Source organism: Phyllobacterium calauticae, assembly GCF_019991125.1.
GTDB classification, from domain to species: domain Bacteria; phylum Pseudomonadota; class Alphaproteobacteria; order Rhizobiales; family Rhizobiaceae; genus Phyllobacterium; species Phyllobacterium calauticae.
Window position 1 is genome coordinate 55,180 of sequence record NZ_JAGENB010000006.1, and the last position, 56,799, is coordinate 111,978.

The following is a 56,799-nucleotide window of genomic DNA, read 5'->3' on the forward strand; positions in this document are numbered from 1 at the left end:
CGTTATGAATCGCGCCCGTAAATCTGGTCGGCGCGCTTTTCAAAGGCTTCGGTGAATTTCCGGAAAGCAATATCGAACATCGATCCCATCAAAAAACCGAGCGTGCGGCTTTTGAATTCATAGTCGATGTAGAATTTGACCTCGGAATGTTCCGGGTTTGCGGAGGGCACGAACTGCCATTTGTTGTCGAGATAGCGGAACGGCCCGTCGACATATTTGGTCTCGATCACCTTCTCGTCCGGCTTGAGCAGAACCTGGCTGGTAAACGTCTCGCGGATCAGCTTGTAGCCTACGGTCATATCGGCAATGAGCAGCGTCTTGCCGTCCCGCTCCTTACGTGAGCGCACCTTCAGGCTTTCGCACATCGGCAGGAACTGCGGATAGCTTTCCACATCCGCCACCAGATCGAACATCTGCTCGGCCCGATGCACCACGGGGCGTGTCGTATCGAATTTCGGCATTCAGTCAGCTTCTGTTGGCGTGCAGCGCCTCGCGTGCAGCCTTCAGCTTGGCGAAATCATCACCCGCATGGTGCGACGAGCGTGTCAGCGGGCTCGATGCAACCACCAGGAAGCCCTTGGTCTTGGCGATGGTCGCATAGGACTTGAATTCGTCTGGCGTGACATAGTTGAGAACCGGATGATGCTTGCGCGTCGGCTGCAGGTACTGGCCGATGGTCATGAAGTCGACATTGGCCGAACGCAGGTCGTCCATCAGCTGCAGCACTTCGTTGCGCTCTTCGCCGAGGCCGACCATGATGCCGGATTTGGTGAAGATGGTCGGATCGAGTTCCTTCACCCGCTGCAACAGGCGGATGGAATGGAAATAACGGGCGCCCGGACGCACCTTGAGATAGTTGGAAGGCACCGTTTCCAGATTGTGGTTGAACACATCGGGGCGCGCGGCAACGACGATCTCAAGCGCACCGTCCTTGCGCAGGAAATCCGGCGTGAGGATTTCAACCGTTGTGCCAGGAGAAATCGCGCGGATCGCGTTGATGACGTCGGCAAAATGCTGGGCGCCGCCATCGGGAAGATCGTCGCGGTCGACCGAGGTGATGACCACATGGGTCAGGCCCATCTTCTTGACGGCCTTGCCGACATTCTCCGGCTCGTTCGGATCAAGCGCCGTCGGCAATCCCGTTGCGACGTTGCAGAACGCGCAGGCACGTGTGCAGATCTCGCCCATGATCATGAAGGTGGCGTGCTTCTTGTCCCAGCACTCGCCGATATTCGGGCAACCAGCCTCTTCGCACACGGTCACGAGGCTGTGCGAGCGCACGATCTCGCGCGTCTCGGCATAGCCTTTGGAGACCGGCGCCTTGACGCGAATCCAGTCCGGCTTCTTCAGAATTTCCGTATCCGGACGATGCGCCTTTTCCGGATGCCGCAGGCGCCGCTTTTGATCGATCGTATCGAGAACCGTTACCATCAGGACTTCCTAGTTTAATTCGAGGATCTGGCTTTGCCAAAAATCCACAGAATGATAATTGCGCCCGCCGTCGCAACAATCAGATTTCCAAAAAAGCCGTAAAAGTTGAAATTCAACAATCCGGCCAGCGTGCCACCCACGAACGATCCGGCAATACCAACAAGAATATTGGTGAACAAGCCATGATTGCGGCTCATCGCCTTTTCCGCGATATATCCGGCGATGAAGCCGATGACCAGCATCCCGAAGAAACCGACACCGGGCATGCTCATGATACCGACTGGCTGATCCATCTTCCCTCGCTCGCCCTATCGTCCTGATGCAATCGCAATGGCACGAAACACCAGAGCCCATATAGCACCGAAAAGAAAACCACCCAACCCGCAGGCAAAAGTCACTACCCACACACCGGTCCAGCCGCCGATGGCCGTGCCATTGATGGATATGGTGTTGCCGGAAACCAGACTCAAGGCAGACGCAGCAAACCCCAATGCAAGACCCAGCAGGGTCGACCATTTGAGGATTGCCCACGACAGGCGAATCCAGGGTTTGCTGTCCTTGATGGTGACCAACGGACCGGAATTCCTTTCGTTATCAGGCGTTCAGTGCACGTCCATAGGCATCCAGCACGCTTTCCTTCATCGTTTCCGACAGGGTCGGATGCGGGAAGATCGTGTGCATCAGTTCTTCTTCGGTCGTTTCAAGGTTCATCGCAACCACAAAACCCTGGATCAGTTCCGTCACCTCAGCACCGACGAGATGGGCGCCGAGGAGCTGGCCGGTCTTCTTGTCGAAGACGGTCTTGACCATGCCCTGGTCTTCACCCAGCGCAATCGCCTTGCCATTGGCCACGAACGGGAAACGGCCGACGCGGACGTCATAGCCTTCCGCTTTCGCCTTGGCTTCGGTCAACCCAACGGAAGCAACCTGAGGGTTGCAATAGGTGCAGCCCGGGATCTTGGCCTTGTCCATCGGATGCACGTTCGGCAGTCCGGCGATCTTCTCGACACAGATCACAGCCTCGTGCTCGGCCTTGTGCGCCAGCATGGGCGGTCCGGCGACGTCGCCGATGGCATAGATGCCGGGAACGTTGGTCTTGCCATAGCCGTCAATGACGATGCAGCCGCGATCGGTCTTGATGCCAAGTGCCTCAAGGCCGATGTTTTCAATATTGCCCTGCACGCCGACAGCCGAGACCATACGGTCCGCGGTGATTTTTTCGACCTTGCCGTCCTTCTTTTCCACATGGGCGGTGATGGAATTGGCTGACTTCTCGACCTTGGTCACCTTGGCATCGAGAATGATCTTCATGCCCTGCTTTTCGAACTGCTTGCGGGCAAAGTTGGCAATCTCGGTGTCTTCAACCGGCATGACCTGCGGCATGACTTCGACGACGGTCACGTCAACGCCCATCGTGCGGTAGAACGATGCGAATTCGATACCGATGGCACCTGAACCCATGACGAGCAGCGATTTCGGCATTTCTTCCGGCTTCATCGCCTCGAAATAGGTCCAGATCAGCTTGCCATCCGGCTCGATACCCGGAAGCGCGCGCGGACGGGCACCGGTGGCGATGATGATATGCTTGGCCGTATAAGTGCCCTCGCCCAGGGTATTCTTGGGCAGCGGCGCCTGCGGCTCGACCGGCTTCTTGGTGGTCTTGGACACGACGATCTCGCCAGGCTTGGTCAGCTTGGCCTCGCCCCAGATGACATCGACCTTGTTCTTCTTCATCAGGAAGCCGACGCCGCCATTCATCCGCTCGGCAATGCCGCGCGAGCGTGCAACGATGGCCTTGAGGTCAGCAGTCACGCTGCCTTCGATCTTCAGGCCGTAATTCTTCGCGTGTTCGGCGTAATGAAAGATTTCCGCCGAGCGCAGCAGCGCCTTTGTCGGTATGCAGCCCCAGTTGGAACAGATACCGGCGAGATGCTCGCGTTCCACGATGGCCGTCTTCAATCCCAGCTGCGCGGAACGGATAGCGGCGATATAGCCGCCCGGGCCGGAACCAATGATGATCACGTCGTAATTATTGGCCAAGTCTCGGTCCTCCTAAGACTGAACTAAATATCGAGTATGCCTCGAACGATTGGTGCAATGGCCTTGCCGATTGCCCGTGTATTGTCTGCATCCAGATGCACGCCATCGACCGGCGATGTCTTCGCCACCGATCCCGCATCGAAAAACGCGCAATCGGCCTGCCGGGCGGCATCTTCATAAAAGGCGGCGAGCCGGCGCGACTGTTCGATGCCCTGCTCGAACACCAGCCGGAATTCCGGACCGTCCGTCTCGCCCAGCGCCGGCGGTGACATGATCAAAATCCGCGGCGCTTTCGCATCAAACTGGTACAGCGCAGTACGGATGATCTCGATCAGCCGCTGCATGCCGCGCTTGGCGCCCTGCGCATTGCCGCAGATAAAGCTCTTCATGTCGTTGGTGCCGAGCATGACAATCACGAGGTCGAGCGGAAAATGCGTGCCAAGCGCGGTGGTCAGCGTCTTGGCAGCATTGCGTTCAAACCCCGAGAGATGGTCGTCGAAGGCGGTTGTCCGCCCGTTCAGGCCATCCGCGACAACATTCACGCTGCCGCCAAGCTCTGCCTGCAAAATCTGTGGCCAGCGATCGCCCAGCGCATGGCGACCTGACCCGTCGGGAATGTACCCCCAGGTCAGTGAATCGCCATAGCAGAGCACCGTTTTCATCGTCGGCCTCAGACCAGCATGCCCATCGGGTTTTCGATGTGGCGCTTGAAGGCCTGAGCAAGCTCGGCACCCAAGGCTCCATCGACGGCGCGGTGATCGGTCGAAAGCGTCACGGACATGACCGTGGCGACCTTGATCTCACCCTTCTTGACGACGGCCCGCTCTTCACCCGCACCGATTGCCAGAATGGTGGCATGCGGCGGGTTGATGATGGCGGCGAAGTCCTTGACGCCGAACATGCCGAGGTTGGAAACCGCTGTCGTGCCGCCCTGGTATTCCTCGGGCTTCAGCTTGCGGTCGCGCGCGCGCTTGGCCAGGTCCTTCATCTCGTTGGAGATGGTGGACAAGGTCTTTTCCTCGGCCTTGCGGATGATCGGCGTGATCAGGCCGCCGGGGATCGACACGGCAACGCCCACGTCGGAATGCTTGTGCTTGACCATGTTGGCTTCGGTCCAGGACACATTGGCGTCCGGAACATCGCGCAGGGCCAGAGCCATCGCCTTGATGATCATGTCATTGACGGACAGCTTGTAGGCGGGAACGTCGCCCTTTTCCGTCTTGCGCATCGGCGATGCCGCATTGATCTGGGCACGCAGCGCCAGCAATGCGTCGAGTTCGCAATCGACCGTCAGATAGAAATGCGGAACGGTCGACTTGGCTTCCAACAGACGCTTTGCAATCGTCTTGCGCATGCCGTCATGCGGCACGAGCTCATAGGAGCCTTCCTCGAACAGTTTCAGCACCGTATCGTCCGACATGGGCTTGGGAGCCGCTGCCGGCGTGGCCGCTGCAGCTGCCGCAGGTGCCTTGGCACCACCGCCGGAGATTGCTGCCTCGACGTCTTTCTTGATGACGCGGCCATGCGGGCCGGAGCCCGTTACAGCGGAAAGATCGATACCGGCGTCCTTGGCGATGCGGCGGGCCAGCGGCGACGAGAATGTCCGGTCGCCGGACTTTGCCGGAGCAGCAACTGCGGCGGCTGGTGCAGCCGGTGCTGGCGCCGTTTCCTTGGGGGCTTCGGCCTTGGCAGGCGCAGGTGCGGCTTCTGCTTTCGCGGGAGCTGCGTCGCCGCCCTTGGCAGCAGCACCGACATCTTCGCCGTCCGCCGCCAGAATGGCGATCAGCGCATTGACCTTGACGCCTTCCGTACCGGCGGGAACCACGATCTTGGCGACCGTGCCTTCGTCGACCGCTTCGACTTCCATCGTTGCCTTGTCGGTTTCGATCTCGGCAATCACATCGCCGGGACCAACCTTATCGCCTTCCTTGACAAGCCATTTGGCAAGATTGCCCTCTTCCATCGTGGGAGAAAGAGCCGGCATGGTGATATTGATCGGCATATCGATTTCCTCCCCTTTACGCTGTGTATGTCACAGCTTTGACGGCCTCGACGATTTCTTGAACGTTCGGCAATGCCAGCTTTTCCAGATTGGCGGCATAGGGCATCGGAACGTCCTTGCCGGCAATCGTCAGGATCGGTGCATCGAGATAATCGAAAGCCTGCTGCATGACGCGGGTGGCAATTTCCGTACCGACCGAGGACTGCGGATAGCCTTCCTCGATGGTGACGCAGCGACCGGTCTTCTTGACCGATTCGACAACCGTCGGAATGTCCATCGGGCGGATGGTGCGCAGATCGATGATCTCAGCATCGATGCCGAGCTTGGCCAGCTCTTCCGCCGCCTTGACCGTGTAGTTCATGCCGATGCCGAAGGAGACGAGCGTAACGTCCGTGCCCTTCTTGTGGATGCGGGCCTTGCCGATCGGCAGGACGAAATCATCGAGCTTCGGCACATCGAAGGAGTGACCGTAGAGGATTTCGTTTTCAAGGAAGATGACCGGGTTCGGATCGCGGATCGCAGCCTTGAGCAGACCCTTCGCATCGGCAGCCGTGTAGGGCATGACGACCTTGAGGCCCGGAATATGGCTGTACCAAGCGGCATAGCACTGGGAGTGCTGGGCCGCGACGCGGGCAGCAGCGCCGGAAGGACCACGGAACACCATCGGTGCGCCCATCTGGCCGCCGGACATATAGAGTGTCTTGGCCGCCGAATTGATGATCTGGTCAATCGCCTGCATGGCGAAGTTGAAGGTCATGAATTCAACGATCGGGCGCAGGCCGGTCATGGCAGCGCCAACACCGACGCCGGCAAAGCCGTGTTCGGTGATCGGCGTATCGACAACGCGGCGCGGGCCGAATTCGTCGAGCAGACCCTGGGTGATCTTGTAGGCGCCCTGATATTCGGCGACTTCTTCACCCATGATGAAGACGTTGGGATCACGGCGCATTTCTTCCGCCATGGCGTCGCGCAGCGCTTCGCGCACGGTGGTGGAGACCATCTCGGTGCCTGCCGGAATATCCGGATCGGCGGCAACTTCGGTCTTCGGCGCTGCCGGAACGGTCGCAGCGGGCTTTGCAGCCTCCGCTTCCTGCTGCGGGGCTTCTTCCGCCTTGGCAGGCGCTTCAGCGGCTGCAGCCTTTGGCGCGCTGGCGGCATCGGCGCTTTCACCGTCGCCCAGGAGAACGGCGATAACGGTGTTGACCTTCACGTTGTCGGTGCCTTCGGCAATGAGAATCTTGCCGATGGTGCCTTCATCGACCGCTTCCACTTCCATCGTCGCCTTGTCGGTTTCGATTTCCGCGAGAACGTCGCCGGAGGTGACCTTGTCACCTTCCTTTTTCAGCCATTTCGACAGTTTGCCCTCTTCCATGGTCGGCGAGAGCGCTGGCATCAGAATATCTACAGGCATGGTTGCGCCTCCCTTAGAGCAGAATGTCGGTATAGAGCTCGGATGCATCCGGCTCCGGATCGGACTGGGCGAAATCCGCTGCGTCGGCAACGATGTCGCGAACGTCCTTGTCGATCTTCTTCAGGTCGTCCTCGGTGGACCAGCCCTTGTCGATCAACCGGCTCTTCACCTGCTCGATGGGATCGTGTTCGGAGCGCATCTTCTGCACTTCGTCCTTGGAACGGTACTTGGCCGGATCCGACATGGAGTGGCCGCGATACCGGTATGTCTGCATTTCCAGGATCATCGGGCCCTTGCCGGAGCGCGCCCATGCGGTGGCTTCTTCGCCAGCAGCCTGAACGGCGCGGACATCCATGCCGTCGACCTGAATACCGGGGATATTGAAGGAAATGCCGCGACGGGAGAAATCGGTTTCGGCCGAAGCGCGGGAAACCGCCGTACCCATGGCGTAACGATTGTTTTCGATGATGTAGATGACCGGCAGCTTCCAGAGCGCCGCCATGTTGAAGCTTTCGTAGACCTGGCCCTGGTTGGCCGCGCCGTCACCGAAATAAGCAAGGGAGACATTGCCGTTGTCGCGATAGCGATTGGCAAAGGCGAGGCCCGTACCGAGGGAGACCTGCGCACCGACGATGCCGTGACCGCCGTAAAAGTGCTTCTCTTTCGAGAACATGTGCATGGAGCCGCCCTTGCCCTTGGAAAGGCCGCCGCGGCGTCCGGTCAGCTCGGCCATGACGCCCCGGGCGCTCATGCCGCAGGCCAGCATGTGGCCGTGGTCGCGATAACCGGTGATGACCTGATCGCCTTCAACCAGTGTCGCCTGCATGCCGGTCACAACAGCTTCCTGACCGATATAGAGATGGCAGAAACCGCCAATGAAACCCATACCGTAGAGCTGGCCGGCCTTTTCTTCGAAACGCCGGATCAGCAGCATTTCGCGGTAGGCGTAGAGCTCCTGCTCCTTTGTGTACTCGATTGGTTTTGGTGCTTTGACAGCAGAGGTCTGCGCAGAACGCGCAGGGCTTTTTTTCGCCCTCGTAGCCATATCTCACTCCCTGTTATTTTGTCGGACGACAATAGCAGCAGGAGCAGAACTTACAATATGCAGAATTGAATAAGAGCTATGCAAATAAGACGTTCAAAATGCACGATAAAAAGTGAATTAACCTGAATTCAGTTAATAGTTAAATCACCCGAGCCACGCATAATTGTGACTTCGTCCGGCCGCGATACATTCAACGCCTTGCGGGCCTGTTCATCTAACATGTCCCGCTCGATTGTTCCATCATGCATAAGTTGTACTTCCCGTTCAAGCTCCGTGCGCGATGCCTTGACCGCGTCGTACTGGGCGCGCAGCAGCCGGGTCTGATCCTGCAGCTTGATGGTGGAGTAGAGACCGTATTCGCCGTGATAGGCATGGAAACCGAAATAGGCGAAAAACATCGAGGCAAGGATCGGCACGACAAGCCGTCCGCGATTGGTTTTCCGTCTCTGTTTTGTCCACATGGCAAATGACCCGAAGGGATGCGGAATCAGGTCACGATGGCCCGATTAGTCACACGGCCATAAAACAATGTTTTGCTTAACAGCCGATTAAATTTGCCGTTCCGGCTGCTCTGGGGCAGCCCCACCAAAACAAAATGGCAGGCACAGGGCCCGCCATCTCAATCGCTCGAATGTGATGCGTATCAGAGGCTGCGGAAAATGCCGCGGCCGGCATAACGGGCCTGCGGTCCGAGTTCCTGCTCGATACGGATCAGCTGGTTGTACTTGGCGATCCGGTCGGAGCGGGAAAGTGAGCCGGTCTTGATCTGTCCGCAATTGGTGGCGACGGCGAGATCGGCAATCGTCGAGTCTTCGGTTTCACCGGAGCGGTGCGACATGACGGCCGTATAGCCTGCGCGATGCGCCGTATCGACCGCGTCGAAGGTTTCCGACAACGTGCCGATCTGGTTCACCTTGACGAGAATGGAATTGGCCACGCCCATCTTGATGCCATCGCGCAGACGAGCCGAATTGGTGACGAACAGATCGTCGCCGACGAGCTGGCACTTGTCGCCGATGAGGTCAGTCAGGTATTTCCAGCCTTCCCAGTCATCTTCGGACATGCCGTCTTCGATGCTGATGATCGGGTAGTCAGCCGCCAGCTTGGCCAGATACTTTGCCTGGGTCTTCGGATCGCGGCTCTTCTTCTCGCCTTCATAGACGTAATTGCCGTCCTTGAAGAATTCGGTTGCAGCGCAATCGAGACCGATGGCGATTTCTTCGCCCGGCTTGAAACCGGCTTTCTCGATGGACTCCATGATGAAGTCCAGTGCAGCCGGTGCCGTCTTCAGGTTCGGCGCAAAACCGCCCTCGTCGCCCACATTGGTGTTGTGGCCGGCATCCTTCAGGCGCTTCTTCAGCGTGTGGAACACTTCCGCACCGTAACGCACGGCTTCGGCCAGTGACGATGCGCCAACCGGGAGAATCATGAATTCCTGAAAATCGATGGGATTGTCGGCATGCGCACCGCCGTTGATGATGTTCATCATCGGCACCGGCAAGACATGGGCGTTCGGTCCGCCGAGATAGCGGTAGAGCGGCAGGCCGGAGGATTCAGCGGCGGCCTTGGCAACGGCGAGCGATACGCCGAGAATGGCGTTGGCGCCAAGACGGCTCTTGTTCGGCGTGCCATCGAGATCGATCATGGTCTTGTCGATGTGGATCTGGTTTTCCGCGTCGAGACCGCCGATTGCATCGAACAGCTCGCCATTGACGGCATCGACAGCCTTCAGAACGCCCTTGCCGAGATAGCGTGTGCCACCATCGCGCAGTTCCACGGCCTCATGTGCACCCGTCGATGCGCCGGATGGGACCGCCGCGCGGCCCAGTGAGCCGTCTTCGAGAATGACATCGACCTCAACAGTCGGGTTCCCGCGACTATCCAGAATTTCACGGCCAATAATATCGACAATAGCAGTCATAAGGCTTTTCCTTCAATTTGCATTGGGCAGCATTCGCCACTGGAATAGCGAATGAAGATGACAAGGAAAATCCCCATGAAGACGAATTGTTGCTCAAAACAGAAAAAAGGCCGTCAGAGACGGCCTTTTCCTGAAAATCAGATCATGCCGACTTGGCGATCCGGTCGAACTCCAGCAGCTTTTCCAGTAGACGCGGCATCTGGTCGAGCGGCACCATGTTCGGGCCGTCCGATGGCGCATTGTCCGGGTCCTGGTGCGTTTCGATGAACACGCCGGCCACGCCGACGGCAACGGCGGCACGCGCCAGCGTCTCGACAAACTCGCGCTGCCCGCCGGTGGAACCGCCCTGCCCGCCCGGCTGCTGCACCGAATGAGTCGCATCGAAAATCACCGGCGCGCCGAAGCCCGCCATGATCGGCAGCGAACGCATGTCCGATACCAGCGTGTTGTAGCCGAAGGATGCGCCGCGCTCGGTCACCATCACATTCGGGTTGCCGCTTTCCGTGACCTTGGCAATGACGTTCTTCATATCCCAGGGTGCAAGGAACTGGCCCTTCTTGATGTTGACCACCTTGCCGGTCCTGGCAGCAGCGATCAGCAGATCCGTCTGGCGGCAGAGAAACGCCGGGATCTGCAGCACATCGACGACTTCGCCCAGAACCGCGCACTGCTCTTCCGTGTGAACGTCGGTCAGCGTCGGCAGTCCGAACTCCTTGCGGATATCGGCGAAAACCGGCAGCGAATTTTCAAGGCCGAAGCCGCGCTTGCCGGTCAGCGACGTCCGGTTGGCCTTGTCGAAGCTCGACTTGTAGACCAGTCCGATGCCGAGCTTGCCCGTCAGCTCCTTCAGCGCGCCCGCCATGTCGAAGGCATGCTGGCGGCTTTCCATCTGGCAAGGCCCGGCAATCAGCGAAAACTGCGCGGTATTGGAAAAGGCAACCGGGCCGGCGGAGACAGTGGAATTCAGGGACATCAGGCAGCCTCAAATACAATGGCAGCGCCCTGTCCCGGTGCCCTATGCACAATCAGGCGGGAGCCGCGCTTTTCGGTGGAGATATTGTTGTTGGCGAGCAGCGTTTCAACCGCAGCCAGATCGCGAACTCCGACAACAAAGGCCTGCAAGCGCAAACCCCGCTCGTTTTCCGGCGCATCCAGACCGAGAAAGGATCGAAGGCCGGCAGGCGTCAGCACGGTGATATTGGCATTGGCAGCACGGATATCCATGCCGAAGGAATGGGCATTGACGTCGCGCTGGTTGACCAGTTCCTGCAAGGGATACTGGAAATCCGTCGGATTGACTTCCGACAGCACGATCTCACGCAAGCCTACCGCACCATTCCTGTGAGTCTGCAGGGCCGTGCGATCCACTTTCGGTGGATTGACACGCTGGCAGGTAAAGAAGAAGGCATCGGGAGCCCGCAGGTCCGCGGCAAAGGCAAGACGGAACCCCGCCACGCCTTCCGCACCATCCGGTGTTTTGAAGCCGCGCGAAAATTCCAGCATCCGGCCGGCCGATATACCGGATTTTACAAAAGCATCGTGATCGGCGCCGGCATCCTGCGTTCCCATGACCAGGGCGGAAAAACCGTCCTGGCCCTGGCGGAAACGGTAGGCCTGATCGCGGGCGACGAAGACATTGCCGTTGCGCGCCTCGGTTTCACAGGTCTCGCGCTGGGCGATGGCCAATGGTTCCAGAAACGTGTCGTCACTGAAGAAGATGCAGGCGTTCTCGGTGCCGAACGGATGGATACCGGCGGGCGCAACGGTAAAGCCGAGCGCTTCCAGACGCTGGCGCGCCGTATCGAGGTCCACCGTCGGCAGAACCAGATGATCAACAGGTCGGGGCGTGCGCGGAGTTGCTATGGTCATGGGAGAAGGGTGTGCCTCAATGCGGACTGCAATTCAAGCCACACCCCATATTGTTTCAAACGAGCCGGCTCTGGTCCATGGCCGCCCGGATGAACGAAGCGAACAGCGGATGCGGTTCGAATGGTCGCGACTTCAGTTCCGGATGGTACTGGACGCCGATGAACCATGGATGATCGGCATATTCGATGGTTTCCGGCAGAACACCATCCGGCGACATGCCCGAAAACACCAGACCGCAATCTTCCAGACGGTCCTTGTAATCGATGTTCACCTCGTAACGGTGGCGATGCCGCTCGAATATATCGGTCGAGCCGTAGATGTCGGCAATCCGCGTGCCGGATTTGAGCATGGCTTCGTAGGCGCCCAGACGCATGGTGCCGCCGAGATCGCCAGCCTGCGTGCGCTTCTCCAGCATGTTGCCCTTGAGCCACTCGGTCATGAGACCGACGACCGGTTCATTCGTCGGGCCGAATTCGCTGGACGATGCCTTCTCGACGCCTGCCAGCGAACGGGCCGCCTCGATGACCGCCATCTGCATGCCGAAGCAGATACCGAAATACGGGACCTTCTTCTCACGGGCAAATTTTGCCGCCAGAATCTTGCCTTCCGAGCCGCGCTCGCCGAAGCCGCCCGGCACCAAAATGCCGTGTACCTTCTGCAGATAGGGCGTCGGGTCTTCCTGTTCGAAGATTTCCGATTCGATCCAGTCGAGATTGACCTTTACCTTGTTGGCCATGCCACCATGGTGCAGGGCTTCGATCAGCGACTTGTAGGCATCTTTCAGGCCGGTGTACTTGCCGACGACGGCAATCGTGACCTCGCCTTCCGGATTGTGGATACGCTTGCTGACCTCGTCCCAACGCTCCATGCGGGGCTTTGGTGCAGGATCGATCCCGAATGCCGCCAGAACTTCCGAATCGAGGCCTTCCCTGTGATAGGCCATCGGAACGTCATAGATCGTATCGACGTCGAGCGCCTGGATGACCGCGGACGAGCGGACATTGCAGAACAGCGACAGCTTGCGGCGTTCCGATTCCGGAATCTCGCGATCCGCACGAATCAGCAGAATATCCGGTGCGATACCGATCGAGCGCAGTTCCTTGACGGAGTGCTGGGTCGGCTTGGTCTTCAGTTCACCCGCTGCGGGGATATAGGGCATCAGGGTCAGGTGGATATAGACAGCGCTGCCGCGCGGCAGGTCGTTGCCGAGCTGGCGGATCGCCTCGAGGAACGGCATCGCTTCGATATCGCCGACCGTACCACCGATTTCGCACAGCACGAAATCGTAATCCTCATTGCCGTCGACGATGAAATTCTTGATCTCATCGGTGACGTGCGGAATCACCTGAACGGTCGCGCCGAGGTAGTCACCCCTGCGTTCCTTCTCGATGATGTTGCGGTAGATGCGTCCGGTGGTGATATTGTCCTGCTTGTTGGCAGGACGCCCCGTAAAGCGCTCGTAATGACCAAGATCGAGGTCAGTTTCAGCGCCATCGTCGGTCACAAAGACCTCGCCGTGCTGATACGGCGACATCGTGCCGGGGTCGACGTTGAGATAAGGATCAAGCTTGCGAATCCGTACACGGTATCCACGAGCCTGAAGGAGGGCTGCCAAAGCAGCTGCGGCGATGCCTTTTCCGAGGGAAGAAACCACGCCGCCAGTGATGAAAACATATCGGGCCATGGGCTTATCTCGTTAGTCCTTTGTGAGTGATTTGGCCACAAAAAAATCGGCATGAAAGCCGTTTTTCCCGTGCCAATATCTTTTTCAAACAAGCAAAACGGCCAGACGTTAGGTCTGGCCGTTTCAATTCAGCGACGAATAGTTCTTACAGTACAACCACTTCCGTGCCAACAGTGACGCGGTTGTAAAGATCGATCACGTGATCATTGACCATGCGGAAACAACCGTTCGAAGCGGAGCTGCCGATGGTCCAGGGCTGCACGGTACCGTGAATACGGATATAGGTATCCTTGTTGCCCTGCGAAAGGTAGAGAGCGCGCGCGCCGAGCGGATTGCCTGGACCACCGTCCATGCCGTTCTCATACTTGGCGTAATGATTTGGTTCGCGCTCGATCATTTCCTTGGTCGGGATCCAACGGGGCCATTCGCGCTTGGTGCGGATTTCGGCGGTACCCTTGAATTCGAGACCTTCCTTGCCGACGGCAATGCCATAGCGGCGTGCGGTGGTGGAGGACTCAACCAGATAAAGGAACTTCTGCTTCGGATCGATGACGATGGTGCCGGTCTTGTAACCGGTGAAGGAAACGTCCTGCGGCAGATACTTCGGATCGAGCGAATAGTTGCGCTTGGCCGCTGCCGCCGTTGCACGGGCGGGCTTGCGGGCCTGCGAAACCTTGGCTGGTTTTGCCGTGGAAGCGGTTGGCGTCGTGTCAACCTTTGCCGCATCGGCAGGCGTTGCGGCCGTATTGACGGTGGACTGAGCGAATGCCGATCCGGACATGGCCAGAACAGAAATTCCGATGAGCAGAGAGCGACGTGAAATCATAGTGTTAGTTCCCGGATAATATGCACGCGCCATCAGCGGCACTTGCCAGGCCCCCAAGGCCAAACCTGACTATGGCGATATCTGAAGACTGTTTTCCACTCAATGCAAATCACCGTGAAGAACTGCCCAGACTGATTCTTCACCGCCAAGGGTTGCGGAAGCGCAACACATTTGCTGCGCATCCGCAAAGAATCAGTTTCAGCGGCGGTTACTGCGAATTGGGAACAGGATTTGCAGGCTGTGCCGGCGCGGCCGGAGCAGCAGGCGCAGGCGCTGTTGATTCGGCCGGTGCCGGAGCCGCTGGTGCGGCCGGTGCCGAAGCGTCAGACGCCGGCGGCGTCGTGGTCGCAGCACCCGGAAGCTGATTGAGAATGCCGCCCGATGCCGGCTGTCCGCCGGTTGCGGGCTGTCCACCCGTCGTTGCCGGGATACGGTTGAGAATATCCGTCGGGCTTTCGGCGTAGCGCGACATGATGCCCAGCGCCAGGGACGTGATGAAAAAGCCCGTCGCAAGAATCGCCGTTGCCCGCGTAAGCACGTTGGCAGCGCCGCGTGCGCTCATGAAACCCGAGCCGCCACCGATCCCAAGACCGCCGCCTTCAGAGCGCTGCATGAGCACAACTCCAACGAGGGCAAGTACAATCAGAAGATGAATGACGATGACGACGGTTTGCATGGGGTATTTTCTGCTTTCTAGGTGTCGGACGCGGCTCTTTACACCGTATCTCTTAATAAACCAAGCCCGTCAGCGGACAGTTTTCTCGGCAATTCGGCGCTTTTGATGCTCGTCAGAGCGAATGGTACGCCTCACAGATGGCCAGGAAGTCCACGGCTTTCAAGCTCGCGCCGCCAACAAGTGCGCCATCGACGTTCGCGATGCCCAGGAGCTCGACCGCATTGGAGGGCTTTACCGAGCCGCCATAGAGAATGCGCTGCCGCGCACCTTCCGCACCAAAACGCGCGGTCAGCGCCGCACGGATCGACGCGTGAACCTCACGGACATCCTCGGCGGTCGGCGTCAATCCGGTCCCGATCGCCCATACCGGCTCGTAGGCGATAACCGTATTGGCAGCGGTGGCTCCATCGGGGATGGAACCGGCGAGCTGCGTTGCAATGATATCGAGCGTCGCTCCGGCCTTGCGCTGTGCTTCGGTCTCGCCGATGCAGATGATCGCGACCAGTCCGGCGTCCCATGCGGCGACGGCCTTGGCATTGACCATTGCATCGGTCTCGCCGTGATCCGTGCGCCGCTCGGAATGTCCGACAATGACATGCGATGCGCCGGCATCCTTCAACATGTCGGCGGAGACATCGCCCGTGTGCGCGCCGGACTTTTTCGCATGGCAATCCTCGCCGCCAATGGCAAGCGCCTCGCCTTCGACGGACTGGGCTGCCCGGAAAACCAGCGTGGCCGGCACACAGATCAATGCGTCAATCTTCTCGCCAATGGCCGAATTCGGCCGGTTGACGATAATGCGCAGTTCATCCAGAGACTCTCCCGTCCCGTTCATTTTCCAGTTACCAGCGACGAGTGGACGGACATCAGGGGTCATTCGGCGTTCCTCAAGACGATAGATTTGATGATTTCTCGGTCATTTGATTGTCTGACTAGCAAATTCACTTGATAAAGCAATCGACACAAGCCCTTCATGACGCTATTCCCCTAAGCAATTCAATTTGAGCCTCATACTGTTACGGTGACTTTCTATGCTCGATTCCTTGCGCGACGTGGCCCAGACCTGGGTAGCCAAGCTGCTTCTTGCTCTTCTTGGCGTCAGTTTTGTTGGCTGGGGCGTTTCCAATACCATTCTCAGCGCCGTCGGCAATGGTTCGGCGATCAGCGCCGGAAGCTCGAAAGTCTCACCGGTCGAATATCGTCTGGCCTATGACCGCCAGCTTGCCGCCCTGCAGCAGCGTTTTGGCCAGCGTTTCACCCGTGAACAGGCCGATGCCATTGGCGTCAGCAACCAGGTGCAGGCGCAGCTTGTCGCCGGTGTCGTGCTCGACGAGGAAGCGCGGAAAATGTCGCTTGGCCTGTCCAAGGATCGCCTGGCACAGCTGGCCGCCGAAGATCCGGCGTTTCAGGGGCCCGACGGCCGTTTCAATCCCGGCCAGTTTGATCTGGTGCTGCGCAATGCCGGCATGACCCCGCAAGGCTATCTCGACAGCCGCAGCAAGATCGCCCGCCGCCAGCAGATCGTCGAAGCCGTCGCCGACGGCATCACGGTGCCCGATACGCTGCTGAAGGCGGTCGCGACCTATAAAGGCGAATCCCGCACCATCGACTACGTCTCGATGCCGAAATCCTTCATCACCGACATCCCTGCCCCCAGCGATGCGGACCTGAAGACCTATTTCGACGCGAACAAGGAAGCCTACGCAGCGCCGCAGTATCGCAAGATCACCTACGTCAAGCTTGAACCCAAGGACATTGCCGACCAGGCGTCGGTTTCGCCCGAGGAGATCAAGGCGGAATATGACAAGAACATTGCCCGCTATACCTCGCCGGAAACCCGCACCATCGAACAGCTGACCTTTGCCAATGCCGATGCAGCCAAGGCTGCCCATGACCGTCTGGCTGCAGGCACCTCGTTCGACGATGAAGTGAAGGCCGAAGGCAAGACAATGAATGACGTGCGTCTTGGCACGTTCCAGCGCAACGCCCTGCCCGACCAGACCATTGCCGATGCGATCTTCAAGCTTCAGGCCGGAAATGTCAGCGATGTGATCACCGGCGCGTTTGGCCCGGTCATCGTGCGGGTGACTGCCGCCGCACCGCAGGTCATCAAACCGCTTTCCGAGGTGGAGAAGGATATTCGCGAGACGATCGCGCTTTCCCTCGCCGCATCATCTGTCATGTCCGTGCACGACGCCTATGAGAATGCCCGGGCCGACGGCGCGACCATGGCCGATGCCGCCGCCAAACAGAACCTCAAAGTGGTCACCATTGATGCCGTCGACCAGTCGGGTCGCGGACCGGACGACAAGGAGATTCCTGGTATTCCGTTCGGTGAAAATCTTCTGGCTGCCGCCTTCCTTGCCGATCAGGGTTTTGACAATGAGCCGCTCAATATCGGTCCGAACAGTTTCCTCTGGTACGATGTCACCGGCATCACACCGGCACGCGACCGCACCCTCGATGAAGTGAAGGCGCGGGTCACGGACAACTGGCGGACGGCCGAACTTGAAAAGCGCCTCAATGAAAAGGCCGAGGAAGTGCGCAAGCGCGTTGCATCCGGCACATCGCTGGACGACATCGCGGCTGAATTCAAGTTCACCAAGGAAACCAAACGCGGCATCACGCGCCAGTCAAAGGATACCGACCTCGGTGTCGGCGGCGTTGCCTCGGTGTTCGACGGGCCCAACGGTCTGGTCGGTGTTACGGAATCGGCGGCGGACCAGTCGAAGCTGATCTTCAAGGTGACGGAATCGATCGAACCGTTGAATGTGGGACCGGACTCGCTGACCAAGGCGGAGAAGGATACCTTCACGTCGCGCCTGTCCGACGATCTGCTGGACCAGCTGGTCATGCAGTTGCAGACCGTCTATCCCGTCACCATCAACAAGACCGTTATTAATCAGGCGCTTGCCCGCCAGTGATTGCAGTGAGACCCAGGAATGGCTGAACTGAAACGTTTCATCGGCATTGCGGCAGCGGGAAAAGCGCTTTCCCGCGAGGAAGCCGTGGAAGCCTTCGACATCATGATGTCGGGACAGGCAACCCCGGCGCAGATCGGCGCCCTGCTCATGGCCCTGCGGGTGCGCGGCGAGCAGGTTGACGAGATTGCCGGAGCGGTCTCGGCCATGCGCTCGAAAATGCTTCCCGTGAAGGCCGTGCCCGGCGCCATCGATATCGTCGGCACCGGCGGGGACCAGTCGGGTTCCTACAACGTTTCAACCTGCGCCGCCTTTGTGGCGGCTGGCGCCGGCGTGCCGGTTGCCAAGCACGGCAATCGCGCCCTCTCCTCGCGCTCCGGCGCGGCCGATACGCTGGCAGCGCTCGGCATCAACATCGAAATCGGTCCCGATCTGATCTCCACCTGCATCGAGGAAGCCGGTATCGGCTTCATGTTCGCGCCGTCGCACCATCCGGCGATGAAGCATGTCGGCCCCGCCCGGGTCGAACTTGGCACCCGCACCATCTTCAATCTGCTGGGCCCACTGACCAATCCCGCAGGCGTTACCCGCCAGCTCGTCGGCGTCTATGCGCCCGAATGGGTGGAACCCATCGCGCAGGTATTGAAGAACCTCGGTTCGGAATCCGTCTGGGTCGTGCATGGCGATGGTCTCGACGAAATCACCACGGCGGGCGTCACCAAAGTCGCTGCCCTTGAAAACGGTGCGATCCGCACCTTCGAGATCGAACCCGAAGCCTTTGGCCTGCGCCTTGTCGATCCCCAGGATCTCAAGGGCGGCACGGCGGAAGAAAACGCGGTCTCGCTGCTCTCCGTCCTTGACGGCGCGCATGGTGCCTATCGCGATATCACCCTGTTCAATGCGGGTGCCGGACTGGTTGTCGCTGGCGCCACCGGCGACCTGAAAACCGGCATCAGCATGGCGGCCCATTCCATCGACAGCGGTGCGGCGCGAAATGTGCTAAAGAAGCTGGTGCACGTATCCAACAGCAAGGCTGACTGACCATGGTTGATATTCTTCGCAAGATCGAAGCCTACAAGCGTGAAGAGATTGCTGCCGCCAAGACACGCCTGACCGTCGATGACCTCAAGGCCCGGATCGGGGATCAGGACGCGCCGCGCGGTTTCCTCAACGCTTTGCAGCGGAAACGCGCCGCCAATACATTCGGCCTGATCGCCGAGATCAAGAAGGCGAGCCCCTCCAAAGGCCTGATTCGCCCTGATTTCGATCCACCCGCGCTGGCCAAGGCCTATGAACAGGGAGGCGCAGCCTGCCTTTCCGTGCTGACCGATGCACCGTCGTTTCAGGGTGCGCCCGAATTTCTGACTGCAGCCCGCGCCGCCGTCAGCCTGCCTGCCCTGCGCAAGGATTTTCTCTTCGATACCTATCAGGTCTTTGAAGCCCGCAGCTGGGGCGCCGATTGCATTCTGATCATCATGGCGAGCGTCGACGATGCCCTGGCCGCAGCGCTCGAAGAAACGGCGATGGCACTTGACATGGATGTCTTGGTCGAAGTGCATGACGAAGCCGAGATGGAGCGGGCGCTAAAACTCACCTCGCCGCTTCTTGGCATCAATAACCGCGATCTGCGCACCTTTCATGTGGATCTCGCCGTGTCCGAACGGCTGGCCAGAATGGTCCCGGCGGACAAGCTGCTCGTCAGCGAAAGCGGCGTTTTCACCCATGCGGACTGCCAGCGCCTCGCCAAATCCGGCATCGGCAGCTTCCTCGTCGGCGAAAGCCTGATGCGCCAGAGCGATGTGGCGGCGGCGACCCACGCGCTTCTGCATGGCACAGCGGACCAGCAGACAAGCGCCGCATGACAACCGCGCCGAAGCTGACCCATCTCGACAGCACCGGCGCGGCCCATATGGTCGATGTCGGCAGCAAGACCGAGACTGAACGGGTTGCCGTGGCGGAAGGGTCCGTGCGGATGCTGGCGGAAACGCTCGAGCTGATCCTTTCGGGCAATGCCAAGAAGGGCGATGTCATCGGCACGGCCCGCATCGCCGGGATCATGGCCGCCAAGAAAACCCATGACCTCATTCCGCTCTGCCATCCGCTGCTTCTGAGCAGGATCAGTGTCGATATCGACGCCGACAAGGCCCTGCCGGGTCTGCGGGTGCGTGCCACCGTCAAGCTGACGGGTAAAACCGGTGTCGAAATGGAAGCGCTCACCGCGGTTTCCATTGCGTGCCTGACGATCTACGACATGGCAAAAGCCGCCGACAAGGGTATGATCATTCAGGATATTCGCCTGTTGCAGAAATCGGGCGGAAAATCCGGCGATTGGTCCGCGGAAACTTCAGACGGGAATTGAACGATGGCAGACCTCCTTCCGGTTGACGAAGCGCTGCGGCGCATCCTGGCCAATGTGGATCTGCTGGAACCGGAAACCGTTGCGCTCGGCGATGCGGGCGGACGCGTGCTCGCTGCCGACCTGCATGCCCGGCGCCAGCAACCGCCCTTTGCCGCCTCGGCGATGGATGGCTATGCCGTGCGCGCCGCCGATGTCGCCAGCGTGCCTGTCCGCCTGAAGCTGGTGGGTCAGTCCGCTGCCGGGCATGCCTTTCAAGGCTCGGTCGATCCGGGCGAAGCCGTGCGCATCTTCACTGGCGCACCGGTGCCGGCGGGTGCCGACAGCGTGGTCATTCAGGAAAACACTTTGCCGCATGGCGATGAGGTGGAGATTGTCGAAACGATCGTCCTTGGCCGCAACATCCGCGCGGCCGGCCTCGATTTCAACAGCGGCGATGTCCTGCTTGCCGCTGGCCGGCAGCTTGATCCGGCGGCCCTTGCCCTCGCCGCATCCGCCGATCATCCGCATCTGTCCGTCGTGCGGCGTCCGCGCGTCGCGATATTGGCAACCGGCGATGAACTGGTCAGCCCCGGCGAAAGCTACCGGCCCGACCAGATCATTGCTTCCAACAGTTATGGTCTGGCTGAAATCGTCCGCAATGCGGGCGGCATCGCCATCGATCTGGGCATTGCCGAAGACCGGCTCGAAGCGTTGAGCGATGCGCTGGACCGCGCCGTTGCAGCGCAGGCCGATATCCTGGTGACACTGGGCGGCGCCTCGGTTGGCGACCATGATCTGGTCCAGCCAGCCCTTGCCGCGCGCGGCATGGAACTCGATTTCTGGAAAATCGCCCTGCGCCCCGGCAAACCACTGATGTTCGGCCATCTCCAGGGCATGCGCATTCTCGGCCTGCCCGGCAATCCCGTATCGAGCCTGATCTGTGCGCATATATTCCTGACGCCGCTTATCCGCACCTTCATGGGACTATCGCACACGCCCGATCTGCGCGCTGCGGTTCTCGGCACTGATATGCCCACCAATGACCAGAGGCAGGATTATGTCCGGGCGCGCGTCGTCACCGGACCGGATGGCACGCTGACCGCGACGCCGTTTCCGCTGCAGGATTCATCCATGTTGAAATTCCTCGCCGACGCCAATGGCCTGATCATCCGCGAACCGCATGCGCCAGCCCTTGCCGCCGGTTCGCCCTGTACAATCCTGATGTTACGCTGATTTAAAAACCGGGCCTCTGGAGTCATGGGTCAGTCCACAACTCCAGAGCGGTATCGCCTGAGAGCAACCCAAGGCAATTCTTATACTCAAATCAGGCAGTTAACCGGTGCTCTCTGCGGTCACTTTCCGTTATATTGGCAAGGTCTATTGCTTTTTGCAACCTAGACGCGTGCCGGAAAGATGGTTCGAGTGTTTTGCCCTGTTTGACCGCCTCGACAAACCGCTGATAGTTCGTCGCGACAGGCTCGACCTCGACCTCTTTCCACACCGCCGTTTCCACGTCATCGCCGAGGCAGACCAGCAGCTTGGAGCCGTCATGACGGTGCACGACTTCGAATGCACCCTTGTCGCCGTAGACGCGCAGGCGCAGCTCATTGACATGGCCCGTGGCCCAGCGGCTTGAATGGACGACACCCAGCGCGCCATTGGTGAAGCTCACCGTCATGGTGAAACTGTCATTGGCGTCGAGTTCATATTCGCCGATGCGATTGCCTTCCGCCTTGTCGAATGCCTTGAGGCGGCAGAACACCTCGTCGATTTCCGTATCGGTGCCATAGACGACGAAATCGAGAATATGCACGCCGACGTCGCCAAGCGTGCCGTTGGAGCCGTGCTTCTTTGACAGACGCCAGAGCCAGCGGCTTTCCGTCTGCCAGTCGCCCCACATTTTCGAGACAAGCCAGCTTTGCAGATACGATGCTTCCACGTGCCTGACCTTGCCGATCTGGCCGCTGGTGACCAGCTTGCGGGCCGCCTGCAGCTGCGCGACATTGCGATAGGTCAGGTTCACCATGCCGACGAGACCCGCCGCCTCGATCTTGTCGGCCATTTCGGCGGCATCTTCATAATTGGCCGCAAGCGGCTTTTCGCAGAACACGTGCTTGCCCGCCGCGATGCACTGCAAGGTGGTGGCGTGGTGGATGCTGTCGGGCGTGACATTGGCCACCGCATCGAAATCGCCCCAGGCCAATGCCTCCTCCAGCGAGGTGAATGCCCGCTCGATGCCATATTCCGCGCGGAATGCTTCCGCCCGGCCAGGATCGACATCCACCGCGCCCGCCAGTGTTACCCCTTCGATTTCAGCGAAATTCTTGGCATGGGAATTGGCCATACTGCCGGTACCCAAGATCAAAAGACGCATTGGTCCAGTCCTTCACATGAATGTGCCGCACGCTGCAACGCGGTGCCGGCATTGATACTGCGGATATTGGAAACGGCCGCGCGCGGGCCGTCCCCGATCGGATCGGCGTTTAGCGGAAACCTTCCTCGCCGGCTTCGTGCAGGCTGCCGCCGCGGGCGGTGATGGGCTCGATGGCCTGTTCGACCGGCGTGTTCGGCGCCGTATTGAGTTCCGGATAGCGGTTGGGATTGTAGGCCCAGTTCACCGCATTGCGCAGCACCAGCCCGACCGTCTCATCGTGATAGGTTGGATAGGTTTCGTGGCCGGGGCGGAAATAGAACACGTTGCCCGCACCCTTGCGGTAGGTCAGGCCGGAACGGAACACCTCGCCGCCCTGGAACCACGAGACGAAGATCGTCTCGAGCGGTTCCGGCACGGAGAATGGCTCGCCATACATCTCTTCGTTTTCCAGCTCGAAATAGCGCGGCAGGCCTTTGGCAATGGGATGGCCGGGATTGACCACCCAGAGCCGTTCGCGCTCACCGGCTTCACGCCAGTGCAGCGCACAGGGCGAGCCCATCAGGCGCTTGAAAATCTTGGAGAAATGGCCGGAGTGCAGGACGATGATGCCCATGCCTTCCCAGACGCGCTTGGCGACGCGCTCGACCACGTCGTCGGCGACATCGCCATGGGCGCGGTGACCCCACCAGATCAGCACATCGGTTTCATCCAGTACCTTGTCGGTCAGGCCATGTTCGGGTTCCTGCAGGGTGGCGGTCTTCACCGCGATATTGCCGTCCGACTTCAGAAGCTTGGCGATCTGGTTGTGCATGCCTTCGGGGTAGATTTCGGCGACGGTCTTGTTCACCTGTTCATGAACATTTTCGCCCCAGACGAGCGTGCGGATGGTCATCTTTGTCTTCCTATTCATTGGATATGCGGTTGGGAGGATGCTTGTGTTCGGTCTTTAGTTTGACGCTGCCGGCCTGCCCGATTGATCGAAGCGGTGGACATTGTCGTTGATCGGCGAAATGTGGAGCAGTTCGCCGGGCTGCTGGCTTGCAGTCCCGTCCTGTCTGACGACAAGCGGGTCCTTCGCGCCAATATCGATGTAGAGATAGGTCTCGGAACCGAGGTTTTCGGACAGGATCAGCTTGCCGTTCCATGCGCCGCCCTTGTCCTTGATTTCGAGATGCTCCGGCCGCACGCCCAGTGTGTGGGCGCGGTAGGTATCCGCGTGTTTCTCGGTGAGGAAATTCATCTTCGGTGACCCGATGAAACCGGCGACAAAGACCGATTGCGGCTTCTCATAAAGCTCCAGCGGCGTGCCGACCTGCTCAACGATACCGTCACGCAGCACGCAGATACGGTCTGCAAGCGTCATCGCCTCCACCTGATCGTGGGTGACGTAGATCATCGTGGTCTCGTGCATTTTTGCATGCAGTTTGGCGATTTCAAGCCGCGTCTGCACCCGCAGGGCCGCATCGAGATTGGACAGCGGTTCATCGAACAGGAAGACTTTCGGATCGCGCACGATGGCCCGGCCGATGGCCACGCGCTGGCGCTGGCCGCCGGAAAGCTGTTTTGGCAACCGGTCGAGATAGGCGGTGATCTGCAGCATGTCCGCCGCCTCGTTCACCCGCCGCTTGATTTCGTCTGTGCCGCCCTTGGCGAGTTTCAGGCCGAACGCCATATTGTCGAACACCGTCATGTGCGGATAGAGTGCATAGGACTGGAACACCATGGCAATGCCGCGCTGTGACGGCGTCAGGCTGTTGACCACCTTGTCGTCGAAGGCCAGCGTTCCGGCGGTGATATCCTCAAGCCCGGCGATCAACCGCAGCAAGGTGGATTTTCCGCAGCCGGAAGGGCCGACGAACACCATGAATTCGCTGGGACTGATTTCCAGATCGACCCCCTTGATGACGTCGAACGTACCGAAGGACTTGCGGACATTGTTGAGATGAATAGCTGTCATTTGAGTTACCCCTTGACGCCGCCGGCGGTGAGGCCGGAAATGATCTTGCGTTGGAAAATCAGGACGAGAACAACGAGCGGCACCGTCACGATGACGGATGCGGCCATGATCGTGCCCCACGGGATTTCATGCGCACTGGCTCCGGACAAAAGCGCGATGGTGACCGGCACCGTGCGCACCTCAGTCGAAGACGTGAATGTGAGGGCAAACAGGAACTCATTCCATGCGGCGATGAAGGCGAGCAACCCGGTCGTTACCATCGCCGGCCACATCAGAGGCAGGAACACCTTTGTGATGATGACCCAGGGAGTGGCCCCGTCGACGATGGCCGCCTCTTCGATTTCGACAGGCAGATCGCGCATGAAGGTGGTCAGCACCCACACGGTGAACGGCAATGTGAAGATCGTGTAAGAAAAGACGAGGCTCCACAGCGTGTTGTAGAGACCGAGAAAGCGCACGACTTCGAACAGGCCTGCCAGCACCGCAATCTGCGGGAACATCGAGACGGACAGGATGGTCAGCAGCAGCAGCGAGCGGCCGCGAAACCGCACACGAGCCAGTGCAAAGGATGCGGTGACGGCGATCAGCAGGGCCAGCAGCACCACCAGTGTCGACACGACAAGCGAATTCAGCAGATTGCGGGTGAAACTGCCGGCATTGATGACCGATACGTAGTTTTCCAGCGAGAACGACGACGGAAAATACTCGACGGTGAACAGGTTGCTGCCGGTTTTGAAGCTGGTGATAATGGCGTAATAGAACGGAAAGACCGCCAGCACGACAATCAGGGTGACGAGCGCATAAAACGCCGTGTTCTTGGTGAGATTCCAGATCATCAGCGGTCTCCTCCATCGAGGCGCACGCGGCCAAGCCAGATCGCCAGCACGGTCATCAGGGCGATCACCAGAAACAGCAGCGTCGACTGTGCCGAGCCATAGGCGAACTTGTCGAATTCGATGAGATTTTCCCGCGCCAGTACCGACATGGTCTTGGTCTGCGAGCTGTTGGGCGTCAGAACATAGATCAGGTCGAAAATGCGCATGGCATCGAGCAGGCGGAAAATGATGGCGACCATCAGCGCCGGCTTGATCAGCGGCAGGGTAATGCGGAAAAACTGGCGGATCGGATGCACGCCGTCGATATGCGCGGCTTCATAAATGTCCTTCGGTACCATCTGCAGTCCTGCCAGAATGAGCAGCGCCATGAAAGGCGTGGTCTTCCAGACATCGACGATCAGCACCGCCGTCATGGCCGTATCGGCACTCGCCGTCCAGGCAATGGGATGGCTGATGAAACCAAGGCGCATGAACAGATCGTTGAGAATGCCGAACTGGTCGTTCAGCATCCAGCCCCACAGGCGGGCCGACACGATGGTCGGGATCGCCCATGGAATGAGGATGGCAGCGCGGACAATGCCCCTGCCCTTGAACTCGGCATTCAGAACAAGCGCGACGATCATGCCGAAAAAGGCTTCCAGCGCCACGGAGATGATGCTGAAGCGCACGGTGTTCCACACGGCGTTCCACCAGGTCGGATCAACCAGAAGTCCTGAGAAGATCGTGCGGCCGCTTTTCAGCTGGATCCACGACAGATAGTTCTTGAATCCCACCCATTTGGCCGCGCTCATATTGGTCAGCGAAGCATCGGTGAACGAGAAATAGATTGTCCGAAGCAAGGGCCAGCCGGCAACAATGGCCAGGGCGACAATCATCGGAATGAGAAACAGCTGCGCCGAGCGGGCGCGCTGCCGCAAAAGCTCTGAACGTGCGGTGGAAGGCGTCATGCTCGTATTCCTGCCCGTGTGGTTCCGGATGAAGCGAAAGCGTCAGGCAAACGGTGCGAACGGGGTTCGGGAGGTTGTGAACGCCATCCGCACCGTGCCCTTTTGCTGGCAGGGGTCTACCAGCTGTTTCCCTTGAGTTCGGTCAGCTTTGCTTCCAGAAGCTCAAGGTTTTCGGCAGCGGTGCCATTGCCCGATAATGTATCGTGGACCGCGCTCCAGAACATGTTGGACACTTCATTGTATTTCACCTTCGTCGGCGCCGAGGGGCGCGGAACGGAATTTTCAAACACCGGCTTCCAGTTTGGAATGAGCGGCTGCGCGGCGGCGATATCCTTGTCGTCGTAGAGCGCCTTGATGGTCGGCATGCTGGCCTGGGAAATCGCCCGCGCCTTCTGCTGTGCGGGCGAGCCGAGGAACAGCGCCAGCTTGATCGCCTCTTCGGGCGCCTTCGAATATTTTGAAACCGCCAGGTTCCAGCCGCCAAGCGTTGCAGCGGAGTTTTGGCCATCCTTGCCGCTCGGCAGGGGCGCCACGTCGAACTTGCCCTTGATGGCGCTGCCATCGGCCCCGGCCAGCGCATAGGCATAGGGCCAGTTGCGCATGAAAACGGAATTGCCGGTCTGCCAGACACCGCGTGCTTCTTCCTCCGTGTAGGCGAGCACGCCCTTGGGCGAGATGGTATCGACCCAGCCCTTGGCGCGGTCGATGGCCGCTGCCGCTTCCGGATTGTTGATCGAAATCGTGCCGTCCGCCTCGACGATCTGCCCGCCGCCCGAGGATTTTACCCATTCGAGCGCGTTGCAGGTCAGGCCCTCATAGGCATTGGCCTGGAAGACAAAGCCATAAATGCTCTTGTTGCCGGCCGCCCGCTCGCCATCCTGGATTTCCTTGGCGGTTGCCGCCATCTCGTCCCAGGTTTTTGGCACCGGCTTCTTGTACTTTTCCAGCAGGTCCTTGCGGTAGTAGAGCGCCGGGGCATCGGTGAACATCGGCAAGGCGACCAGCTTGCCGCCGACGGTCTGGCTTTCGATGATCGACGGTATGTGCTGGTCGATGACGTCCTTGGCGGCTTCCTTCAGGTCGAGGAACTGGTCGGCCAGCTGCGGCGCCCAGATCACATCGGTGCGGTAGACGTCGATATCGGTATTGCCGGCGGCGAGCCACAGGCGGTACTGGCCGAAATTGTCGGAACTGTTGGCTGGCATGGCAACGATGGACACCTTGTTGCCGGTTTCCTTCTCGAACTGGTCAAGCTGCTTGCGCAGGAACTCGCGTCCATTGCCGGTGTCGCCGGATACGATCGCCAGATTGGCGGCAAAAGCCCCTGAAGCCAGCAAGGTCGTGGTCAAAAGGGTCGCAATGAATGATTTGGCTTTCATGATTTCCTCCCAAAAATCTGACAGAATCGGCTGCCGCACATCGCAGCGATGCTTGGCCCCTCTTCAAAAACTCCTCCTGAAGCGCTTTGGAAATCATTTGAAACATCAAAATTCAAAGCGCTTTGAATGAAAAATGACAAAGGCTCTTTCACCTGTCAAGCCGCAAATTGGCGGCACAAACCAGACATCAAGGTCAACCGCATGGATAAATGGATTATTATATATATATTACAGCACACTATACGGCATTGCTGAGAACGTGAATTCCGGGCTGTCGCCCTGTTGAAACAGCACCGTACCGACCACGGATCACATTATCGCGAGCAATTTACCAAAGCGCTTTGAATTTAGCCTCTGGTTATGTTTATTATTTGGAGTCATATCTGCATTGCCTGAAAAGACCGTACTGGATTGCTTGCCATGAAACTCAAGGAACTGGCTGAACAACTGGGCCTCTCGCAAACGACCGTCAGTCGCGCCCTGAACGGCTATCCTGAAGTCAACAAGGCGACGCGCGAACGCGTCAGCCAGGCCGCGCTCAAATTCGGCTACAGCGCCAATGCCAATGCCCGGCGCCTTGCCATCGGCCGCATCGGCGCCATCGGCATCCTGATGCCGCGCGACCGCAGCGAACGTTTCGGTCCGCACACGAGCGAGTTTTTCTCCGGTCTGGCCGAGCAGCTGTCGCAGCACGAAATGGACCTGCTGATGAGCCCGAGCATCAACAATGACGAGCTTGCGGCCTACCGGCGGCTGATTTCCAGCAAGCGCGTGGACGGCATCATCGTCACCGGCCCCACCCTGATGGACGAGCGGGTCGCCATGCTGACGGAAGCGAAATTTCCCTTTGTGCTGCACGGACGAACCAATATCGCCGCCCCGCATGCCTGGCTCGACATCGACAATGCCGGCGCCTTCCGGCAGGCGGCATCGCACCTGATCGATCTCGGCCACCGGCATATCGCGATGATTGACGGGCTGAAGGGCCACACGTTTTCCGAACACCGCGAAATGGGTTATCGCGAAGCATTGCTGGAGCGCGGCATTGCCGTTGATCCGCGCTTCATCGTGCATGAGCGTTTTTCCGACGAAACCGGTTTCCATGAGGCACAGCGGCTCTTGTCCTATACGCCGCATCCGACCGCCATTCTCGCCGGCTCGATGATGACGGCGCTCGGCATTTTCCGCGCCATCCGTTCAAAGGGCTATGAACTGGGCAAGGAAGTTTCGGTGATCGCCCATGACGACGTGTTCCCCTACCTCAATGCCAGCAACATGGTCCCGGCCATGACCACCACCCGGTCGTCGATCCGCTCCGCCGGGTCGCGTATCGCCGAATTGCTGGTGCGTGTCCTCGACGGCGAACCGGTCGAGAACATCCACGAGATATGGCCGGTCGAACTCATCCTGCGCCAATCGAGCGGTCCGCCCGTCGCCCCGCGCCGGTGAGTGCCTAGCCCAATTCGAAGGTTGTGATGCCAAAAATCCGGTCGAGCGGCAATTCGGGCGCCGCTCCGCGATACATGCGTGCGGTTTCGAACACCGGCGCCAGACCGTACCGGTCGCAAAGGCGCCGCGCGGCCCCATTGGTCCCGGGAATATCCAGAAAGACCTGCGCATCCCCGGCTGTTGCTGCGAGGGATTGAAACAGCCGGTCGGCGGTCTCTTCGGTTTCGGCAAACAAGGGACCGATTTTGCAGCCCTCGCGGCATGCGCGCACGACGCCATACCCCGCGATTTTTCCGTCGACAATGCAGGCCAGGCCGTGGCGGGAGCCGGACGGGCCGAGCCAGGCACGGATAAACGATTCCCGTGGTTCGGGATTGAATTGACGGTCATAGGCGGCGACAGCACCGATCCATTGCGCATCGATGGCGACGATATTGCCGCTGGAGGGTGCCCTGCAGCCGGGCGCGCCGCCATAGCGGTAATTCGCATGGGCATAGACAAATCCCGACTTCCGATAGTTTTCCTGCTGGGCAACGACACCATCAAGACCGACGGTCTGTCCGGAAAATCCGCTCAGCACGCCCTGCCAGAGCGACCAGCCGAAACCCAGACCGCGCGATTGCGCACGCACCATGTAGAAGCCGAGAAAGCCGTAGTCTCGCGCATAGCGGACCAGCGAGACCGCTGCCGTCAGCTCACCATTCACCTCAAGCACGTGATAGCCCTTGGGGTCCGCGGCCCAGAATGCGTCCGCATCGTCCAAACCGGGGTTCCAGCCCTCGGCGGCTGCCCAGTCGATGATGGTGGCAAGGTCATGGCGCTCGGCGATTCGGATGAAAGCTGTCATGATATTGTGATATCCAACTGGAAACCGACGCAACAGCGCCCTGAACGGGCGCATTATTGCCCGCATATGCTTCGTAACCAAGCTTCCAGCATTGCCGCAACGGAATATTAAGCACTTGTAGAACAATGCTGGAACAGATAGTGTTTGTTCTGGTTTTGTTTTTCCGATTCCCTGCTAAAGGATCGCCGATGCTCACGCGTAAACAACATGAACTTCTTCTCTTCATTCATGAGCGTCTGAAGGAGACGGGCATTCCGCCATCCTTCGACGAAATGAAGGATGCGCTGGATCTGGCCTCCAAATCCGGCATTCACCGGCTGATCACTGCGCTGGAAGAGCGCGGCTTCATTCGTCGGCTTGCGAACAGGGCACGCGCGCTGGAAGTCCTGCGCCTGCCGGACTCCATCGCACCCGGCCTCAACAGCCAGAGAAAGTTCGAGCCGAGTGTCATCGAGGGCAGTCTCGGACGCAATATTGCGCCGCCGAAGCCGCAGCCGCGCGCCTCCAACGATATGGACATGCCTGCCAATGTCAGCATTCCGGTCATGGGCCGGATTGCCGCCGGTGTGCCGATTTCCGCCATCCAGAACCAGACTCACATGCTGAGCCTTCCGCCAGACATGATCGGCAGCGGCGAACATTACGCGCTTGAGGTCAAGGGCGACTCGATGATCGAAGCAGGCATTTTCGACGGCGATACCGTTGTCATCAAGCGCGGCGACACCGCAAGCCCCGGCGAAATCATCGTGGCGCTGGTCGATGATGAGGAAGCCACCCTCAAGCGGTTCCGCCGCAAGGGTGCCTCGATTGCCCTGGAAGCCGCCAACCCAGCCTATGAAACGCGGATTTTCGGACCGGACCGCGTGCGGGTGCAGGGCAAGCTCGTCGGCCTGATCCGCCGTTACTGACCGGCCGCCGCGTCCCGTTCGGCATTGTTCGGGACGCTTTCGATCGCATGGGCCTTGCGTGAACGCTCCGGGCGGTTGCGCGCCGCATTGGAATGGATGCGGTACTTGTTCCAGGGTCGGTCCGGCGGACCGATCGCCCAGGTCAGGCGGGCCGACTGCACCCTTTGCTCCAGCGCTTCTCCGGCTTTCGATAGATCCGTCACGTCACCCTGCCCTTGCCCGCCGGAGCCGAACCGGATTTCGGCAGCACCGTTCAAGGCGAGATCACGGCGCGTGATCACCATCGGGCCGGGAACGGGGCAACCGGTATCCACGCCGGCAAAGCTTAGCACGACAATATTCCCCTCGCTGCAGGCGGCGTTCCTTTGCGCTGGATCATCCGTATAGGCAATGATGAGACCGCCCGGTTCTCGCGCCAGACAGAGCTTGCCGGCGCATTCGAAGACACCCTCCGCTGCCTCTTTGCCGATCCCCGCCGGTTTGACGATCTGTTCCAGCCCAAAGCCCTGCCGCCAGTTGTTCAACGTGAAGGCGCCGCCCTGCGGGCGATTGATCATCAATGCCGTGCCATTGCGCACACCGGCCAGCCGGCCATCCTCGGACAGGACGATATCCGCCGGCGCTGTGCGCGCCATGATCAAGACGGCCGCAGCAAACAGCGGCAGACTGCACAGACGCAACCACGACGAGAGGAATATCAGGATCACAAGTGCCGCGCTCATCAGGATCAGGCTCGGCTGCGGCATCGGACCGAGATTGCCCGAGGGCGAGAGTGCGGCAACGTGATGGGCGATGAACACGACCAGCTCGATGCCACGCTCCATGACGGCGAACGACAGGAAATCCAGATCGAACGGCATCAGCAACAGCGAAAGTACGGCGAAGGGCATGACCAGAACCGAGACCACGGGCAAGGCAAATGCGTTGCCGATCAGTCCGAGCGGTGCGGTATTGTTGAAATGATAGGCGGCAAAGATCGCGCTGGCCGAACCGGCGACCAGGGATGTCAGGGCGACTTCACTGATATGATCGCCGATCTTGCCGGTCAGCCGCAACAACAGGCTGTTGCCGGATGCACGCCGGGCATTCCCGCCGGCCTTGCGCGGCGACCACCAGCCGTAGAATGCGATCAGTGCGGCGGTGGCCGAGTAGGACATCTGGAAGCTTGGCCCCATCACCTCGTGCGGCGCGATGGCAATGGTTACCAAGGCGGCCAGGGCAACATTACGCAGCGACAGCGCCGCCCGGTCCACGGTCATGGCGACAAGCATGACTGCCAGCATGACAAAGCTGCGCTGGGCCGCCACGTCGATCCCCGAGAGCAGCAGATAGAATGCCGACGCCAGCAGCGCCGCGCATGCCGAGAATTTCTTGATGGGATAGCGCGCAGCAAAGTCCGGAAAGAAGGCCATGCACGCACGCAGCGAGCCGATGACGATCCCGGCCACGAGCGCCATGTGCAATCCCGAAATGGAGAGAATATGCGACAGGCCGCTCAGCCGCATGGCGTTGTTGGTGGCCTCGCTGATGCCATCACGCTGGCCGGTGATCAGCGATGCGGCGATGGCACCGGCTTCTCCCGGCATATGACCGAGGATACGATCGGTGAGTGCCTGGCGCATCGCAGCGACGGCAAACAGCGTTCTGGTCGTCAAATCAGCCGGTTCCGGCAGAGAAGCCGCTTCGGGCTTGCCCAGAAAGAAGCCGCTGCCGCCGATGCCCCTGTAGTAATTGTGGAAGGCAAAGTCATAATTGCCCGATCGCACGGGACCGGATGGCGGGCGCAGATGCACCAGACCGCGCAGCCCGCTGCCTATGGCAGCTTCAGGTGGCAGGGCGCGGGCCGATACAACCAGCCTTGCCGGGGCGTAGCGCAGCTGCGGGCGCTCCGTGGCTATCACGTCCATCGTCACGCGCCAGCCGCCCCGCTCGGCGCGGTTGATCGCGACGATGCGGCCGGTCAGCCGCGTGGTGACGGCGGAGCCGAGCATTGGCGTATCCAGACGCAGCGTTTCCAGCTTGGCACAGAGCATGCCCATGACAACCAGCACTGCGGCGGAAAGGCACATCCCGATCAGATGCCGCTCGCGTGCCAGGAGTTTGAACCCGGCAAGCGCGGTCAATCCGAAGAGGATGGCGCTCAGCCGCGGTTCCACGGGCAAGCCGAAATAGACAATGGCGCCGCTGCCGGCAAAAACCGGAACGAACAGGAAAAGGCTGCCGCGATCATAATCCCGCCCGCATGCCCGGGAAACGGCCGGGAGCAAATCCTGCCCCAACCCCATGCGCCGGCGCAGCGCCGCGGACAGACTCACGCCTCGCCGGGTGACGGCAACATTTTGGGATATTTGGGTCGCAAGACCCGGCTCATCGTCCGCCGGACGATCAAAAAACTGCCGTTCACTCGTTTGTGTACTGGTGCCGGGCCCCTGCATTTGCCTCCAATTCTGCCAATGCCCTTGCACGACAGCGCTCCTATGCTACATCAACGCCAGATCAAATCGATTGGATGTTAGGCTAATGGCCGAGACGTCTGTTGGAGTCCTTATGTCGTCACCTGTTGTTACCCGTTTTGCACCCTCCCCGACCGGATACCTCCATATTGGCGGTGCCCGCACGGCCCTGTTCAACTGGCTTTATGCCAAGCATACGGGCGGCAAGATGCTGCTGCGCATCGAAGACACGGACCGGGAACGCTCCTCGGAAGCGGCTGTCACGGCCATTCTGGATGGCCTGAAGTGGCTGGGCCTCGATTGGGATGGTGATGCGGTGTCGCAATATGAGCGCGCGCCCCGTCACCGGGAAGTCGCCGAAGAGCTGGTCGCCAAGGGCAAGGCTTATTATTGCTATGCTTCACCGACGGAGCTTGAGGAAATGCGCGAAAAAGCCCGCGCCGAGGGCCGCCCGCCACGCTATGACGGCCGCTGGCGCGATCGCGATCCGAAGGAAGCCCCTGCGGGCGTCAAGCCGGTCATCCGCATCAAGGCACCGCAGGACGGCGAAACCCTCGTGCGCGACCTCGTACAGGGCGATGTGCGCTTTCCCAACAAGGATCTCGATGATTTCATCATCCTGCGCTCCGACGGCAATCCGACCTACATGCACGCGGTTGTTGTCGATGATCATGACATGGGCGTCACCCACATCATCCGTGGTGACGATCACCTGACCAATGCCGCGCGCCAGGCCATCATCTATGATGCGATGGGCTGGGATATCCCGGTGATGGGTCATATTCCGCTGATCCACGGTGCGGATGGGGCAAAGCTGTCGAAGCGTCACGGTGCGCTTGGCGTCGAAGCCTATCGCGCCATGGGCTATCTGCCCGCCGCCCTGCGCAACTATCTCGTCCGCCTCGGCTGGAGCCATGGCGATGACGAGATCATGTCCGATGCGCAGATGATCGAGTGGTTCGAGATTTCCGACATCAATCGCGGCGCATCGCGCTTCGACTTCCAGAAGCTCGAAGCGATCAACGGCCACTATATGCGGTTCTCCGCCGATGCAGATCTGGTCAAGGCGATGATCGACATCCTGCCGGAAATCGAAGGCGGCGCGGACATTCTGTCGCGGCTGAACGAGCGGACCCGTCAGCAATTGCTGGCGGCAATGCCCGGCCTGAAGGAACGTGCCAAGACGCTGGTCGAACTGGCGGACAGTGCGAAATACCTGTTTGCGCAGCGCCCGTTGGCATTGGATGAAAAGGCAGCCGGCCTGTTGAATGAAGAGGGCCTGGGTGTGCTTTCCGGTGTTCTCCCGGCGCTGTCGGCTGTCAATGACTGGACTCCCGAAGCATTGGATGCGGCGGTGCGGGTTCATGCGGAAAATACCGGCCTGAAGCTGGGTAAAATCGCCCAGCCCTTGCGCGCCGCGCTGACGGGAAGAGCAACATCTCCGGGGGTTTTCGACGTGCTGGCGGTGCTTGGCCGCGAGGAGTCATTGGGGCGTATCGAAGACCGGATAAAAGGTTAATCCGTAGCCTCGACGGTGCATTTTTTGCATTGCAACATTGTGCCGTTCGGCTACGGTGTCGTGCCTGAGAAAATCAGGATAAAGACCTTGCAAAGAGGTCAAGGCTTTGGGCCAGTGTGCTGAACGCAGAGGTCAGAAAATAACCTGCCTGGAAGGAACATCCTGTTTCAAAGGCATACTGGAATATGAAGTAACTCGTGTGCTTTCACTTCCGAAGTTCGACGAGAGTCTACTGCTCAAGCAGCGAACTTCGGAATTGGTACACGGGATGTCAGCGGGAGCTGAAGCAAGAAAGGAACGGCAATGTCTGAGAATAGCGTCAACATCGATCTGAATGGTCACGAGTTTGCGTTACCGATTAAAAAAGGCACCATCGGACCTGATGTCGTGGACATTGGAACACTCTACAAGAACACGGGTGCATTCACCTACGATCCGGGTTTTACATCCACAGCCTCCTGCGAGTCGCAGATCACCTATATCGACGGTGACGAAGGCATTTTGCTGCATCGCGGCTATCCGATCGAACAACTCGCCGAAAAGGGCGACTTCCTCGAAACCTGCTATCTCCTGCTTTACGGCGAACTGCCGACAAAGAGCCAGAAGCATGATTTCGACTATCGCGTGACGCACCACACCATGGTGCACGAACAGATGTCGCGCTTCTTCAGCGGCTTCCGCCGTGACGCCCATCCCATGGCGGTCATGGTCGGCTGCGTTGGCGCCCTGTCCGCCTTCTATCACGACTCGACCGATATTTCCGATCCGCATCAGCGCATGGTTGCATCCATCCGCATGATCGCCAAGATCCCGACCCTGGCTGCGATGGCTTACAAGTATCACATCGGTCAGCCCTTCGTTTACCCGAAGAACAATCTCGATTTCGCCACCAACTTCCTGCACATGTGCTTTGCCGTACCGTGCGAAGACTACGTCCCCAATCCGGTTCTTGCCCGCGCAATGGACCGGATTTTCATTTTGCACGCTGATCACGAGCAGAATGCCTCGACGTCGACAGTGCGTCTTGCCGGTTCGTCCGGTGCCAATCCGTTCGCCTGTATCGCTGCCGGCATTGCCTGCCTCTGGGGCCCTGCCCATGGCGGCGCCAATGAGGCTGCGCTCAACATGCTCGGCGAAATCGGTACGGTTGACCGCATTCCGGAATTCATCAACCGCGCCAAGGACAAGAACGATCCGTTCCGCCTGATGGGCTTTGGCCACCGCGTCTACAAGAACTACGATCCGCGCGCCAAGATCATGCAGCAGACCACCAAGGAAGTTCTCGCCGAACTCGGCATCAAGGACGATCCGCTGCTCGACGTCGCCATGGAACTGGAGCGCATTGCCCTGACCGACGAATATTTCATCGAGAAGAAGCTCTATCCGAACGTCGATTTCTATTCCGGCATCACCTTGAAGGCGCTCGGCTTCCCCACCACCATGTTCACCGTGCTGTTCGCCGTTGCCCGTACGGTTGGCTGGATTGCCCAGTGGAAGGAAATGATCGAAGACCCACACCAGAAGATCGGCCGCCCGCGCCAGCTTTACACCGGTGCAACGCAGCGCGACTACGTTCCGGTCGGCAATCGCAAATAAGATCATCCAGAATACGAAAAAAGGCGCCATTCGGCGCCTTTTTCATATCCAAAAGCCTGTTCCTCAGGCCCTCTGATGCACGTATTCGAGAACTTTCTCGGCGGCAATCTCGCCGGACGGCCGTTCGGTCCGCATCAATGCCGCGATCTCATCGAACCCCTTGAGCTGCAACGCCCGGGCATGGCCGGGTTTCAGCAGTTGTTCGATCTCGCGGGCCAGCGGGCCGGGACGAACGAACTGGTTGAAATATTCCTGCACGACCCGCTTGTCGGCGATGATATTGGGCAAGGCCGCACTCCAGACCTTGATGCGCGGCGCAATGAACATGCGCGCCAGCCAGTCAGGCCGGTATGACAACACCGTCGGGATGCGCGCCAGTGCGAGTTCCAGCGACACGGTCCCGGACGCGGCCAGAGCCGCGTCGGCTTCGGCGAAGGCTTTCAGGCGTTCCGCTTCGCCCACCACAATGTTTGGCTGGACTTTCCAGCCAGCAGTGAGCTGGCGCACCAGTGGTTCGACTTTGGGAAGCGTCGGCAATGTCAGCCTGAAGCGGTTGCCGCGTTCCGCCAGCAGTTCAATTGCCTCACCGAAAGGTTTGGAAAGGCTTGATATTTCTGCTCTTCGCGACCCCGGCAGGACAACAAGATTATGTTCGGTTCTGTCAGCGAAACTGCTTTCCCGCGCCCGGTTCCGCTCTGCCGCCGCCAGCAGCGGCGCATGGGTCACCAGCCTGTGGCCGACATAGGTGGCGGGCGGGCCGTCGAGATCTTGCAATGCCTGCACCTCGAACGGCAGAATGGCCAGCACATGGTCGATATAGCCGCGCATCGCCTTGGCGCGTTCCGGGCGCCAGGCCCAGACCGACGGGCTGATATAGTTGATGATCGGGATCGAGGGATCGGCTGCGCGTACCTTGCGCGCGACGCGATGGGTGAAATCCGGACTGTCGATAATCACGAGGCAATCGGGTTTCGCCGCAATGATGGCTTTGGCCAGCTGCGCTATGCGGCGGATGAGCTGCGGCAGTTTGGTGACGATGGCCGTCAGCCCGACCAGAGCGATTTCGTGCTGGTCGAACAAGGAGTTGAGGCCAAGGGCTGAGAGATGCTCGCCGCCGACACCGGTCAGCGTCACCTCGCCCGGATATTGGCGCCGCAGGGCTTGCACCAGATCGGCACCAAGCAGGTCGCCGGACTCTTCGCCGGTGACAATGGCAAGGCGAAGCGGCTTTGCTGCTGTTTTCACTCGGCCTCCTGCGCAAAAGTTTCGATGAAAATACCGGCTTCGTTGGCAGCGGCGATTGTTTCGGCATAGCCAAGGATCAGCGTGCGCCGTGCCTCGATGGCAATGCCCTTCAGACCGGCCTTCACCGCATTCTCGACCGTACTTACGCCGATGGCCGGCAAATCCGCCCGCACTTCCTGCTGCGGCTTGGCGCATTTCACCAGCACACCGCCCTTGCGGTTGATCCGCTTGGCAACGCGCAATTCGGCCACCCGCTGCAGCATGGCATCGGTGCCCTCCACGCCCTCCAGCGCCACCACGCGGCTGCCGACGGCAATGGCCGCCTGCCCGATATCGAGCGAGCCGATCATGATGGCCGCCTCGCGCGCGGCCCGCATATCGGCAATGCTTGCCTGATCGGCTTTCTTCCGGGTGATGGTGCCCACTTCAGGTGCCAGAATATCCGGAACGATCTCGTGCGCACCGACAACCCGGAAACCGTAGGATTCAATGGTTGAGATCACGGCCTTGAGCAACCCGTCATCGCCGAGGCGAAAAGCTCGCATGAAACGATACAACGCGACGAGATTGCCGTTACCGGGCCGCAGCGCCGCGGAGAATTCCGGCCGGTGACGCACGCCCCCCGCCAGAACGACATTGCTGATCTCTTCCGATTTCAGGATTTTCATCAAGCCGCCCAGCTCGACGATCGAGATTTCGGCGTGCTTGCGCGCATTGATCTCGGGCGATGCCTCGCCCTTGATGGCAATGATCAGAGGGTTCGCACCCTGCTTCTGCAGGCTTTCCGCGATGGAAATGGGCAGGAGTCCGTTGCCCGCGACAATCGCCGTGCGGCCCGTTATGGCCGCCGGTTGCGTCCCATCCGTGGTCTTAGCTGTTGTCGTCACTGTCGCTGGTCTCGATTCCGGAACCGAGGGGCGGCGTGCAGAAGGCACGTTTGGTATCAGCGGTGATGAAATCGACCAGATCGAGAACCGCCGGCGATTGAGAAAAGGCAAGACGCACGTCACTGGCGCGATTACGGACCGGCTTGCTGCGGTCGAACAGCATGCGCACCGCACGGCGCAGATTGTGTATCTCCGGACGGGCCATGCCCGAGCGCTTCATGCCGACAATGTTCAGGCCGCCCAGATAGGCATGATTGCCGATCACCATGCCATAGGGAATGACATCCAGTGCCACCGCTGCAAGCCCGCCGACAAACGCATGGTGGCCAACCCGCACAAACTGATGCAACGCAGCGCCGCCGCCGATGATGACATTGTTGCCGACGGACACGTGGCCGCCGATCATGACGTTATTGGCAAAGGTCACATTGTCGCCGATGTCGCAATCATGCGCCACATGCGAATAGGCCAGGAACATGCAGTTGTCGCCAACCGTGGTCAAACCCCGGCTGCCATCGGTGCCGCGATTCATCGTGACGCCTTCGCGGATCGTGCAGTTCCGGCCAATGACAAGCGTGGTGTGCCCACCCTTGTGCTTGGTGTTCTGCGGATCGCCGCCCAGAATGGCGTTCGGATAGACCTTCGCACCATCGCCGAGGGTGGTCGCCCCCATGATGACGACATGGCTCAGCAGAGTGACATCATTGCCAATGACCGCTTCCGGTCCGATATGGCAGAATGGCCCGATGTTTACCCTGTCACCAATCTTTGCGCCCGCCTCGACAATCGACGTGGGATGAATGCTGGAATTGGACATCAAGCTCCGGTCTCGTCTTCTTCTGGGAAGCTGACCATTGCCGCCACGTCAGCTTCGGCAACCTTCACGCCGTCAACTTCCGCAACGCAGCTGTACTTGTGGATGTTGCCGCGCTGCTTCAGCTTGGTCACGCGCAGCTTGAGCTGATCACCCGGCACGACAGGCTTGCGGAACTTGGCATTGTCGATGGTCATGAAGAACACCTTGCCCGGCTTGCCGCTGCCATTATGGAACAGAACGATAGCACCGGCGGTCTGGGCCATGGCTTCAATGATCAGAACGCCGGGCATGATCGGCAGTTCAGGAAAATGACCGGCAAAATGCGGCTCGTTGATGCTGACATTCTTGATGCCCGTGGCCGAGACATCGCGATCGATATCGACGATGCGGTCGATCAGCAGAAAGGGATAGCGATGCGGCAGATTTGCCAGAAGCTTCTGGATGTCCGCGACGCCAAGACTGCTCGCCTGTACATTTTCATTCATCTGAACTGCTCTCCTTCTTGGTTCTGGTCATCGCGCGGACACTCGCGATTTCACGGAACCATTGCTTGAACGGCTGCGCGGGCGCACCGGCCCACCGCTCACCGTCCGGAATATCATTCATCACACCGCTTGCTGCGGCGATTTCCACGCGGGAACCAATATTGACGTGATCCTTGATGCCGACGCTGCCACCCAGCATCGTCATGTCGCCAAGCACCACACTGCCGGAAATGCCACATTGCGCAGCAATCACGCAATGGCGTCCAATACGAACATTGTGGGCAATCTGCACGAGATTGTCGATTTTTGTGCCTTCGCCGATCACCGTATCGGCGAGCGCGCCGCGATCAATGGTCGTGTTGGCGCCAATTTCGACATTGTCCTGAATGATGACGCGGCCAAGCTGGGGCATCTTGTCGAGGCCGGCCTTGCCCGGAACATAACCAAAGCCATCCTGCCCGATACGCACACCCGGATGCAGCAGCACACGATTGCCAAGAAAGGCATACTGGACCGAGCAGCTCGGTGCGATATAGCAATCGCGGCCGATCTTGCAGCCATTGCCGATGACCACGCTGGCGGCAATGACGGTGCCGGCACCGATGGAAACGCGCTTGCCGATGATGACACCGGGCTCGATCGTCACGCCGTCTTCTATTTCGGCGGTTGGATCAATAATGGCGTGGGGTGAAACACCCGTCTCTTCGCCGCTCCAGAGATGCGCATTCACCGCCCGCGGATAAAGCGCGCGGCCAATGGCGGCGAAATCCTGCTGCGGATGGCGGCTGACGATAACGGCAACGGTCTTGGGCACGCTCGCTTTGACTTCGTCCGTGCACAGAACGCCGGCGGCTTTCAAACCTTCGAGATTTTGCGCGTTCTTCTTGCCATCGATGAACACAAGCGCATCGGGACCGGCATCAGCCAGGGATGCGAGACGCGCGACCGGCCGGTTGGCCAGAGAACTGTCCACAAGAACGCCATTGGTCAGATCGGCGATCTGACCAACAGTCACGTTCAGCAGTGGCTCATAAAAGATCGGATCGGCCATCGACTAACTTTCTCCCCCGGGGAAATATGCTCCCCCGGGAGGTCAGCAATCTATCAGAATTTGCTCGACATGCCGAAGTTGAAGTTCTGCACCTGATCGCCATCCACTTTCTTGACGGGGAAAGCGTAGTCGAAGCGCAGCGGACCGAACGGCGATGCCCACATGATACTTACACCCGCGGATGCGCGCCATTCCATGCTGGTGTTCGATGCCTGCTTGAGATCATTGCCATACAATGTAGCAGCGTCGGCAAACAGGGCGCCACGAATACCCAGGCTCTCAGGAACGATCGGCAGCGGGAACTGCGTTTCCACGGTGGCATTGAAGTAGGTATTACCACCCAGGAAGCTGCCCTTGGCATCTGCCACGCTCAAGTCGCGTGGACCGATACCGGCATATTTGAAGCCGCGAATCATTTCCTGATTGTTCTTGAACGTGTCAAACACGCGCAGATCGTCGCCAAATCCCTTGATGTAGCCAGCGCCGACACCGACGAGGCCGACAATGTCCATTTCCTGGGAAAGCGTCTTGTAGTAGCTGCCCTTGAACGTTGTCTTCAGGTAGTTGGCATCGCCGCCGACACCAGCATATTCCTGGTTGAACTTGGCATAGAGACCATCATGCGGGTTTTTCGTATCGTCGATGGTATTGTAGACAAGCGACCAGCTGACCGACGACTTGATCCATGTACCGCGATTTGCCGCATCAATGAACGCCTGCGAAATCTGCGACGGATCGGGAATGTCCGTTCCCGGGATCTTCGCAGCGTCTTCGATCGTGTATTTTTCCTGCGACAGGTTGTAAGCAACACCCGCCGTCAGTGTTTCGGTGATCGGCAGACCAAAACGGATTGTACCGCCGGTCAAATCGGTCTGATACTTGTCATTGACGCCGGACTGGCGCTTGAACAGATCGAAACCAGCCGAAATACGCTGACCGAGGAAGTAAGGCTCGGTGAAGGACAGCGAGTATGTACGGTTGTTGTTCAGACCGCCACCGGCAGCAATACGGATATACTGGCCGCGACCAAGGAAGTTGCGCTCGGTGATCGAGCCTTCGACTGTCGGTCCGGGGCTTTCACCACCGGTCGTATAACCACCACCGATGGAGAATTCACCGGTCGACTTCTCGACAACGTCCACAACCAGAACAACCTGGTCAGGCTGCGAGCCGGGAGCGGTCGAGATATTGACGGTCTGGAAGAATTCAAGCCTCTCCAGGCGCTTCTTGGCGCGCTGGATCAGAACCTGATTGAACGCATCGCCTTCGCTCACATCGAATTCACGGCGGATGACGTAGTCACGTGTCTTCTCGTTGCCGCGGATTTCAATGCGCTCGAGATAGGCGCGCGGGCCCTGATCGATGTTGTAGACGACCGAAATCGTGTGGTTCTCGAAGTTGCGGTCGCCGCGCGGTTCCACCTTGGCAAAGGCATAACCCTGGCCAGCCACCTTTTCGGACAGCTTGATGATGGAGTCTTCGACTTCCTTGGCGTTGTACGTATCGCCTTCGGATGTCTGCACGAGACCACCCAGCTTGGATGTATCGACACCCTCGACCGAGCTCTGGATTTCTACGCCGCCGAACTTGTACTTCTCACCCTCTTCAACCGTAACGGTGATCGTGTATTCGTTGGTGGCAGCATCGAGATTGGCCGTCGACGAGACGACGCGGAAATCCGCATAACCGCGGTTGTAATAGAAGCGGCGCAGCAACTCTTCGTCCGCCCGCATGCGATCTTCGCTGTACACGTCATTGCGCGTCAGCCAGGACAACGGGTTGGAACGCTTGGTCGAAATCACGTCGCGCAGGCGGCGCTCACCAAAGGCGTTATTGCCGACAAACACGATGTTGGCGATCTTGGTGCGGTCACCTTCGTTGATGTCGAAGACAACGTTGACGCGACCCTGACCGAGATCCATGATGCGCGAACTTACCGTAGCATCGCTGCGGCCGATGTTGCGATAAGCGGCGCGGACAGCCTCGGTATCGGCGTCGAGCGTCTGCTGGCTGAAGGCGCTGCGCGACTTCGACTGCACGGCACCGGACAGCTGCGCGTCCTTGATCTTCTTGTTGCCGCGGAAAATGACCTGATTGACGACCTGATGCTCGGACACGGTGACGATCAACGCACCGCCGGACTGGGTGATGCGCACATCGCCGAACAGACCCGTGTTGAACAGGCGCTTGGTGGCAGCATCAATATCATTGTTGGAGAAAGGCTTGCCTGGCGTGATGCCGAGATTGTCCTTGACCGTTTGGGCATCCACACGGGTATTCCCGCGCACTTCAATGCGGCTGACGGTTGCTGCCTGTGCTGCTGTAATCCCCGCAACCGTCGTAACGATCGCTCCCGAACTTACCAGAGCCGCTGAAATGGCGAGCGCCGACGCTGCACCAACGAATTTTGAACTTGCCGCCATAGGCCTACTAAACCTTTGTTTCTCGTTGTCCCCGGGCGAGATCCCGGACTAAGCAATTACTCGCACACCGTCATAGCCGGTTTTTACATACACGCAAGGCTTACGGTTAAAATCTATTTACTTCACACGAAAGCGTGGCATCCCTGCCACGCCATTCACGGCTTATAGTAAACAGATCATAACGCTTTTCCACCCCACCCCTCTAATTTTCACTAATGTTTAATTTTCATCACCGACAGGCGAAAAGATCATTAAACACAACAAAACCCATGAATCCCAGCACCAGAAGGAAGCCAATCCGGAAGAAAATCTCCTGAACGGCCGGCTTTACCGGCCTGCGGATGACCGCTTCCACGGCATAAAAGATCAAATGTCCGCCATCCAGGGGCGGCAACGGGAAAAGATTGAGCAAACCGATGCCGATCGACAGCATGGCGGTCAGCTGAATCAGCCAGTCGATCCCCTGACTGGCGGCCTTGCCTGCCATCGTGGCAATTTTGACCGGCCCGCCCAGCTGGCACTTGTCTTCCCTGCCCGCAAAGAAACGGCTGAAAAACTGGCCCGTCCGGGCAATAATGAAACCGCTTTCACGCACCGCCTGGCCGACTGATTCGATGGGGTTGTAGGTCACCCGCCGAAAGTTGCCGAACTCCTGATTGTTCACCACACCGATCACGGCGATTTTCACCGGATTGCCCAAGGCGTCCTTCTGTTCGGCAAGCTCCGGAGTGGCGGTCAGGCTGACCTCCTGCCCCTTGCGCTCGACGACAAATTTCAGGGAATCGCCCGCACGTGCCGAAACATGCCGCTGAACATCGGCAAAGGTTTCGACCTTGTCCCCGTCCACGCTGATGAAGCGGTCGCCCGGCAGAAATCCGGCCACGGCAGCGGGGCCGCCCGGACGCACTTCCGCAACCACGGGGTCTGCCACCATGCGGCCATAGAGCGCAAAGAAGACGGAAAAGATCGCAACCGTCAGCAGAATATTGAACGCCGGGCCGGCAAAGACCGTCGCCGCGCGCTTCCACACGGGTTGGGTGTGGAAAGCAACGGCGCGCTCCTCGGCGGTCATGTTTTCAGACAAGCCGATCGGCGAACTGGCCACGCTCTCGTCGCCGGCGAACTTCACATAACCGCCCAGGGGAATCGCCGACAATTTCCAGCGGGTGCCGCTGCGGTCGTTGAACCCGAACAATTCAGGCCCGAAACCGATCGAAAAGGCCATGACGCCGATGCCGCACCACCGTCCCACGAGATAGTGCCCCATCTCGTGAACGAAGACGACAACCGTGAGTACAATCAGAAAGGGTAAAATCGTACCGATAAGCAAACCGTGCGTGCCGAAGATATAGCTCAGCGTATCCGTCAAAGTGTCCTCCGGGCCTTGCCCAACCCCGTCAGAGGGTCACCTAAGCTCAGCCTGCTAGAAAAGAATGTCGTAAGGCGTTTCCGGCTTCACCAGAATTGCCCCGATGAGGTACAGCAATGCCGCTGCGGCTACAAGTCCATCCACCCGGTCCATCACGCCACCGTGACCGGGGATCATGTATCCCGAATCCTTGACGCCGAATTTCCGTTTGACCCATGATTCGCCGAGATCGCCGATCTGCGCGGTCACCGACAGCACGAAGGCGATGAGCGGAATGGGCACGCCGCCGGCCGGGGTAATGAAGGCTGCGCAGGCCACACCGGCAGCCACGCCGGCAGCAGCGCCGCCAATGGCCCCAGACCAGGTTTTATTCGGCGAGAAACGCGGCGCCAGTTTTGGCCCGCCCAGTGCCCGCCCGTTGAAATAGGCGAAGATATCGGTCGACCAGACGACGGCAAACAGGAACAGAACGGCGGCAAAGCCATCTCCCGTATCGCCGCGCACGAATGTCAGCGCGATGGCCGGAAATCCGGCATAGAGCAGACCGATCGCCGGCCACAAACCGGATTGCCGTCCGCCCAGCAAGGCTGTCAGCGCGGCTCCTGCCAGCAATATGGCAATGATCAACAATCCGTTGTGCGACAGCAGCAAAAGTCCAAGCACCACGATCAGGCAGGCCCAGGCAACGCCGCGGGTCAGCGGACTGGAACGATCGAGCGTTATGGCATGCCATTCATAGAAGACACCCAAACCGATGGCACTGGCCATGAGCGCAAATGGCACGCCGCCAACCCAGGTCAGGGCGACGGCGATTGCAATCATGACAACGGCACTGAGGGTTCGTTTATGCAGATTGCTGAGACGGCCGGAGCCCTTGTCCGGTGCGGATGGCCCCGAAGCCGTCACAGAGCTATTTCCTGCTGATTGACGCCGCCAAAGCGCCGCTCGCGCATATGGAAGGTTTCGATCGCTTCCGCCAGGTGGGTGGATTTGAAATCCGGCCAGTAGCACGGCAGGAACATGAATTCCGAATAGGCCGCCTGCCAGAGCAGGAAGTTCGACAGCCGCATCTCGCCGCTGGTGCGAATGATCAGGTCAGGATCCGGAATGCCCGCCGTATCGAGCCGCTCGGTGATAGCCTCGGCGGTCACCTCGTCCTGCGTCAGGACACCCGCCGCCACGTCGGACAGCAGCGCCTTCACCGCGCGGGTGATTTCATTGCGCGAACCGTAGTTGAAGGCAATGATCAGCGTCAGTGCCGTGTTCTTCTCGGTCAGGCTTTCCGCTTCGGTCAGGAGGGCGCGAATATCCTTCGCCAGGCCTTCCCGCTCACCGATAATGCGCACGCGCACATTCTCGCGATGCAGATCAGCCAGATCGCGCCGGATGAACAGCTTGAGCAGGCCCATCAGGTCCGACACTTCGGATCGCGGGCGCGACCAGTTTTCCGATGAGAACGCAAACAGGGTCAGGTATGGAATGCCCATTTTGCCGGCGGCGCGAATGGTCTCGCGCAGCGCGTCGACGCCCGCCTTGTGACCGGCGGTGCGTGGCAGGCCACGTGCTTTTGCCCAACGGCCATTTCCATCCATGATGATGGCAATGTGGCGCGGATTGGACATGGCATTCAACCTCCGGTGGTATTAACGGGCTAAAAACAGACTAAACCTGCATGATTTCCGTCTGCTTGACTGCAACAACCCTATCCATTTCGGCAATGGTCTCGTCCGTCAGCTTCTGTACTTTTTCGGAAAGAACGCGGTTGTCATCCTGACTGATCGCGCCATCCTTTTCGAGCTTTTTCAACTCGTCCATGCCGTCGCGGCGCACATGGCGGGCTGCAACTTTCGCCTGCTCCACATACTGATGGGCAATCTTGACGAGTTCCTTGCGGCGCTGCTCATTGAGTTCCGGCAAGGGAATGCGCAGATTGTTGCCGTCGGTGATCGGATTGAGGCCGAGACCAGACTCGCGAATGGCACGCTCGACCTTGCCAACCATCGACTTGTCCCAGACCGAGACGGCAAGCATGCGTGATTCGGGCACGGTGATGTTGGCGACCTGGTTCAGCGGCATATGCGAGCCATAGGCCTCGACGGTGATCGGCTCCAGCAAACTCGCCGATGCACGGCCTGTCCGCAGGCCATTGAGGTCATGTTTCAATGCCTGCACGGCACCATCCATACGGCGCTTCAGGTCATTCAAATCGAGTGCATCACTCATATTCAACGCTCCTATATTCTTTCCGTTATTCTGGTCAGCCCCTGCGAGGTTGGCGGGTCAATCGTCGGAAACGATTGTCGCGCGTCCTCTGCCCTGCAGAATTTCGGCAAAACCACCCTTTTCGTGGATTGAATAGACAATTATTGGGATATTGTTCTCGCGCGCAAGGGCCACGGCTGTTGTATCCATCACCGTAAGGCCGCGATCGAGCATCTCCTTGTGGGTAAGTCGCTCAAAGCGGACGGCGCTGGGGTCCTTTTTAGGGTCAGCGGTGTAAACGCCGTCAACCTGCGTGCCCTTGAACAGGGCATCGGCACCCACTTCGGCTGCGCGCAACGCTGCGGCCGAATCTGTCGTAAAGAATGGATTGCCCGTGCCGCCGGCAAAAATCACGACCTTCCCCATGTCCATATAGGCTGTCGCCTGTCTCTGCGAGAACGTCTCGCACAATTCAGGCATGGCAATGGCGGAAAGGACGACGGTGTCTATGCCAATTTTGACGAGGGAGGTGCGCAAGGCCAGTGAATTGATCACCGTGGCAAGCATGCCCATGTGGTCGCCGGTGACCCGGTCGCCGCCCTTGGACGCGACAGCGACGCCGCGAAAGATATTGCCGCCGCCAATCACCACCCCGACTTCAACGCCGAGCGCCCGCGCTTCGGCAATATCACTGGCAATACGGTCGGCAACCGCAACGTCGATACCGAAACCCTGATCGCCCATGAGGGCTTCACCGGAGGCTTTCAGTAGAACGCGTTTATAGACAGCCGTACCAACCATAAGACCTCCCGCAGAGTCGTGCATTTCAGATATTCGAAGCCCGGATACACCAAGGGCACCGCGTTGTCACGCGATGCCCTCTGATTTCGTCAGTTGTGAAATTACTTCTTCACAGCTGCTGCAACTTCCGCTGCGAAATCGGTCTCTTCCTTCTCGATGCCCTCGCCCAGAGCAAAACGGGCAAATGCCGTGATCTTGGCCGGTGCGCCGATTGCCTTTTCCGCATCTTTCAGAGCGGCTTCGACAGTCAGGTCAGGATTGATGACGAAAGCCTGCGAGAGAAGAACAACTTCCTCATAGAACTTGCGCAGACGGCCTTCGACCATCTTTTCGATGATGTTGTCTGGCTTGCCGGACTGGCGTGCAGATTCGGTGAAAACCGCCTTTTCACGCTCAACGGCAGCCGGATCGACTTCAGCGGCGGTCAAAGCCAGCGGGTTGGTTGCCGCAACGTGCATGGCCACCTGGCGGCCGAATGCATTGGCAGCGTCGGCATTGCCGGCGGTTTCAATGGCAACGAGAACACCGAGCTTGCCGAGACCGTCGGAAACAGCATTGTGAATGTAGGTTGCAACAACGCCTTCACCAACGCTGAGCGCTGCAGAACGGCGGAAAGACAGGTTTTCGCCGATTGTGCCAACCGCATCCTTGATGGTGTCGACAACGGACTTGCCGGTTGCCGGATAGGTCGCAGCAGCAACGGCAGCCGTGGAACCATCGCTACCAAGAGCGACCGTCGCAACGTTGCGAACGATGTCCTGGAACGCATCGTTGCGCGCAACGAAGTCCGTTTCGGAGTTGACTTCAACGATAACCGACTTCTTGCCGTTGGTTGCAACGCCAACGAGACCTTCGGCAGCCGTACGGCCGGCCTTCTTGTCGGCCTTGGAAATGCCCTTGGCACGCAGCCAGTCAATCGCAGCTTCCATGTCGCCATTGGTTTCGGTCAGGGCTGCCTTGCAGTCCATCATGCCGGCACCGCTGATTTCGCGGAGTTCTTTTACCTGTGATGCAGAAATGCTCATTATGTCGCCTCTTCTCAAAGCGAAGGCATACTGGGGAAACCAGCATGCCAACTTTGCGGCGCGTCATGCGCCAATACAATTGTTTTTAGTCACCCGTTACGACGGGTATATGAAGCCTCAAGCGGAGGCTTCACCGTCCTGTGCAGGAGCCGGTGCCGGCTCTTCGAGCGCTGGCTCGACAGGCGCTTCGTCCTGGGCGCCGATATCGATGCCGAGCGAGCCCTGCTGACGCAGGATGCCATCGAGGGCAGCCTTGGCAATCAGATCGCAATAGAGCGAAATGGCGCGCGACGCGTCGTCGTTGCCGGGGATCGGGAAGTCGATCTGGTCCGGATCGCAGTTGGAGTCGATAACGGCTACAACCGGAATGCCGAGACGCTTGGCTTCCTGAATGGCAATCGCTTCCTTGTTGGTATCGATGATGAAGATCAAGTCCGGGATCGAACCCATGTTCTTGATACCGCCGAGGGCGCGGTTGAGTTTTTCGCGTTCACGATCGAGGTTCAGGCGTTCCTTCTTGGTGAAGCCCTGTGCTTCGCCGGAAAGAAGTTCGTCCAGCTTGCGCAGACGCTGAATGGAGTTCGAGATCGTCTTCCAGTTGGTCATCATGCCGCCGAGCCAGCGGGCATTGACGTAATACTGGGCCGAACGGGTTGCCGCATCGGCAATGATGTCCGAAGCCTGGCGCTTGGTGCCGACGAACAGAACGCGGCCACCACGGGCTACGGTGTCGGAAACCTTCTGCAGCGCGCGGTGAAGCAGCGGAACAGTCTGGGCCAGATCGAGAATGTGAATGTTGTTGCGGTCACCATAAATGTATGGTGCCATTTTCGGGTTCCAGCGATGTGTCTGGTGGCCGAAGTGAACGCCAGCTTCGAGGAGCTGACGCATGCTGAAATCAGGCAATGCCATCTCTTAGTTTTCCTTTTCCGGTTTAACCTCCACAGGAAAGAGGCGGGAAACCCGCCACCGGAGGCCATATCGGATTTCTCCCGATATCAACCCAAATCCCGTGTGTGGAATGAAGCGGCTGTTAATGGATATTACCGGCAAACGCAAGAGCCATGGCTGATTTTCGCTTCATTTGGTTCCACCAGCCCTCTTACGACCATCGTTCAATGTCCGTCTTACGGGCCGCCCGCTATACTCTTGTGCGCTTTATACAAAAACTGATATAATGGACAATCAATATGAAACGTGTGGAGTTTGCCGGCAATTCACTCGCTTCACTCCGGGATTTCCCCGAGGCCATACGCAAGGAGATTGGCGTTCAACTGCACAAGTTACAACTTGGCCTGTCTCCAACCGATTGGCGTCCGATGCCTGCCATCGGAAGTGGCGTACGTGAAATACGTGTGCGGGATAGCCAGGGGGCTTTCAGGGTTATCTATATCTCCGCCTTGGCGGACGTCGTTTATGTTTTGCATGCATTTCAGAAGAAGACGCAGAAAACAGCAAGCAAAGACCTGAACATAGCTGCCCTACGGCTACAAAGACTTCTGGAGATAAAATGATGAAGCGAGAGAGTTTCTCAAGTGTATGGGATGCCTTGGAACGCAATTCCGCGGAAGCCGCCAACATGTCCATGCGATCCAGCCTGATGATTGCGATCGAGCAGCAGGTGAAAAGCTGGAAGCTCACGCAAGTCGAGGCCGCGCAGCGTCTCGGATTAACGCAGCCGCGCCTGAATGATCTTCTGCGCGGCCGGATCACGCATTTCAGCCTGGATACACTGATCAATATCGCCCGAGATGCCGGACTCACCGTCCGGCTGGAGATAAGTCAGGCAGCATAAGCCTACTTCGTGCACTTCGGCGCGTCGAAAAGCTCCAGATTGACGAGCTTGCCGGTCATGGAGAAATCGCCGTAATCCATCTTGAGATCACGGGTCACGCCATTGCGATAGAGTTTGAAATTGATGCGGTAGCTCGGCAGCCCTTCCGATTTGTCCGTATCGTCAAAATAGGCGATGGAAACCGGCCAGGTGTTTTCCTTCTCGAGCGCGCCCATCTTCTTCGTCTCGTCATCGGAATCACCGGAAGCGGGCTTGCCGATGACCACCGTCGTCGCCATGACCTTGTCGGCATCCTCGGAGCCGTCGAACAGCTTTGTCTGGTAGAACACATCCCCGGCGATCGCCTTCTCGATCAGTTCCTGCATGTGACGTGTCGGGAACTGTGAAAGTTCGAGATTTTCCTTGTTCGCTTCCGGCTTGGTAAGGGAGATTTCCGTCTTGTCCTTGTCCAGAAGCGCATCGCCGCGCACTTCCTTGGTCAGGCTCTGGTCGACAAATGTCTTGTTGACGAAACGGAATTTGGCGCCGTCACCGGACTCGAACGTGGTGGTCTGCTGGTCGGTCACCCTTTGAGGCTGTTCTTCCATGTCGACGCGCGTCACAAAGCGAAAATTTGTCGTGTAACCTTCACAATCCGAACCATTGAATTCGTATACCATGCGGCCTGTCAGCCCCGTGATACCACTGCTTTCCTGCGCGTTATCCAGCTTGAGATCATAAATGGCGCGGTGTGGTACGAGAGTCGCTGTTCCAGCGGCAAGTGCCATCGACGATCCGGAAAGACCAAGGGCACTCAGGCTGAAAACGAGGACGGGGAATAGACGCATTGACAAGATTCTCCAGTTTTCGAATGGCCATATTAAAAAAACTCTTGGCGGAAGCGAGGCAAAAATCGCAACTTCATTCACAATCACTTGCGATTCCGCATGAGAAGGATGAGAAACCCAATGACCAGCACCATCGACAGCCGTCTAAACGACCTTGGAATTACCCTGCCCGTTGCCGCCGCTCCGGCCGCAAACTATGTGCCCTTCGCACGCAGCGGCTCGCTGCTTCTCACCTCGGGGCAATTGCCGCTGGCCGGGGGCAAGCTGGTCCATACCGGTTTGCTCGGTATTGATGTCGATCTGGCGCAGGGCCAGGAAGCGGCAAAGGCCTGCGCCATCAATATCCTTGCCCAGGCAAAGGCCGCGCTCGGCGATCTCGAGAAGATCGAGCGTATCGTGAAAATCACGGTGTTTGTCGCCTCCTCCAAGGATTTCACCGAACAGCACCTCGTCGCCAATGGCGCATCCGACCTGCTCGTGGCCGTGCTGGGCGACAAGGGCCGCCACGCCCGTTCCGCCGTGGGTACAGCGGCGCTGCCGTTGAATGCGCCGGTTGAAATCGAAGCGATCATCGAGGTCCGCTGATCATGGCATCACTGGAATGGCTGACAAAGACGCCCATTGCCCATCGCGGATTGCATGATCTCAACAAATCCCGCTGGGAGAATACGCTTTCAGCCTTTGATGCGGCGGCAAGTGCCGGCTTTGCCATCGAATGCGATGTGCACCTCTCTGCCGATGGCAGGGCTCTGGTGTTTCACGACGGCACGCTGGATCGTCTGGTTGCAAAGCCCGGCAACATTCATGATGTCACGGTGGCCGACGCCGCCGCGTTGCGGGTCGGCGGCACAAAGGACCATGTGCCGACACTCGCAGAAGCGCTCAAGCTCATTGCCGGCCGCGTGCCGATCGTCGTTGAACTCAAGGGCATTCCCGGTCGCGATGACGGCCTCGTCAAGGCGGTCGCCGGGGATCTGGCCGGGTATGAGGGCAATGCCGCCATCATGTCGTTCGACCATCACCTCATCCGGCTGTTCGGCAGGGATGCTCCGGGGATTCCGGCCGGGCTCACGGCGGAGGGTCTTGATGACAGCGCTCTGGAGGCGCATTTCGCCATGCTCGCCCATAACATCGATTTCGTCTCCTACAATGTCCATCATCTGGAAAACCGCTTTGTCGGCTTCGTGAAGGGCAGGCTCGGCCTGCCGGTCATTTCGTGGACGGTGCGCAGCCCCGCTGACAAGGCCACGAGCGATGCGCATGTGGATCAGATCACGTTCGAGGGCTTTGATCCGCGCTCTGTCTGAAACACGGCGGTCATGCCGCGCTGCCTCTTGTATCGCCGGGTGGAATACCTAGTTTAATCAGAGGCAGCGAGGCGACTTTCATCCTGCCGGCAACGTCAGGAAACCAAGTTCAGCAATGTCAAATCTTGATCAGGGCGAGTTTACCTTGCGCGTCGGCGATGGAATCGGCGCGTTTACGCCGGAGGAATGGTCGCAGCTCTCGGGAACGTCGAGCGGCGCGCCCGGCTACAATCCGTTTCTTTCGCACGCCTTTCTCTCCGCCCTTGAGGATTCCGGCTGCGTCGACCGCAAGTCCGGCTGGCTGCCGCAGTTCCTGCGCCTCGAGGATGCCACAGGGACAGTCATCGGCGCGGTGCCGTGCTATCTGAAGGGCCATAGCCAGGGCGAATATGTCTTCGACCATGGCTGGGCCGACGCCTTCGAGCGGGCTGGCGGGCGCTATTATCCCAAATTGCAGGCCAGCATTCCCTTCACGCCCGCAACGGGCCCTCGCCTGCTTGTGCATCGGGACTGGGACGGTCCGGCTGTCCGGGCCGCGCTTGCCAATGGGCTGCGGCAGCTCACGGGACAGCTCGGCGTTTCATCCGCGCATTCGACCTTTGTGAATACAGACGATCTGCCGGCATTCAACGAAGCCGGTTTCCTGCATCGCATCGATCAGCAGTTTCACTTCTTCAACGAAGGCTATGCAACCTATGATGATTTTCTCGACAGTCTTGCCGCGCGCAAACGCAAGGCCCTGAAGCGCGAACGGCGCGAAGCGCTGGCTGATGGCATCGTGATCGACCGCCTCACCGGCAGCGCCCTGACCAAACCGGTCTGGGACGACTTCTTCACCTTCTATACGGACACCGGCAACCGCAAATGGGGCCGCCCCTATCTCAACCGGGAATTCTACCGGTTGATCGGCGAGCGCATGCCCGGCGACATCGTCCTGATGATGGCGCGGCGCGGCGGCCGCTACATCGCCGGAGCCATCAATTTTATCGGTTCCGACCGGCTTTTTGGCCGCCACTGGGGCTGCATCGAGGACCACCGGTTCCTGCATTTCGAGGTCTGCTATCATCAGGCCATCGATTTTGCCATTGAACGCAAGCTGCATGTGGTCGAAGCAGGCGCCCAGGGCGAGCACAAGCTGGCGCGCGGCTATCTGCCGGTCACCACCCATTCCGCCCACTATATCGCGCATGAGGGTCTGCGCCGCGCCGTCGCCGGTTTTCTTGAGCACGAGCGCAATGACGTTGCGATGATGAGCGACGTGCTGAACGAACACGCCCCCTTCAAGAAATCCGACTGCTGAACACACCATTTGCCCGGGCACGCTTGACCTTGCGGCAACACATGGCAAACATCCGATTCATCATTCAGAAAAGACGGGTGCCCCATGAGCCAGACCTATGACGACAACAATGTGTTCGCAAAAATCCTGCGCGGCGAGATTCCGTCCCACAAGCTCTACGAGGATGCCGACACCTATGCCTTCATGGATGTGATGCCGCAGGGCAAGGGCCACTGCCTGGTCATACCCAAGCAGCCCTCGCGCAACATCCTCGATGCCGCACCGGCCAGCCTCGCGGCGGCCATTGCCACGACGCAGAAGCTTGCGCGCGCCGTCAAGACGGCCTTTGACGCGGATGGCGTGACAGTCAGCCAGTTCAACGAACCGGCCTCGGGCCAGACGGTTTTCCACCTGCATTTCCACATCATTCCGCGATTCGAGGGCGTTGCACTGAAGCCTCATACGGGTCAGATGGAGGATCAGGGCGTGCTCGCCGCCAACGCTGACAAAATCAGACAGGCGCTCGCACAGGTCGCTTAGGCTGTCGCCATGGCAGGACGTGAGATCGTTCTGGCGGCGACAGCACGGCCCGACTTGTAAAACAGGCCGGTACCGTACCAGCATATCAGAGCCACGCCGACGCCTGCGATGACATCGACGAGATGATGTCCTCCCTCGATCGGCGTGGCGATCAGGATAATGGTGTTCAATATCAGGATCGGCAGAAACCAGAACCGGACGCCGGAAAAAGCCAGGACCAGCAGGACCGAGAGGGTCCCGTGATAGGACGGAAATGCGATCAGTCCTTTCATGGAGTAGAACGAAATCCACTGATCAACGCCGGAACGAAGATCAAAGAAGGTCTGCTTATAGGCGAGATCCACCACCGGCCTGTGTATTTTCCATATGGCATCGGCAGGTTTGATAGTCGCCAATGCTCCGGCTGAAGGCAGAACCGCCGAAATCAAGATGCACGCAAGGGCGCCCGCCATGACAGCTGCAACGAAATGCTGTGCCCTTTTCGCATCCTCCATCACGCCGAGGATGATGACGGCACAGGCGACTTGAGCCAACGTCGTCAGATAGGTAATCGAGAACAACAGACCCAGCCACGGGTGATCGCCAACATATTGCGCATAGGCGAGCCAGTCGAAGCCAAGCAGAGCGTCAAGGCGCATAAGCGGCGTGTCAACGGAGGGAAAATCAAGCGATGTCACCAGATAGCTCAACACCGCCGCGGCAGCGCTGAATGCCATGAGAATCGCCGTTTCAACGCACATCACACTCAGATGACGCACTGGCCGCTTTGCATGATAGATATAAGCCACGATGCTGCAGAGGCCTGTCAGGACGACCGCTTTCAAGGCACTGAAAGTGTCGAACCGGAAGTCAGACACGGCAATCCACACCGCGTCGATCAGCAGTATTCCGGCAACAACCAATGCTTTCCAAAGGGTCTGACTCTTCGACCTCATCTGAACTCCCCGCACGAGTACTCCGGCAAACCTAGAGAGCGGGGATGTTTATCCCGTTAAGCGATTGGCTTAATCAAAGCTAAAAATTGAGAAAAAGCCCTATTATCAAGACGATCTCCGCCGCGATCACACTGACAATCACATGGCGGCCCAGACGCAGATAGGCCAGAAACCCGACAGCGGCGGCACCAATGCGCAGGAACACCGAGGACTCGGCCAGCGCCCCGCTGGGATAAAGAATGAGCTGGGCGATAACACCCGCGACGAGCGCCGTTGCAACGGCACGCACCGCGATGAGCGCATCGGAATCCTCGCGCACGCGGCCGCCGATGAGAACACCCAGATAGCGCCAGATATCCGTGGGCAGCCAGCCCGCCAGCAGGATGAAGAGATAGGGCCACCACCAGTCGGTCAGGCTGTGCCAGGTCATGCTGCGCGCCCCCTCGCCCACCGTACATAGCCCATCGTCACCGCGCCGCCGGCAAAGCCCGTCAGCAGCAGATCATAGGCCGGTGCCAGGTGATGAATGAGCGGGAACAACGCGAGGCCCGATACCATGGCCACATGGACCGACCGGTCGCGCGCCGATCCCCACAGCGACGTCAGGAAATACATTGGCGTCAGGAAGAACAGCGCGGCGAAAACAATCGGCGGGAAATCCGTCGACAGAAAATAGACCAGTGCCACCACGAGCGAATTGGTCACGGTCAGCGTGATGCCGAGCCCGGCGAAATAGCTGACGCGCATATCGCGCGGAATGTGGCGGAAGCGCTCCATGCCCATGACCCAGGCGGTGACGGCAATGAAATGCGCCAGCAAAAGCAGCGTGATCCTGCGCGTCTTCGGCCCGCGCATTTCCGGGATGAAGGCGGCGACCATCGGCATGAGACGGATCGACGACAGGGTGACCGCAACCGCCGCCCCTATGAGCGAATAACCGCCGGAAATTGCGCCGATCAGGACGATATTGGCCGGAAGCGCCCAGATCGTCGCGACCATGAAGGTTGCCTGCAGCAGGGATACGCCATTCTCGCTGGCAAAACCGGCAAAGCCCACATGCGCCGTCATCAGAATGAAGGCCGGGATGCTGAAGATCATCGCCATGCCGGACAGAAACCATGAGAACCGCGTTCTCACGGTGTCGTCTGCCGGCGTCTGTGATGAAGGAAATTCGGAATCGCCCATGATTCAACCGATAGCCCGATCCTGCGATGCCAGCAAGAAAAAGGCCGCCCGGAGGCGGCCTTTTCGTTACTTCTTGCGCGGCACCTTGGGCACCGATGCCTTGCCGCGCGATGGCGGCGTTGGCTCGTCGGCGATGGAAGGACCGGCCGTCACTTTTTCAAGTATCGGCTTCTTCGGCGCAGGCTTCTTCTTCGCCA

Annotated in this window: 58 protein-coding genes (1 of these 58 only partly in view); 15 read left to right on the top strand and 43 right to left on the bottom strand. The window is 59.1% G+C overall.

From position 1 onward, the window contains the following. Window positions 1-2 precede the first annotated feature (2 nt). The 17 genes from J1W56_RS19665 to tpiA all read right to left on the bottom strand — a co-directional run bounded on the left by J1W56_RS19665 (window position 3) and on the right by tpiA (window position 15,782). Window positions 3-461: a type II toxin-antitoxin system RatA family toxin gene (locus J1W56_RS19665; protein ID WP_105732851.1), complete on the bottom strand. Its 459-nt coding sequence runs from the start codon at window positions 459-461 to the stop codon at window positions 3-5. Window positions 462-465: 4 nt separating this feature from the next. Further along, the gene (gene lipA / locus J1W56_RS19670; RefSeq protein ID WP_130269307.1) at window positions 466-1,431 is read right to left on the bottom strand and encodes a lipoyl synthase; all 966 of its coding nucleotides are present in this window, start codon (window positions 1,429-1,431) and stop codon (window positions 466-468) included. Window positions 1,432-1,445: 14 nt separating this feature from the next. Further along, window positions 1,446-1,724: a GlsB/YeaQ/YmgE family stress response membrane protein gene (locus tag J1W56_RS19675; protein WP_223614997.1), complete on the bottom strand. Its 279-nt coding sequence runs from the start codon at window positions 1,722-1,724 to the stop codon at window positions 1,446-1,448. 15 nt (window positions 1,725-1,739) lie between these two features. Then, window positions 1,740-2,003, bottom strand: a complete 264-nt coding sequence (locus tag J1W56_RS19680; RefSeq protein ID WP_374042734.1) for a hypothetical protein — start codon at window positions 2,001-2,003, stop codon at window positions 1,740-1,742. A 22-nt stretch (window positions 2,004-2,025) separates the two neighbouring features. Continuing rightward, window positions 2,026-3,471 (bottom strand): dihydrolipoyl dehydrogenase, encoded by a 1,446-nt coding sequence (lpdA, locus tag J1W56_RS19685; RefSeq protein WP_223614998.1) that lies wholly within the window; start codon window positions 3,469-3,471, stop codon window positions 2,026-2,028. 23 nt (window positions 3,472-3,494) lie between these two features. Further along, window positions 3,495-4,133 (bottom strand): SGNH/GDSL hydrolase family protein, encoded by a 639-nt coding sequence (locus J1W56_RS19690; RefSeq protein WP_223614999.1) that lies wholly within the window; start codon window positions 4,131-4,133, stop codon window positions 3,495-3,497. 8 nt (window positions 4,134-4,141) lie between these two features. Beyond that, window positions 4,142-5,473 carry a pyruvate dehydrogenase complex dihydrolipoamide acetyltransferase gene (locus J1W56_RS19695; RefSeq protein WP_223615000.1) on the bottom strand — a complete coding sequence of 444 codons (1,332 nt, stop codon included), beginning with the start codon at window positions 5,471-5,473 and terminating at the stop codon, window positions 4,142-4,144. Window positions 5,474-5,489: 16 nt separating this feature from the next. Next, window positions 5,490-6,884 carry a pyruvate dehydrogenase complex E1 component subunit beta gene (locus tag J1W56_RS19700; RefSeq protein ID WP_223615001.1) on the bottom strand — a complete coding sequence of 465 codons (1,395 nt, stop codon included), beginning with the start codon at window positions 6,882-6,884 and terminating at the stop codon, window positions 5,490-5,492. Window positions 6,885-6,897: 13 nt separating this feature from the next. After that, complete coding sequence (gene pdhA / locus J1W56_RS19705) at window positions 6,898-7,929, bottom strand: pyruvate dehydrogenase (acetyl-transferring) E1 component subunit alpha (protein WP_223615002.1); 1,032 nt, start codon at window positions 7,927-7,929, stop codon at window positions 6,898-6,900. A gap of 128 nt (window positions 7,930-8,057) precedes the next feature. Continuing rightward, window positions 8,058-8,390 (bottom strand): FtsB family cell division protein, encoded by a 333-nt coding sequence (locus tag J1W56_RS19710; RefSeq protein WP_223615003.1) that lies wholly within the window; start codon window positions 8,388-8,390, stop codon window positions 8,058-8,060. 182 nt (window positions 8,391-8,572) lie between these two features. Further along, window positions 8,573-9,850, bottom strand: coding sequence for a phosphopyruvate hydratase (eno, locus tag J1W56_RS19715; protein ID WP_223615004.1), 1,278 nt, complete (start codon window positions 9,848-9,850; stop codon window positions 8,573-8,575). Between the two features lie 142 nt (window positions 9,851-9,992). Beyond that, entirely contained in the window at window positions 9,993-10,826 is an 834-nt protein-coding gene (gene kdsA / locus J1W56_RS19720; protein ID WP_223615211.1) for a 3-deoxy-8-phosphooctulonate synthase, read from the bottom strand. Then, on the bottom strand, window positions 10,823-11,719 hold the full coding sequence (locus J1W56_RS19725; protein WP_223615005.1) for a VOC family protein: 897 nt from the start codon (window positions 11,717-11,719) through the stop codon (window positions 10,823-10,825). The genes kdsA and J1W56_RS19725 overlap by 4 nt, the downstream gene beginning before the upstream one ends. 55 nt (window positions 11,720-11,774) lie before the next feature. Beyond that, the gene (locus J1W56_RS19730) at window positions 11,775-13,403 is read right to left on the bottom strand and encodes a CTP synthase (RefSeq protein ID WP_223615006.1); all 1,629 of its coding nucleotides are present in this window, start codon (window positions 13,401-13,403) and stop codon (window positions 11,775-11,777) included. Between the two features lie 145 nt (window positions 13,404-13,548). Continuing rightward, window positions 13,549-14,229: a L,D-transpeptidase gene (locus J1W56_RS19735; RefSeq protein WP_223615007.1), complete on the bottom strand. Its 681-nt coding sequence runs from the start codon at window positions 14,227-14,229 to the stop codon at window positions 13,549-13,551. 208 nt (window positions 14,230-14,437) lie between these two features. Then, entirely contained in the window at window positions 14,438-14,905 is a 468-nt protein-coding gene (secG, locus tag J1W56_RS19740) for a preprotein translocase subunit SecG (protein WP_223615008.1), read from the bottom strand. Window positions 14,906-15,017: 112 nt separating this feature from the next. Then, window positions 15,018-15,782 (bottom strand): triose-phosphate isomerase, encoded by a 765-nt coding sequence (gene tpiA, locus J1W56_RS19745; protein WP_223615009.1) that lies wholly within the window; start codon window positions 15,780-15,782, stop codon window positions 15,018-15,020. A gap of 154 nt (window positions 15,783-15,936) precedes the next feature. Here tpiA and J1W56_RS19750 point away from each other — a divergent pair, with 154 nt between their 5' ends. From J1W56_RS19750 to J1W56_RS19770, 5 genes are read left to right on the top strand one after another with little or no spacing between them, the layout of a single operon-like run. Beyond that, window positions 15,937-17,829 carry a SurA N-terminal domain-containing protein gene (locus J1W56_RS19750; protein ID WP_223615010.1) on the top strand — a complete coding sequence of 631 codons (1,893 nt, stop codon included), beginning with the start codon at window positions 15,937-15,939 and terminating at the stop codon, window positions 17,827-17,829. An 18-nt stretch (window positions 17,830-17,847) separates the two neighbouring features. Continuing rightward, window positions 17,848-18,867: an anthranilate phosphoribosyltransferase gene (gene trpD, locus J1W56_RS19755; RefSeq protein ID WP_223615011.1), complete on the top strand. Its 1,020-nt coding sequence runs from the start codon at window positions 17,848-17,850 to the stop codon at window positions 18,865-18,867. A gap of 2 nt (window positions 18,868-18,869) precedes the next feature. After that, window positions 18,870-19,688, top strand: a complete 819-nt coding sequence (gene trpC / locus J1W56_RS19760) for an indole-3-glycerol phosphate synthase TrpC (RefSeq protein ID WP_223615012.1) — start codon at window positions 18,870-18,872, stop codon at window positions 19,686-19,688. Then, window positions 19,685-20,185: a cyclic pyranopterin monophosphate synthase MoaC gene (moaC, locus tag J1W56_RS19765; RefSeq protein ID WP_223615013.1), complete on the top strand. Its 501-nt coding sequence runs from the start codon at window positions 19,685-19,687 to the stop codon at window positions 20,183-20,185. Before trpC ends, moaC begins: the two co-directional genes overlap by 4 nt. Before the next feature lie 3 nt (window positions 20,186-20,188). Then, complete coding sequence (locus J1W56_RS19770) at window positions 20,189-21,397, top strand: molybdopterin molybdotransferase MoeA (RefSeq protein WP_223615014.1); 1,209 nt, start codon at window positions 20,189-20,191, stop codon at window positions 21,395-21,397. Between the two features lie 91 nt (window positions 21,398-21,488). Here J1W56_RS19770 and J1W56_RS19775 read toward each other — a convergent pair whose 3' ends face one another. The 6 genes from J1W56_RS19775 to J1W56_RS19800 form a co-directional block, all read right to left on the bottom strand. Further along, window positions 21,489-22,538, bottom strand: coding sequence for a Gfo/Idh/MocA family protein (locus tag J1W56_RS19775; protein ID WP_105732872.1), 1,050 nt, complete (start codon window positions 22,536-22,538; stop codon window positions 21,489-21,491). Window positions 22,539-22,647: 109 nt separating this feature from the next. Further along, the gene (locus tag J1W56_RS19780; RefSeq protein ID WP_223615015.1) at window positions 22,648-23,430 is read right to left on the bottom strand and encodes a ThuA domain-containing protein; all 783 of its coding nucleotides are present in this window, start codon (window positions 23,428-23,430) and stop codon (window positions 22,648-22,650) included. Between the two features lie 54 nt (window positions 23,431-23,484). Beyond that, window positions 23,485-24,495: an ABC transporter ATP-binding protein gene (locus tag J1W56_RS19785; RefSeq protein WP_223615016.1), complete on the bottom strand. Its 1,011-nt coding sequence runs from the start codon at window positions 24,493-24,495 to the stop codon at window positions 23,485-23,487. A 5-nt stretch (window positions 24,496-24,500) separates the two neighbouring features. After that, complete coding sequence (locus J1W56_RS19790; protein WP_223615017.1) at window positions 24,501-25,331, bottom strand: carbohydrate ABC transporter permease; 831 nt, start codon at window positions 25,329-25,331, stop codon at window positions 24,501-24,503. Continuing rightward, a complete protein-coding gene (locus J1W56_RS19795) occupies window positions 25,331-26,278 on the bottom strand; it encodes a carbohydrate ABC transporter permease (protein ID WP_223615018.1) in 948 nt (315 codons plus the stop codon). Before J1W56_RS19795 ends, J1W56_RS19790 begins: the two co-directional genes overlap by 1 nt. Before the next feature lie 116 nt (window positions 26,279-26,394). Then, window positions 26,395-27,657, bottom strand: a complete 1,263-nt coding sequence (locus tag J1W56_RS19800) for an ABC transporter substrate-binding protein (RefSeq protein WP_223615019.1) — start codon at window positions 27,655-27,657, stop codon at window positions 26,395-26,397. 420 nt (window positions 27,658-28,077) lie between these two features. On the opposite strand from J1W56_RS19800, the gene J1W56_RS19805 reads away from it, so the two are divergent. Continuing rightward, entirely contained in the window at window positions 28,078-29,106 is a 1,029-nt protein-coding gene (locus J1W56_RS19805; RefSeq protein WP_223615020.1) for a substrate-binding domain-containing protein, read from the top strand. A gap of 4 nt (window positions 29,107-29,110) precedes the next feature. Here the strand turns inward: J1W56_RS19805 and J1W56_RS19810 are convergent, their stop codons facing one another. Then, window positions 29,111-29,953 (bottom strand): GNAT family N-acetyltransferase, encoded by an 843-nt coding sequence (locus J1W56_RS19810; protein ID WP_223615021.1) that lies wholly within the window; start codon window positions 29,951-29,953, stop codon window positions 29,111-29,113. 188 nt (window positions 29,954-30,141) lie between these two features. Here J1W56_RS19810 and lexA point away from each other — a divergent pair, with 188 nt between their 5' ends. Then, the gene (gene lexA / locus J1W56_RS19815) at window positions 30,142-30,861 is read left to right on the top strand and encodes a transcriptional repressor LexA (protein WP_223615022.1); all 720 of its coding nucleotides are present in this window, start codon (window positions 30,142-30,144) and stop codon (window positions 30,859-30,861) included. On the opposite strand, the gene J1W56_RS19820 is transcribed toward lexA, so the two are convergent. After that, on the bottom strand, window positions 30,855-33,176 hold the full coding sequence (locus J1W56_RS19820; RefSeq protein ID WP_223615023.1) for a ComEC/Rec2 family competence protein: 2,322 nt from the start codon (window positions 33,174-33,176) through the stop codon (window positions 30,855-30,857). The two genes, lexA and J1W56_RS19820, sit on opposite strands and share 7 nt — an antisense overlap. Before the next feature lie 232 nt (window positions 33,177-33,408). Between J1W56_RS19820 and gltX the strand changes: the two genes are divergently transcribed. Next, complete coding sequence (gltX, locus tag J1W56_RS19825; RefSeq protein WP_223615024.1) at window positions 33,409-34,833, top strand: glutamate--tRNA ligase; 1,425 nt, start codon at window positions 33,409-33,411, stop codon at window positions 34,831-34,833. 303 nt (window positions 34,834-35,136) lie between these two features. Further along, on the top strand, window positions 35,137-36,429 hold the full coding sequence (gene gltA, locus J1W56_RS19830) for a citrate synthase (RefSeq protein ID WP_105732880.1): 1,293 nt from the start codon (window positions 35,137-35,139) through the stop codon (window positions 36,427-36,429). 63 nt (window positions 36,430-36,492) lie between these two features. Here the strand turns inward: gltA and lpxB are convergent, their stop codons facing one another. The 13 genes from lpxB to rpsB form a co-directional block, all read right to left on the bottom strand. Beyond that, a complete protein-coding gene (lpxB, locus tag J1W56_RS19835) occupies window positions 36,493-37,674 on the bottom strand; it encodes a lipid-A-disaccharide synthase (protein ID WP_223615025.1) in 1,182 nt (393 codons plus the stop codon). Then, complete coding sequence (locus tag J1W56_RS19840) at window positions 37,671-38,561, bottom strand: LpxI family protein (RefSeq protein ID WP_223615026.1); 891 nt, start codon at window positions 38,559-38,561, stop codon at window positions 37,671-37,673. The genes lpxB and J1W56_RS19840 overlap by 4 nt, the downstream gene beginning before the upstream one ends. Next, the gene (gene lpxA, locus J1W56_RS19845) at window positions 38,545-39,378 is read right to left on the bottom strand and encodes an acyl-ACP--UDP-N-acetylglucosamine O-acyltransferase (RefSeq protein WP_223615027.1); all 834 of its coding nucleotides are present in this window, start codon (window positions 39,376-39,378) and stop codon (window positions 38,545-38,547) included. The genes J1W56_RS19840 and lpxA overlap by 17 nt, the downstream gene beginning before the upstream one ends. Next, the gene (fabZ, locus tag J1W56_RS19850; protein ID WP_223615028.1) at window positions 39,378-39,863 is read right to left on the bottom strand and encodes a 3-hydroxyacyl-ACP dehydratase FabZ; all 486 of its coding nucleotides are present in this window, start codon (window positions 39,861-39,863) and stop codon (window positions 39,378-39,380) included. Before fabZ ends, lpxA begins: the two co-directional genes overlap by 1 nt. Further along, entirely contained in the window at window positions 39,856-40,914 is a 1,059-nt protein-coding gene (gene lpxD, locus J1W56_RS19855; RefSeq protein WP_223615029.1) for a UDP-3-O-(3-hydroxymyristoyl)glucosamine N-acyltransferase, read from the bottom strand. The genes fabZ and lpxD overlap by 8 nt, the downstream gene beginning before the upstream one ends. Window positions 40,915-40,967: 53 nt before the next feature. After that, window positions 40,968-43,337: an outer membrane protein assembly factor BamA gene (bamA, locus tag J1W56_RS19860; RefSeq protein ID WP_223615030.1), complete on the bottom strand. Its 2,370-nt coding sequence runs from the start codon at window positions 43,335-43,337 to the stop codon at window positions 40,968-40,970. A gap of 229 nt (window positions 43,338-43,566) precedes the next feature. Further along, window positions 43,567-44,706, bottom strand: coding sequence for an RIP metalloprotease RseP (gene rseP / locus J1W56_RS19865; protein WP_223615031.1), 1,140 nt, complete (start codon window positions 44,704-44,706; stop codon window positions 43,567-43,569). Between the two features lie 54 nt (window positions 44,707-44,760). Further along, entirely contained in the window at window positions 44,761-45,612 is an 852-nt protein-coding gene (locus J1W56_RS19870; protein ID WP_223615032.1) for a phosphatidate cytidylyltransferase, read from the bottom strand. Next, a complete protein-coding gene (locus J1W56_RS19875; protein ID WP_223615033.1) occupies window positions 45,609-46,328 on the bottom strand; it encodes an isoprenyl transferase in 720 nt (239 codons plus the stop codon). The genes J1W56_RS19870 and J1W56_RS19875 overlap by 4 nt, the downstream gene beginning before the upstream one ends. Before the next feature lie 40 nt (window positions 46,329-46,368). After that, the gene (gene frr / locus J1W56_RS19880) at window positions 46,369-46,929 is read right to left on the bottom strand and encodes a ribosome recycling factor (protein ID WP_223615034.1); all 561 of its coding nucleotides are present in this window, start codon (window positions 46,927-46,929) and stop codon (window positions 46,369-46,371) included. Between the two features lie 57 nt (window positions 46,930-46,986). Further along, the gene (gene pyrH / locus J1W56_RS19885; protein WP_105732891.1) at window positions 46,987-47,709 is read right to left on the bottom strand and encodes a UMP kinase; all 723 of its coding nucleotides are present in this window, start codon (window positions 47,707-47,709) and stop codon (window positions 46,987-46,989) included. A 101-nt stretch (window positions 47,710-47,810) separates the two neighbouring features. Next, entirely contained in the window at window positions 47,811-48,734 is a 924-nt protein-coding gene (gene tsf, locus J1W56_RS19890; RefSeq protein WP_223615035.1) for a translation elongation factor Ts, read from the bottom strand. 117 nt (window positions 48,735-48,851) lie between these two features. Continuing rightward, complete coding sequence (rpsB, locus tag J1W56_RS19895; protein WP_223615036.1) at window positions 48,852-49,646, bottom strand: 30S ribosomal protein S2; 795 nt, start codon at window positions 49,644-49,646, stop codon at window positions 48,852-48,854. A gap of 278 nt (window positions 49,647-49,924) precedes the next feature. On the opposite strand from rpsB, the gene J1W56_RS19900 reads away from it, so the two are divergent. Together J1W56_RS19900 and J1W56_RS19905 are read left to right on the top strand one after the other, a co-directional pair. Next, on the top strand, window positions 49,925-50,248 hold the full coding sequence (locus tag J1W56_RS19900) for a type II toxin-antitoxin system RelE/ParE family toxin (protein WP_223615037.1): 324 nt from the start codon (window positions 49,925-49,927) through the stop codon (window positions 50,246-50,248). Next, window positions 50,248-50,529: a helix-turn-helix domain-containing protein gene (locus J1W56_RS19905; protein WP_223615212.1), complete on the top strand. Its 282-nt coding sequence runs from the start codon at window positions 50,248-50,250 to the stop codon at window positions 50,527-50,529. The genes J1W56_RS19900 and J1W56_RS19905 overlap by 1 nt, the downstream gene beginning before the upstream one ends. 2 nt (window positions 50,530-50,531) lie before the next feature. Here J1W56_RS19905 and J1W56_RS19910 read toward each other — a convergent pair whose 3' ends face one another. Continuing rightward, on the bottom strand, window positions 50,532-51,356 hold the full coding sequence (locus tag J1W56_RS19910) for a cell envelope integrity EipB family protein (RefSeq protein ID WP_374042725.1): 825 nt from the start codon (window positions 51,354-51,356) through the stop codon (window positions 50,532-50,534). 120 nt (window positions 51,357-51,476) lie between these two features. Here J1W56_RS19910 and J1W56_RS19915 point away from each other — a divergent pair, with 120 nt between their 5' ends. The 4 genes from J1W56_RS19915 to J1W56_RS19930 all read left to right on the top strand — a co-directional run bounded on the left by J1W56_RS19915 (window position 51,477) and on the right by J1W56_RS19930 (window position 54,482). After that, window positions 51,477-51,941, top strand: coding sequence for a RidA family protein (locus J1W56_RS19915; protein WP_223615038.1), 465 nt, complete (start codon window positions 51,477-51,479; stop codon window positions 51,939-51,941). A gap of 2 nt (window positions 51,942-51,943) precedes the next feature. Next, entirely contained in the window at window positions 51,944-52,663 is a 720-nt protein-coding gene (locus tag J1W56_RS19920) for a glycerophosphodiester phosphodiesterase (protein ID WP_223615039.1), read from the top strand. A 115-nt stretch (window positions 52,664-52,778) separates the two neighbouring features. Then, window positions 52,779-53,963 carry a GNAT family N-acetyltransferase gene (locus J1W56_RS19925; protein WP_223615040.1) on the top strand — a complete coding sequence of 395 codons (1,185 nt, stop codon included), beginning with the start codon at window positions 52,779-52,781 and terminating at the stop codon, window positions 53,961-53,963. Between the two features lie 84 nt (window positions 53,964-54,047). Continuing rightward, entirely contained in the window at window positions 54,048-54,482 is a 435-nt protein-coding gene (locus J1W56_RS19930; RefSeq protein WP_223615041.1) for an HIT family protein, read from the top strand. On the opposite strand, the gene J1W56_RS19935 is transcribed toward J1W56_RS19930, so the two are convergent. The 4 genes from J1W56_RS19935 to clpA all read right to left on the bottom strand — a co-directional run. Then, window positions 54,479-55,417 carry a phosphatase PAP2 family protein gene (locus J1W56_RS19935; protein WP_223615042.1) on the bottom strand — a complete coding sequence of 313 codons (939 nt, stop codon included), beginning with the start codon at window positions 55,415-55,417 and terminating at the stop codon, window positions 54,479-54,481. The genes J1W56_RS19930 and J1W56_RS19935 overlap by 4 nt on opposite strands. A 79-nt stretch (window positions 55,418-55,496) precedes the next feature. Next, the gene (locus J1W56_RS19940; RefSeq protein ID WP_223615043.1) at window positions 55,497-55,847 is read right to left on the bottom strand and encodes an AzlD domain-containing protein; all 351 of its coding nucleotides are present in this window, start codon (window positions 55,845-55,847) and stop codon (window positions 55,497-55,499) included. Further along, window positions 55,844-56,602, bottom strand: a complete 759-nt coding sequence (locus tag J1W56_RS19945; protein ID WP_404928502.1) for an AzlC family ABC transporter permease — start codon at window positions 56,600-56,602, stop codon at window positions 55,844-55,846. Before J1W56_RS19945 ends, J1W56_RS19940 begins: the two co-directional genes overlap by 4 nt. A 66-nt stretch (window positions 56,603-56,668) precedes the next feature. After that, window positions 56,669-56,799 carry the end of an ATP-dependent Clp protease ATP-binding subunit ClpA gene (gene clpA / locus J1W56_RS19950; protein WP_223615044.1) on the bottom strand. The gene runs 2,344 nt beyond the window's last position, so 131 of the gene's 2,475 nt are visible here — the last part of the coding sequence; the start codon falls outside the window, past its right edge; its stop codon occupies window positions 56,669-56,671.

Coding starts and splice junctions, on each gene's coding strand:
- J1W56_RS19665 (WP_105732851.1), bottom strand. CDS start 461: ATGCCGAAATTCGATACGACACGCCCCGTGGTGCATCGGGCCGAGCAG.
- lipA (WP_130269307.1), bottom strand. CDS start 1,431: ATGGTAACGGTTCTCGATACGATCGATCAAAAGCGGCGCCTGCGGCAT.
- J1W56_RS19675 (WP_223614997.1), bottom strand. CDS start 1,724: ATGGATCAGCCAGTCGGTATCATGAGCATGCCCGGTGTCGGTTTCTTC.
- J1W56_RS19690 (WP_223614999.1), bottom strand. CDS start 4,133: ATGAAAACGGTGCTCTGCTATGGCGATTCACTGACCTGGGGGTACATT.
- J1W56_RS19695 (WP_223615000.1), bottom strand. CDS start 5,473: ATGCCGATCAATATCACCATGCCGGCTCTTTCTCCCACGATGGAAGAG.
- J1W56_RS19700 (WP_223615001.1), bottom strand. CDS start 6,884: ATGCCTGTAGATATTCTGATGCCAGCGCTCTCGCCGACCATGGAAGAG.
- pdhA (WP_223615002.1), bottom strand. CDS start 7,929: ATGGCTACGAGGGCGAAAAAAAGCCCTGCGCGTTCTGCGCAGACCTCT.
- J1W56_RS19710 (WP_223615003.1), bottom strand. CDS start 8,390: ATGTGGACAAAACAGAGACGGAAAACCAATCGCGGACGGCTTGTCGTG.
- eno (WP_223615004.1), bottom strand. CDS start 9,850: ATGACTGCTATTGTCGATATTATTGGCCGTGAAATTCTGGATAGTCGC.
- J1W56_RS19725 (WP_223615005.1), bottom strand. CDS start 11,719: ATGACCATAGCAACTCCGCGCACGCCCCGACCTGTTGATCATCTGGTT.
- J1W56_RS19730 (WP_223615006.1), bottom strand. CDS start 13,403: ATGGCCCGATATGTTTTCATCACTGGCGGCGTGGTTTCTTCCCTCGGA.
- J1W56_RS19735 (WP_223615007.1), bottom strand. CDS start 14,229: ATGATTTCACGTCGCTCTCTGCTCATCGGAATTTCTGTTCTGGCCATG.
- secG (WP_223615008.1), bottom strand. CDS start 14,905: ATGCAAACCGTCGTCATCGTCATTCATCTTCTGATTGTACTTGCCCTC.
- tpiA (WP_223615009.1), bottom strand. CDS start 15,782: ATGACCCCTGATGTCCGTCCACTCGTCGCTGGTAACTGGAAAATGAAC.
- J1W56_RS19750 (WP_223615010.1), top strand. CDS start 15,937: ATGCTCGATTCCTTGCGCGACGTGGCCCAGACCTGGGTAGCCAAGCTG.
- trpD (WP_223615011.1), top strand. CDS start 17,848: ATGGCTGAACTGAAACGTTTCATCGGCATTGCGGCAGCGGGAAAAGCG.
- trpC (WP_223615012.1), top strand. CDS start 18,870: ATGGTTGATATTCTTCGCAAGATCGAAGCCTACAAGCGTGAAGAGATT.
- moaC (WP_223615013.1), top strand. CDS start 19,685: ATGACAACCGCGCCGAAGCTGACCCATCTCGACAGCACCGGCGCGGCC.
- J1W56_RS19770 (WP_223615014.1), top strand. CDS start 20,189: ATGGCAGACCTCCTTCCGGTTGACGAAGCGCTGCGGCGCATCCTGGCC.
- J1W56_RS19775 (WP_105732872.1), bottom strand. CDS start 22,538: ATGCGTCTTTTGATCTTGGGTACCGGCAGTATGGCCAATTCCCATGCC.
- J1W56_RS19780 (WP_223615015.1), bottom strand. CDS start 23,430: ATGACCATCCGCACGCTCGTCTGGGGCGAAAATGTTCATGAACAGGTG.
- J1W56_RS19785 (WP_223615016.1), bottom strand. CDS start 24,495: ATGACAGCTATTCATCTCAACAATGTCCGCAAGTCCTTCGGTACGTTC.
- J1W56_RS19790 (WP_223615017.1), bottom strand. CDS start 25,331: ATGATCTGGAATCTCACCAAGAACACGGCGTTTTATGCGCTCGTCACC.
- J1W56_RS19795 (WP_223615018.1), bottom strand. CDS start 26,278: ATGACGCCTTCCACCGCACGTTCAGAGCTTTTGCGGCAGCGCGCCCGC.
- J1W56_RS19800 (WP_223615019.1), bottom strand. CDS start 27,657: ATGAAAGCCAAATCATTCATTGCGACCCTTTTGACCACGACCTTGCTG.
- J1W56_RS19805 (WP_223615020.1), top strand. CDS start 28,078: ATGAAACTCAAGGAACTGGCTGAACAACTGGGCCTCTCGCAAACGACC.
- J1W56_RS19810 (WP_223615021.1), bottom strand. CDS start 29,953: ATGACAGCTTTCATCCGAATCGCCGAGCGCCATGACCTTGCCACCATC.
- lexA (WP_223615022.1), top strand. CDS start 30,142: ATGCTCACGCGTAAACAACATGAACTTCTTCTCTTCATTCATGAGCGT.
- gltX (WP_223615024.1), top strand. CDS start 33,409: ATGTCGTCACCTGTTGTTACCCGTTTTGCACCCTCCCCGACCGGATAC.
- gltA (WP_105732880.1), top strand. CDS start 35,137: ATGTCTGAGAATAGCGTCAACATCGATCTGAATGGTCACGAGTTTGCG.
- lpxA (WP_223615027.1), bottom strand. CDS start 39,378: ATGTCCAATTCCAGCATTCATCCCACGTCGATTGTCGAGGCGGGCGCA.
- fabZ (WP_223615028.1), bottom strand. CDS start 39,863: ATGAATGAAAATGTACAGGCGAGCAGTCTTGGCGTCGCGGACATCCAG.
- lpxD (WP_223615029.1), bottom strand. CDS start 40,914: ATGGCCGATCCGATCTTTTATGAGCCACTGCTGAACGTGACTGTTGGT.
- bamA (WP_223615030.1), bottom strand. CDS start 43,337: ATGGCGGCAAGTTCAAAATTCGTTGGTGCAGCGTCGGCGCTCGCCATT.
- J1W56_RS19875 (WP_223615033.1), bottom strand. CDS start 46,328: ATGTCCAATCCGCGCCACATTGCCATCATCATGGATGGAAATGGCCGT.
- frr (WP_223615034.1), bottom strand. CDS start 46,929: ATGAGTGATGCACTCGATTTGAATGACCTGAAGCGCCGTATGGATGGT.
- pyrH (WP_105732891.1), bottom strand. CDS start 47,709: ATGGTTGGTACGGCTGTCTATAAACGCGTTCTACTGAAAGCCTCCGGT.
- tsf (WP_223615035.1), bottom strand. CDS start 48,734: ATGAGCATTTCTGCATCACAGGTAAAAGAACTCCGCGAAATCAGCGGT.
- rpsB (WP_223615036.1), bottom strand. CDS start 49,646: ATGGCATTGCCTGATTTCAGCATGCGTCAGCTCCTCGAAGCTGGCGTT.
- J1W56_RS19900 (WP_223615037.1), top strand. CDS start 49,925: ATGAAACGTGTGGAGTTTGCCGGCAATTCACTCGCTTCACTCCGGGAT.
- J1W56_RS19905 (WP_223615212.1), top strand. CDS start 50,248: ATGAAGCGAGAGAGTTTCTCAAGTGTATGGGATGCCTTGGAACGCAAT.
- J1W56_RS19910 (WP_374042725.1), bottom strand. CDS start 51,356: ATGCGTCTATTCCCCGTCCTCGTTTTCAGCCTGAGTGCCCTTGGTCTT.
- J1W56_RS19915 (WP_223615038.1), top strand. CDS start 51,477: ATGACCAGCACCATCGACAGCCGTCTAAACGACCTTGGAATTACCCTG.
- J1W56_RS19920 (WP_223615039.1), top strand. CDS start 51,944: ATGGCATCACTGGAATGGCTGACAAAGACGCCCATTGCCCATCGCGGA.
- J1W56_RS19925 (WP_223615040.1), top strand. CDS start 52,779: ATGTCAAATCTTGATCAGGGCGAGTTTACCTTGCGCGTCGGCGATGGA.
- J1W56_RS19930 (WP_223615041.1), top strand. CDS start 54,048: ATGAGCCAGACCTATGACGACAACAATGTGTTCGCAAAAATCCTGCGC.
- J1W56_RS19935 (WP_223615042.1), bottom strand. CDS start 55,417: ATGAGGTCGAAGAGTCAGACCCTTTGGAAAGCATTGGTTGTTGCCGGA.
- J1W56_RS19940 (WP_223615043.1), bottom strand. CDS start 55,847: ATGACCTGGCACAGCCTGACCGACTGGTGGTGGCCCTATCTCTTCATC.
- J1W56_RS19945 (WP_404928502.1), bottom strand. CDS start 56,602: ATGGGCGATTCCGAATTTCCTTCATCACAGACGCCGGCAGACGACACC.